The 56,775-nt window shown below is 33.9% G+C and carries 72 protein-coding genes and 1 riboswitch (1 of these 73 only partly in view); of the genes, 59 read left to right on the forward strand and 13 right to left on the reverse strand.

The genetic code is table 11. The features are described 5' to 3' along the window. Nucleotides 1–24: 24 nt before the first annotated feature. From D1606_RS07830 to msrB, 3 genes are read left to right on the forward strand one after another with little or no spacing between them, the layout of a single operon-like run. Nucleotides 25–591 (forward strand): YpmS family protein, encoded by a 567-nt coding sequence (locus D1606_RS07830; protein WP_158582338.1) that lies wholly within the window; start codon nucleotides 25–27, stop codon nucleotides 589–591. Nucleotides 592–602: 11 nt separating this feature from the next. After that, nucleotides 603–1,130, forward strand: coding sequence for a peptide-methionine (S)-S-oxide reductase MsrA (gene msrA, locus D1606_RS07835; protein ID WP_119415453.1), 528 nt, complete (start codon nucleotides 603–605; stop codon nucleotides 1,128–1,130). Further along, nucleotides 1,130–1,561: a peptide-methionine (R)-S-oxide reductase MsrB gene (gene msrB, locus D1606_RS07840; protein WP_119415454.1), complete on the forward strand. Its 432-nt coding sequence runs from the start codon at nucleotides 1,130–1,132 to the stop codon at nucleotides 1,559–1,561. The genes msrA and msrB overlap by 1 nt, the downstream gene beginning before the upstream one ends. Before the next feature lie 82 nt (nucleotides 1,562–1,643). Here the strand turns inward: msrB and metC are convergent, their stop codons facing one another. From metC to D1606_RS07855, 3 genes are all read right to left on the reverse strand, one after another. Beyond that, complete coding sequence (gene metC / locus D1606_RS07845) at nucleotides 1,644–2,831, reverse strand: cystathionine beta-lyase (protein ID WP_119415455.1); 1,188 nt, start codon at nucleotides 2,829–2,831, stop codon at nucleotides 1,644–1,646. Further along, complete coding sequence (locus D1606_RS07850; RefSeq protein WP_119415456.1) at nucleotides 2,815–3,948, reverse strand: methionine biosynthesis PLP-dependent protein; 1,134 nt, start codon at nucleotides 3,946–3,948, stop codon at nucleotides 2,815–2,817. The genes metC and D1606_RS07850 overlap by 17 nt, the downstream gene beginning before the upstream one ends. Before the next feature lie 70 nt (nucleotides 3,949–4,018). Beyond that, nucleotides 4,019–4,119: riboswitch (SAM riboswitch) on the reverse strand. Nucleotides 4,120–4,244: 125 nt separating this feature from the next. Beyond that, entirely contained in the window at nucleotides 4,245–5,042 is a 798-nt protein-coding gene (locus D1606_RS07855; protein ID WP_158582339.1) for an SH3 domain-containing protein, read from the reverse strand. A gap of 256 nt (nucleotides 5,043–5,298) precedes the next feature. Here D1606_RS07855 and D1606_RS07860 point away from each other — a divergent pair, with 256 nt between their 5' ends. Beyond that, nucleotides 5,299–5,517 (forward strand): YozE family protein, encoded by a 219-nt coding sequence (locus D1606_RS07860; RefSeq protein WP_119415458.1) that lies wholly within the window; start codon nucleotides 5,299–5,301, stop codon nucleotides 5,515–5,517. An 81-nt stretch (nucleotides 5,518–5,598) separates the two neighbouring features. Further along, entirely contained in the window at nucleotides 5,599–6,303 is a 705-nt protein-coding gene (gene deoD, locus D1606_RS07865) for a purine-nucleoside phosphorylase (protein ID WP_119415459.1), read from the forward strand. 262 nt (nucleotides 6,304–6,565) lie between these two features. Here deoD and D1606_RS18955 read toward each other — a convergent pair whose 3' ends face one another. Beyond that, on the reverse strand, nucleotides 6,566–6,733 hold the full coding sequence (locus tag D1606_RS18955; protein ID WP_164489650.1) for a hypothetical protein: 168 nt from the start codon (nucleotides 6,731–6,733) through the stop codon (nucleotides 6,566–6,568). A 233-nt stretch (nucleotides 6,734–6,966) separates the two neighbouring features. Between D1606_RS18955 and D1606_RS07870 the strand changes: the two genes are divergently transcribed. From D1606_RS07870 to D1606_RS07900, 7 genes are all read left to right on the forward strand, one after another. Further along, nucleotides 6,967–7,176, forward strand: coding sequence for a DUF3797 domain-containing protein (locus D1606_RS07870; RefSeq protein WP_199670691.1), 210 nt, complete (start codon nucleotides 6,967–6,969; stop codon nucleotides 7,174–7,176). A 250-nt stretch (nucleotides 7,177–7,426) separates the two neighbouring features. Then, a complete protein-coding gene (locus D1606_RS07875; protein ID WP_119415460.1) occupies nucleotides 7,427–8,938 on the forward strand; it encodes a lmo1851 family serine protease in 1,512 nt (503 codons plus the stop codon). Between the two features lie 71 nt (nucleotides 8,939–9,009). Further along, on the forward strand, nucleotides 9,010–9,912 hold the full coding sequence (locus D1606_RS07880; protein WP_119415461.1) for a CobW family GTP-binding protein: 903 nt from the start codon (nucleotides 9,010–9,012) through the stop codon (nucleotides 9,910–9,912). Nucleotides 9,913–10,099: 187 nt separating this feature from the next. Further along, entirely contained in the window at nucleotides 10,100–11,044 is a 945-nt protein-coding gene (locus D1606_RS07885) for a CAP domain-containing protein (protein ID WP_233548049.1), read from the forward strand. A gap of 107 nt (nucleotides 11,045–11,151) precedes the next feature. Further along, nucleotides 11,152–12,570: a spore germination protein gene (locus tag D1606_RS07890; RefSeq protein ID WP_199670692.1), complete on the forward strand. Its 1,419-nt coding sequence runs from the start codon at nucleotides 11,152–11,154 to the stop codon at nucleotides 12,568–12,570. Further along, entirely contained in the window at nucleotides 12,567–13,604 is a 1,038-nt protein-coding gene (locus D1606_RS07895; protein ID WP_119415462.1) for a GerAB/ArcD/ProY family transporter, read from the forward strand. The genes D1606_RS07890 and D1606_RS07895 overlap by 4 nt, the downstream gene beginning before the upstream one ends. Beyond that, a complete protein-coding gene (locus tag D1606_RS07900) occupies nucleotides 13,586–14,674 on the forward strand; it encodes a Ger(x)C family spore germination protein (RefSeq protein ID WP_119415463.1) in 1,089 nt (362 codons plus the stop codon). Before D1606_RS07895 ends, D1606_RS07900 begins: the two co-directional genes overlap by 19 nt. Before the next feature lie 42 nt (nucleotides 14,675–14,716). Here the strand turns inward: D1606_RS07900 and D1606_RS07905 are convergent, their stop codons facing one another. Beyond that, on the reverse strand, nucleotides 14,717–16,081 hold the full coding sequence (locus tag D1606_RS07905; protein ID WP_119415464.1) for an MATE family efflux transporter: 1,365 nt from the start codon (nucleotides 16,079–16,081) through the stop codon (nucleotides 14,717–14,719). Nucleotides 16,082–16,339: 258 nt separating this feature from the next. On the opposite strand from D1606_RS07905, the gene D1606_RS07910 reads away from it, so the two are divergent. After that, nucleotides 16,340–17,422 carry an undecaprenyldiphospho-muramoylpentapeptide beta-N-acetylglucosaminyltransferase gene (locus D1606_RS07910; protein WP_119415465.1) on the forward strand — a complete coding sequence of 361 codons (1,083 nt, stop codon included), beginning with the start codon at nucleotides 16,340–16,342 and terminating at the stop codon, nucleotides 17,420–17,422. A gap of 128 nt (nucleotides 17,423–17,550) precedes the next feature. Here D1606_RS07910 and D1606_RS07915 read toward each other — a convergent pair whose 3' ends face one another. After that, entirely contained in the window at nucleotides 17,551–18,099 is a 549-nt protein-coding gene (locus tag D1606_RS07915) for a GNAT family N-acetyltransferase (RefSeq protein ID WP_119415466.1), read from the reverse strand. 605 nt (nucleotides 18,100–18,704) lie between these two features. Here D1606_RS07915 and dapF point away from each other — a divergent pair. From dapF to odhB, 7 genes are all read left to right on the forward strand, one after another. Then, on the forward strand, nucleotides 18,705–19,673 hold the full coding sequence (dapF, locus tag D1606_RS07920) for a diaminopimelate epimerase (protein WP_119415467.1): 969 nt from the start codon (nucleotides 18,705–18,707) through the stop codon (nucleotides 19,671–19,673). Nucleotides 19,674–19,690: 17 nt separating this feature from the next. Further along, nucleotides 19,691–20,710: a PAS domain-containing protein gene (locus D1606_RS07925; RefSeq protein ID WP_119415468.1), complete on the forward strand. Its 1,020-nt coding sequence runs from the start codon at nucleotides 19,691–19,693 to the stop codon at nucleotides 20,708–20,710. A gap of 39 nt (nucleotides 20,711–20,749) precedes the next feature. After that, nucleotides 20,750–21,715, forward strand: a complete 966-nt coding sequence (locus tag D1606_RS07930; protein WP_119415469.1) for a sensor domain-containing diguanylate cyclase — start codon at nucleotides 20,750–20,752, stop codon at nucleotides 21,713–21,715. Nucleotides 21,716–21,732: 17 nt separating this feature from the next. Continuing rightward, a complete protein-coding gene (locus tag D1606_RS07935; RefSeq protein WP_119415470.1) occupies nucleotides 21,733–22,413 on the forward strand; it encodes a response regulator transcription factor in 681 nt (226 codons plus the stop codon). Beyond that, nucleotides 22,410–23,819 carry a HAMP domain-containing sensor histidine kinase gene (locus D1606_RS07940; RefSeq protein ID WP_119415471.1) on the forward strand — a complete coding sequence of 470 codons (1,410 nt, stop codon included), beginning with the start codon at nucleotides 22,410–22,412 and terminating at the stop codon, nucleotides 23,817–23,819. Before D1606_RS07935 ends, D1606_RS07940 begins: the two co-directional genes overlap by 4 nt. Before the next feature lie 243 nt (nucleotides 23,820–24,062). Further along, nucleotides 24,063–26,867: a 2-oxoglutarate dehydrogenase E1 component gene (locus D1606_RS07945; RefSeq protein WP_119415472.1), complete on the forward strand. Its 2,805-nt coding sequence runs from the start codon at nucleotides 24,063–24,065 to the stop codon at nucleotides 26,865–26,867. A gap of 27 nt (nucleotides 26,868–26,894) precedes the next feature. Continuing rightward, nucleotides 26,895–28,151 carry a 2-oxoglutarate dehydrogenase complex dihydrolipoyllysine-residue succinyltransferase gene (odhB, locus tag D1606_RS07950; RefSeq protein WP_119415473.1) on the forward strand — a complete coding sequence of 419 codons (1,257 nt, stop codon included), beginning with the start codon at nucleotides 26,895–26,897 and terminating at the stop codon, nucleotides 28,149–28,151. 55 nt (nucleotides 28,152–28,206) lie between these two features. On the opposite strand, the gene D1606_RS07955 is transcribed toward odhB, so the two are convergent. The 6 genes from D1606_RS07955 to D1606_RS07980 all read right to left on the reverse strand — a co-directional run bounded on the left by D1606_RS07955 (nucleotide 28,207) and on the right by D1606_RS07980 (nucleotide 33,100). Continuing rightward, nucleotides 28,207–29,415, reverse strand: coding sequence for a tyrosine-type recombinase/integrase (locus tag D1606_RS07955; RefSeq protein ID WP_119415474.1), 1,209 nt, complete (start codon nucleotides 29,413–29,415; stop codon nucleotides 28,207–28,209). 83 nt (nucleotides 29,416–29,498) lie between these two features. Further along, complete coding sequence (locus D1606_RS07960) at nucleotides 29,499–29,978, reverse strand: ImmA/IrrE family metallo-endopeptidase (protein WP_158582340.1); 480 nt, start codon at nucleotides 29,976–29,978, stop codon at nucleotides 29,499–29,501. Nucleotides 29,979–30,048: 70 nt separating this feature from the next. Continuing rightward, the gene (locus D1606_RS07965; protein ID WP_119415476.1) at nucleotides 30,049–30,570 is read right to left on the reverse strand and encodes a hypothetical protein; all 522 of its coding nucleotides are present in this window, start codon (nucleotides 30,568–30,570) and stop codon (nucleotides 30,049–30,051) included. A gap of 14 nt (nucleotides 30,571–30,584) precedes the next feature. Beyond that, complete coding sequence (locus D1606_RS07970; protein ID WP_119415477.1) at nucleotides 30,585–31,526, reverse strand: DUF4747 family protein; 942 nt, start codon at nucleotides 31,524–31,526, stop codon at nucleotides 30,585–30,587. Between the two features lie 142 nt (nucleotides 31,527–31,668). Further along, nucleotides 31,669–32,586, reverse strand: a complete 918-nt coding sequence (locus D1606_RS07975) for a PH domain-containing protein (protein ID WP_119415478.1) — start codon at nucleotides 32,584–32,586, stop codon at nucleotides 31,669–31,671. Between the two features lie 154 nt (nucleotides 32,587–32,740). After that, on the reverse strand, nucleotides 32,741–33,100 hold the full coding sequence (locus D1606_RS07980; protein WP_119415479.1) for a helix-turn-helix domain-containing protein: 360 nt from the start codon (nucleotides 33,098–33,100) through the stop codon (nucleotides 32,741–32,743). A 169-nt stretch (nucleotides 33,101–33,269) separates the two neighbouring features. Between D1606_RS07980 and D1606_RS07985 the strand changes: the two genes are divergently transcribed. The 3 genes from D1606_RS07985 to D1606_RS07995 all read left to right on the forward strand — a co-directional run bounded on the left by D1606_RS07985 (nucleotide 33,270) and on the right by D1606_RS07995 (nucleotide 34,794). Then, nucleotides 33,270–33,479 (forward strand): helix-turn-helix domain-containing protein, encoded by a 210-nt coding sequence (locus tag D1606_RS07985; protein WP_233548050.1) that lies wholly within the window; start codon nucleotides 33,270–33,272, stop codon nucleotides 33,477–33,479. 37 nt (nucleotides 33,480–33,516) lie between these two features. After that, nucleotides 33,517–33,792, forward strand: coding sequence for a helix-turn-helix transcriptional regulator (locus D1606_RS07990; RefSeq protein WP_119415480.1), 276 nt, complete (start codon nucleotides 33,517–33,519; stop codon nucleotides 33,790–33,792). Nucleotides 33,793–33,993: 201 nt separating this feature from the next. Next, nucleotides 33,994–34,794 (forward strand): phage antirepressor KilAC domain-containing protein, encoded by an 801-nt coding sequence (locus tag D1606_RS07995; protein WP_119415481.1) that lies wholly within the window; start codon nucleotides 33,994–33,996, stop codon nucleotides 34,792–34,794. Nucleotides 34,795–34,929: 135 nt separating this feature from the next. Here the strand turns inward: D1606_RS07995 and D1606_RS08000 are convergent, their stop codons facing one another. Continuing rightward, nucleotides 34,930–35,241 carry a hypothetical protein gene (locus D1606_RS08000; RefSeq protein WP_119415482.1) on the reverse strand — a complete coding sequence of 104 codons (312 nt, stop codon included), beginning with the start codon at nucleotides 35,239–35,241 and terminating at the stop codon, nucleotides 34,930–34,932. Nucleotides 35,242–35,333: 92 nt separating this feature from the next. On the opposite strand from D1606_RS08000, the gene D1606_RS08005 reads away from it, so the two are divergent. The 36 genes from D1606_RS08005 to D1606_RS08175 all read left to right on the forward strand — a co-directional run. After that, a complete protein-coding gene (locus tag D1606_RS08005) occupies nucleotides 35,334–35,633 on the forward strand; it encodes a hypothetical protein (protein WP_119415483.1) in 300 nt (99 codons plus the stop codon). 84 nt (nucleotides 35,634–35,717) lie between these two features. After that, nucleotides 35,718–36,233, forward strand: a complete 516-nt coding sequence (locus D1606_RS08010) for a helix-turn-helix domain-containing protein (protein ID WP_119415484.1) — start codon at nucleotides 35,718–35,720, stop codon at nucleotides 36,231–36,233. Nucleotides 36,234–36,556: 323 nt separating this feature from the next. Further along, a complete protein-coding gene (locus D1606_RS08015; protein WP_119415485.1) occupies nucleotides 36,557–37,450 on the forward strand; it encodes a conserved phage C-terminal domain-containing protein in 894 nt (297 codons plus the stop codon). Beyond that, entirely contained in the window at nucleotides 37,347–38,297 is a 951-nt protein-coding gene (locus tag D1606_RS08020; RefSeq protein WP_119415486.1) for an ATP-binding protein, read from the forward strand. Before D1606_RS08015 ends, D1606_RS08020 begins: the two co-directional genes overlap by 104 nt. Next, the gene (locus D1606_RS08025) at nucleotides 38,297–38,521 is read left to right on the forward strand and encodes a hypothetical protein (RefSeq protein WP_119415487.1); all 225 of its coding nucleotides are present in this window, start codon (nucleotides 38,297–38,299) and stop codon (nucleotides 38,519–38,521) included. The genes D1606_RS08020 and D1606_RS08025 overlap by 1 nt, the downstream gene beginning before the upstream one ends. Further along, a complete protein-coding gene (locus D1606_RS08030) occupies nucleotides 38,518–38,754 on the forward strand; it encodes a hypothetical protein (protein ID WP_119415488.1) in 237 nt (78 codons plus the stop codon). Before D1606_RS08025 ends, D1606_RS08030 begins: the two co-directional genes overlap by 4 nt. A gap of 379 nt (nucleotides 38,755–39,133) precedes the next feature. Further along, the gene (locus D1606_RS08035) at nucleotides 39,134–39,592 is read left to right on the forward strand and encodes a class I SAM-dependent methyltransferase (protein WP_119415489.1); all 459 of its coding nucleotides are present in this window, start codon (nucleotides 39,134–39,136) and stop codon (nucleotides 39,590–39,592) included. Nucleotides 39,593–39,633: 41 nt separating this feature from the next. Next, nucleotides 39,634–39,783: a hypothetical protein gene (locus D1606_RS18730; protein ID WP_158582341.1), complete on the forward strand. Its 150-nt coding sequence runs from the start codon at nucleotides 39,634–39,636 to the stop codon at nucleotides 39,781–39,783. Between the two features lie 13 nt (nucleotides 39,784–39,796). Then, complete coding sequence (locus D1606_RS08040) at nucleotides 39,797–39,988, forward strand: hypothetical protein (RefSeq protein WP_119415490.1); 192 nt, start codon at nucleotides 39,797–39,799, stop codon at nucleotides 39,986–39,988. Then, nucleotides 39,978–40,244: a hypothetical protein gene (locus D1606_RS08045; RefSeq protein ID WP_119415491.1), complete on the forward strand. Its 267-nt coding sequence runs from the start codon at nucleotides 39,978–39,980 to the stop codon at nucleotides 40,242–40,244. The genes D1606_RS08040 and D1606_RS08045 overlap by 11 nt, the downstream gene beginning before the upstream one ends. Before the next feature lie 4 nt (nucleotides 40,245–40,248). Continuing rightward, complete coding sequence (locus D1606_RS08050) at nucleotides 40,249–40,521, forward strand: hypothetical protein (RefSeq protein WP_119415492.1); 273 nt, start codon at nucleotides 40,249–40,251, stop codon at nucleotides 40,519–40,521. Between the two features lie 35 nt (nucleotides 40,522–40,556). After that, nucleotides 40,557–40,742, forward strand: coding sequence for a DUF3954 domain-containing protein (locus tag D1606_RS08055; protein WP_233548051.1), 186 nt, complete (start codon nucleotides 40,557–40,559; stop codon nucleotides 40,740–40,742). Nucleotides 40,743–40,805: 63 nt separating this feature from the next. Further along, nucleotides 40,806–41,039 carry a hypothetical protein gene (locus D1606_RS08060; RefSeq protein ID WP_119415493.1) on the forward strand — a complete coding sequence of 78 codons (234 nt, stop codon included), beginning with the start codon at nucleotides 40,806–40,808 and terminating at the stop codon, nucleotides 41,037–41,039. Nucleotides 41,040–41,082: 43 nt separating this feature from the next. Further along, nucleotides 41,083–41,322, forward strand: a complete 240-nt coding sequence (locus D1606_RS08065) for a hypothetical protein (protein ID WP_119415494.1) — start codon at nucleotides 41,083–41,085, stop codon at nucleotides 41,320–41,322. Between the two features lie 63 nt (nucleotides 41,323–41,385). Then, entirely contained in the window at nucleotides 41,386–41,718 is a 333-nt protein-coding gene (locus D1606_RS08070; protein ID WP_119415495.1) for a hypothetical protein, read from the forward strand. 170 nt (nucleotides 41,719–41,888) lie between these two features. Then, nucleotides 41,889–42,404: a sigma factor-like helix-turn-helix DNA-binding protein gene (locus D1606_RS08075; protein WP_119415496.1), complete on the forward strand. Its 516-nt coding sequence runs from the start codon at nucleotides 41,889–41,891 to the stop codon at nucleotides 42,402–42,404. Continuing rightward, nucleotides 42,401–42,958 carry a tyrosine-type recombinase/integrase gene (locus D1606_RS08080; RefSeq protein ID WP_119415497.1) on the forward strand — a complete coding sequence of 186 codons (558 nt, stop codon included), beginning with the start codon at nucleotides 42,401–42,403 and terminating at the stop codon, nucleotides 42,956–42,958. Before D1606_RS08075 ends, D1606_RS08080 begins: the two co-directional genes overlap by 4 nt. Before the next feature lie 386 nt (nucleotides 42,959–43,344). Continuing rightward, complete coding sequence (locus D1606_RS08085; protein ID WP_119415498.1) at nucleotides 43,345–43,521, forward strand: transmembrane Fragile-X-F protein; 177 nt, start codon at nucleotides 43,345–43,347, stop codon at nucleotides 43,519–43,521. Between the two features lie 16 nt (nucleotides 43,522–43,537). Beyond that, on the forward strand, nucleotides 43,538–43,810 hold the full coding sequence (locus D1606_RS08090; protein ID WP_119415499.1) for a hypothetical protein: 273 nt from the start codon (nucleotides 43,538–43,540) through the stop codon (nucleotides 43,808–43,810). Nucleotides 43,811–43,908: 98 nt separating this feature from the next. Beyond that, on the forward strand, nucleotides 43,909–44,292 hold the full coding sequence (locus tag D1606_RS08095) for an HNH endonuclease (RefSeq protein ID WP_119415500.1): 384 nt from the start codon (nucleotides 43,909–43,911) through the stop codon (nucleotides 44,290–44,292). A gap of 81 nt (nucleotides 44,293–44,373) precedes the next feature. After that, the gene (locus D1606_RS08100) at nucleotides 44,374–44,790 is read left to right on the forward strand and encodes a P27 family phage terminase small subunit (RefSeq protein WP_119415501.1); all 417 of its coding nucleotides are present in this window, start codon (nucleotides 44,374–44,376) and stop codon (nucleotides 44,788–44,790) included. Continuing rightward, complete coding sequence (locus D1606_RS08105) at nucleotides 44,790–46,514, forward strand: terminase large subunit (RefSeq protein WP_369973775.1); 1,725 nt, start codon at nucleotides 44,790–44,792, stop codon at nucleotides 46,512–46,514. The genes D1606_RS08100 and D1606_RS08105 overlap by 1 nt, the downstream gene beginning before the upstream one ends. 12 nt (nucleotides 46,515–46,526) lie before the next feature. After that, on the forward strand, nucleotides 46,527–47,726 hold the full coding sequence (locus tag D1606_RS08110) for a phage portal protein (RefSeq protein WP_119415502.1): 1,200 nt from the start codon (nucleotides 46,527–46,529) through the stop codon (nucleotides 47,724–47,726). Next, nucleotides 47,698–48,282: an HK97 family phage prohead protease gene (locus D1606_RS08115; RefSeq protein ID WP_119415503.1), complete on the forward strand. Its 585-nt coding sequence runs from the start codon at nucleotides 47,698–47,700 to the stop codon at nucleotides 48,280–48,282. Before D1606_RS08110 ends, D1606_RS08115 begins: the two co-directional genes overlap by 29 nt. After that, nucleotides 48,275–49,663, forward strand: coding sequence for a phage major capsid protein (locus D1606_RS08120; protein ID WP_119415504.1), 1,389 nt, complete (start codon nucleotides 48,275–48,277; stop codon nucleotides 49,661–49,663). Before D1606_RS08115 ends, D1606_RS08120 begins: the two co-directional genes overlap by 8 nt. Beyond that, a complete protein-coding gene (locus tag D1606_RS08125) occupies nucleotides 49,663–49,947 on the forward strand; it encodes a head-tail connector protein (RefSeq protein WP_369973774.1) in 285 nt (94 codons plus the stop codon). Before D1606_RS08120 ends, D1606_RS08125 begins: the two co-directional genes overlap by 1 nt. Then, on the forward strand, nucleotides 49,913–50,251 hold the full coding sequence (locus D1606_RS08130) for a phage head closure protein (RefSeq protein ID WP_119415505.1): 339 nt from the start codon (nucleotides 49,913–49,915) through the stop codon (nucleotides 50,249–50,251). The genes D1606_RS08125 and D1606_RS08130 overlap by 35 nt, the downstream gene beginning before the upstream one ends. After that, a complete protein-coding gene (locus tag D1606_RS08135) occupies nucleotides 50,248–50,673 on the forward strand; it encodes an HK97 gp10 family phage protein (RefSeq protein ID WP_119415506.1) in 426 nt (141 codons plus the stop codon). Before D1606_RS08130 ends, D1606_RS08135 begins: the two co-directional genes overlap by 4 nt. Before the next feature lie 8 nt (nucleotides 50,674–50,681). Then, nucleotides 50,682–51,173: a phage tail terminator family protein gene (locus D1606_RS08140; RefSeq protein ID WP_369973776.1), complete on the forward strand. Its 492-nt coding sequence runs from the start codon at nucleotides 50,682–50,684 to the stop codon at nucleotides 51,171–51,173. Next, on the forward strand, nucleotides 51,173–52,240 hold the full coding sequence (locus D1606_RS08145) for a phage tail sheath C-terminal domain-containing protein (protein WP_199670694.1): 1,068 nt from the start codon (nucleotides 51,173–51,175) through the stop codon (nucleotides 52,238–52,240). The genes D1606_RS08140 and D1606_RS08145 overlap by 1 nt, the downstream gene beginning before the upstream one ends. Nucleotides 52,241–52,264: 24 nt before the next feature. Beyond that, nucleotides 52,265–52,702 carry a phage tail tube protein gene (locus D1606_RS08150; RefSeq protein WP_119415509.1) on the forward strand — a complete coding sequence of 146 codons (438 nt, stop codon included), beginning with the start codon at nucleotides 52,265–52,267 and terminating at the stop codon, nucleotides 52,700–52,702. Nucleotides 52,703–52,713: 11 nt separating this feature from the next. Continuing rightward, entirely contained in the window at nucleotides 52,714–53,115 is a 402-nt protein-coding gene (locus D1606_RS08155) for a phage tail assembly chaperone (protein ID WP_119415510.1), read from the forward strand. A gap of 193 nt (nucleotides 53,116–53,308) precedes the next feature. After that, the gene (locus D1606_RS08160) at nucleotides 53,309–55,255 is read left to right on the forward strand and encodes a phage tail tape measure protein (RefSeq protein ID WP_119415511.1); all 1,947 of its coding nucleotides are present in this window, start codon (nucleotides 53,309–53,311) and stop codon (nucleotides 55,253–55,255) included. 12 nt (nucleotides 55,256–55,267) lie between these two features. Next, on the forward strand, nucleotides 55,268–55,687 hold the full coding sequence (locus tag D1606_RS08165) for a phage portal protein (RefSeq protein WP_119415512.1): 420 nt from the start codon (nucleotides 55,268–55,270) through the stop codon (nucleotides 55,685–55,687). 2 nt (nucleotides 55,688–55,689) lie between these two features. Then, nucleotides 55,690–56,670 (forward strand): XkdQ/YqbQ family protein, encoded by a 981-nt coding sequence (locus D1606_RS08170; protein WP_119415513.1) that lies wholly within the window; start codon nucleotides 55,690–55,692, stop codon nucleotides 56,668–56,670. After that, on the forward strand, nucleotides 56,663–56,775 hold the beginning of the coding sequence (locus tag D1606_RS08175; RefSeq protein WP_119415514.1) for a DUF2577 family protein. It continues 289 nt past the right edge of the window; 113 of the gene's 402 nt are visible here — the first part of the coding sequence; its start codon is at nucleotides 56,663–56,665; the stop codon falls past the right edge of the window. Before D1606_RS08170 ends, D1606_RS08175 begins: the two co-directional genes overlap by 8 nt.

The following is a 56,775-nucleotide window of genomic DNA, read 5'->3' on the forward strand; positions in this document are numbered from 1 at the left end:
AGTCTTTAGATGAATAAATGGAAAATGGCATTTATACTCCTCTTTTCAGTAGTTATTCTAACAATAGCTGCCACTGTTTTTATTATTACAAGACCAATAGCTGAAACACCTACTCCAGCAACAAGTGAACTACCTGAAGGAAGTCACCTACAAGTAAATACAACTGCTGATGACTTTGAAAATTTGGCTAATCAGCTCATATCTAATTCGATGAAAGGCTCTAAAATTCCTGTCAAAATGTATGTTGATGAACAAGTAACACTGAGCGGAACGTTACCAGTTTTTGATATGGATTTACCAATTGTTATGACATTTGAGCCAACTATTGTTAATGGAAATCTATTACTGAAGCAAAAAACAATAGAAGTAGGGATGCTCGATATTCCACCAGCGACGGCCTTAAAATTATTAAAGGATTCGGTTGAATTACCAAATTGGATGGTTATTCAACCGAAAGAAGAGCAAATCTATATAAACTTAACAGAAATGAAAATTCCTTTGGGCGATAATTTAGAAGGAAGAGTACAAGCAAAAGAATTCAATTTAAAGGAAAATCGCATTATACTAGACGTAGTAATTCCTAAAAAATAGGGGGTTTTTGTATGGCGCTAGAAAAAGCGACTTTTGCTGGAGGGTGTTTCTGGTGTATGGTCAAACCATTTGATGAGCAGCCAGGTATTGAGTCGGTTATTTCGGGATATACAGGTGGATATGTAGAAAATCCAAGTTATCAACAAGTATGCTCTGATTTAACAGGTCATTATGAAGCAGTACAAATCACATATGACCCTCTAATCTTTCCTTATGAAAAACTAGTGGAGATATTTTGGACACTAATTGATCCAACTGATGCTGGTGGACAATTTCATGACCGTGGTAGATCCTATATGACAGCAATCTTTTATCATAATGAAGAACAAAAAAAGATAGCGGAAGCATCAAGAAAAGCATTAGAAGAATCACAAAAGTTCAATCTTCCAATTGCAACAAAGATTTTAGAAGCAAAGCCATTTTATCCTGCTGAAGAGTACCACCAATACTATTATAAGAAGAATCCTACTCACTACGAACTTTATTCAATAGGTTCAGGTCGTGCAGCATTTCAAAAAGAAAATTGGGGGTCACATTAATGGATAAAGAAAAACGTTTAAGAGAATTAACTCCGATGCAATATCATGTAACACAAGAAAAAGGTACAGAACCTCCATTTCGCAACGAATATGACAATCACTTTGAAGAGGGGCTATATGTAGATATTGTTTCCGGTGAACCATTATTTTCTTCAAAGGATAAATTTCAATCAGGTTGTGGTTGGCCTGCATTTACTAAACCTGTAGAAAATGCAGGGATTACTGCACATACAGATTCAAGTTTTGGTATGTTAAGAACAGAAGTAAGAAGTAAAGAAGCTGACTCTCATCTGGGGCATGTTTTTCCAGATGGACCAATTGAAGCGGGTGGCCTGCGCTATTGTATCAATTCTGCAGCATTGCGATTTATTCCAAAAAGTCAGTTAGCACAAGCTGGCTATGGAGAATTCGTAAAATTATTTGAAGATTAATTTGAGAAAAAGAAGAAAGCTGATGTACAAATTAAATTAGTTTGTACATCAGCTTTTTTATGACTAATTTCACTATTTCACTTTATTTTTGAACTGAAACTATCTCTTTTGCAGCTTGAAAAGCTTGTTCAAAATCAGCGATTAAATCATCCACATTTTCAAGTCCGACTGAGAACCTTAAAAGTCCTTCTGTAATGCCACGTTTATCGCGCTCTTCTTTAGGAATAGCAGCATGACTCATTGTCACTGGGTATGAAAGAATAGATTCAACTCCTCCAAGACTTACTGCAAAAATTGGAATTTGAACATGTTCAACAAAAGCCTTTGTCAGCTCACGATTTGGTAATGTGAATGATAATACGGCACCAGCATTTGATGCTTGGCTCGCATGGATTTCATATCCTGGATGACTCGGTAATCCAGGGTAGTGAACTTCTTCCACCAATTCATGCTGGTTGAGGTAAGTAGCAATCTTCATTGCTGATTGTGATGATTGTGTTAAACGAGCATTTAATGTTTTAATCCCTTGTATCAAAGAAAATGAATCTTGTGCTCCTAAAATAGCGCCCATTGAATTTTGCATAAAATAAATTTGTTTTCCAAGTTCTTCGTCTTTTGTGACAGCAAGACCAGCAATAATATCACTATGACCACCCAAAAATTTCGTAGCACTATGTAAAACTACATCAACGCCAAGGTCAAGAGGACGTTGGTAAAGTGGTGTCATAAATGTATTGTCGACAAAAGTTAACAAATCATGTTTTTTAGCAATAGACACAATCCCACGAATATCCGTAATACCTAAAAGTGGATTTGCAGGAGTTTCAGCATATAATATTTTGGTATTTGGTTGAATGGCAGCTTCTACTTCATGTAGGTTCGTAAAATCCGCAAAAGAATGTGTAATGCCGTATTTTGTTAAAACCTGTGTGACGAAACGATAAGTCCCACCATAAACTTCGCTTGTAATGACAATATGGTCACCTGTATTTAAAGTGAGTAGGGCAGAAGCAATGGCTGCTATGCCTGAAGAAAAGGCAAATCCTCTTGTACCCCCTTCAAGCTCAGCGATTGTTTTTTCTAATGCATCACGAGTGGGGTTTCCAGAACGGCTATAATCATAAGGACCGAAAGAATCAAAATGTTCTTGGTCAAAAGTAGAGGAAAGATAGATTGGTACATTCACAGCACCTGTCTTTTGTTCATAATCGCCTCTAGTAGAAGCAGTTATTAGACTAGTTTCGATAGATTGTTTATTTTGTTGACTCATGGAAAGACACCTCTTTATTGATAGTAGTAAAAACTTGTTGGAGATCTTCTATTAAATCTTCGGCTTCTTCAATTCCTACTGAAAAACGTAACAATGAGTTGTCAACGCCACGAGCAATTCGTTCTTCTTCAGGGATATCTGCATGTGTTTGAGTAGCCGGGTAGGTGATAAAACTTTCAACGCCTCCTAAACTTTCAGCAAATGCGATTAGTTTTAAATTTTGAAGAAATGCTGGAACCAATTCAGAATGATGTAATCGGAAAGAAATCATGCCACCTAATCCAGTGTACAGAACATCTTTTACGGATGGTTCCTGTTCTAAATAGTCAACAATTTTTCGTGCATTTTCTGTATGTTGTTTCATGCGAACATGTAAAGTTTTTAGACCGCGGAGTAAAAGCCAACTGTCAATCGGGGCTAATGTTGCACCTGAAGCATTATGGTTATGAAGAAGTTTTTCACACAAGTCTTCTCCTTTTGCCACGACCAGACCTGCAAGAACATCATTATGTCCTCCAATATACTTAGTAGCACTATGAATAACAATATCTGCGCCAAGTTCAATTGGACGTTGATAATACGGAGTCAAAAAAGTATTATCAACAATCAGTAAAAGTTGATTTTTTTTCGCTAACTTTGCAAATAGTTCAATATTGATTTCTTGCATTAATGGATTTGTTGGTGATTCTATAAAAAGTGCTTTTGTATGTTCATTTATAATTGCTTCGACTTCTGCGATAGATTGGAAAGGTGTGAAATGAGCGTGAATACCATATTGGTTTTCGTATTGACGAGCAAGTCGATATGTACCTCCGTAAATGTCATCTGAATAGATTATTTCGTCTCCTGATTTGAAAAGGGATAAAACTAATTGGATTGCAGCCATCCCGCTACTACAGGCAAAACCTGCATCTCCACTTTCTAAAGCGGCAATTCCTTCCTCTAAAACAGCCCGAGTTGGATTTTTTGTACGCGTATAATCATAGCCTGTCGATTGGCCGAGTCCTGCATGTCGATATGCGGTAGAAAGATAAATAGGTGTATTAATCGCACCAGTCCGAGGATCTGTTTCTGTTCCGATTTGCGCTAAACGAGTCGAAATATGTTTTTTTGTCATGTTCATCATCCTTTTCTAAAAAAATAAAAGGCCCTCAGAAGAAGAGGACCTTGTACTTAAAAAGTCAATCTTCTTATCTGCTAGAAATACATCTACTGGAATTAGCACCTTACCAAATTGGTGGTTGCTGAGATTTCACAGGGCCAGTCCCTCCATCTCTCTCGATAAGAAATTTACATTAAATTGTTAGAAAAATTTTAATTAATGAAATAGTAACACTTTATGAAATACTATGCAATAGCATAATGAAAGAAAAAGCCCCCTAAATTATTTCAGGGAGCTCTTTAATCGTTCAATTATTTTGTTTCAATTTTTGTGATTTCAAAAGTGACTTTTTTGTTTTTCACAGTTTTAATTGCGCCAGCATTTGGGGCGTAATATGTGATTGAACCGTCTGCAGCTTTAATACCGACAACTGATTTAAATGTACCTGCTTTTACTTTAAAAGTGTTTGAAATAGATACGATTTTGTAATTTTTTTTGTTTGCTTTAAATACTTGTCCCTTTGTAAAAGGGTAAACGATTTGACGAATAGTACCTGTTTTAAATTTGTAATCTAAACCTTTAGAAGATTCTTTTACTAAAAATGATTGTTTATTGTTACCTGTTTTTTTGTACCAGTAAGTCCAACCTGTTGAATTGCGTTTGCCAGTTGAATATAGTTTTCCGTCTTTGCCATTTTCAACATAGTAGTAAGTATTTGTTACTACGGGGCGATAAGTTGTTTTTTTACTATTTGAAGTACTCGTACTTTTTTTAGTTGTAGTTTTTTTAGTAGTTGTAGTTTTTGTAGCTGTTGTTTTCTTGCTTGTATTTTTGCTAAATGATAAGTAAGAAGCATATACATAAGCTGTTTTTTTGTTGAATTTAATTTTTGCCCAGCCTGTTTTTGATTTACTATATACGACTACTTTAGTACCTTTCCAAAGTGTTCCAACTTTTTTGGCATTAGCTGAAGGTTCAGCGTGAACGTATACGCTATTTGCTACTTTTGCGTTCATTGTTTTTGGTGTTGCTGCGTCACTGTTTGCTGTAAAAGTAAATAAAGTCCCAAACATGACTATGAAAGATAGTAAGCTTTTTACTATTTTCATTTGAATCATCTCCTCATATATACCAATAATCTAGGTAGAGATGCGGTACCTTTATTGATAATATTTTCGCATCCGAGTTATAGAACGAAGATGAAATGGGAAGGTTGCCATTATCATGAAAAAAGTAAGAAAATGTTTTCCAGGTAGAGAAGAAATTAGATAAGTTACAATTAGAGTTTTAATATAGTTTCCAAAGATAAGTAATTTTCGTGTAAAATGAATGTAAGTTATAATGAAATAAAGGCAGGAAGTCCAAATGAAACCATCATTTTATCATTTCGTATTATCTTTTAGAGGAGCAAAAGATGCAAAAGGGGATTTTGCAGAAGCTGCTTTTCATGACCATAGTTTTCCTAAACAGGAAGAAGATTTTCAAAACATCTCAAGATATATAGAAGAAAAAGCAGATCATGCGTTAAGTGCAGTTGTATTTGATGAACTTTGGCAACAATATGATGAAAAATATGAAGAATAATTTTTGATTGTCAGAGGTCGGACTTTACTGTTACAATGAGTCAGGCATATTGAAAATTTTAAATTGAAAAGGAGAATAATTATGAGTATCCATATTAATGCTAAACAAGGCGAAATCGCTGAAATCGTACTTTTACCAGGAGATCCTTTACGTGCAAAATATATCGCAGAAACATTCTTAGAAGATGTTACTCAATATAACGAAGTACGTAATATGTTTGGTTACACAGGTACATACAAAGGAAAACGTATCTCTGTACAAGGTACAGGTATGGGTGTACCATCTATTGCTATTTACACAACTGAACTTATGCAAGAATACGGATGTCAAAAACTAATCCGTGTTGGTACTTGTGGTGCACTAAAACGTGATGTTAAAGTTCGTGATGTCATCCTTGCTCAATCAGCAACAACTGATTCTAAGATGAATGAAATTATCTTCAAAGGAATCGATTTCGCACCAACCGCTGACTTCGATCTATTATTAAAAGCATATAAAGCAGGGGAAGAAGCTGGACTAAACTTACGTGCTGGTAATGTTTACACAGCTGACTTATTCTATGGTGAAGATAACCAAAACGAAAAATTAGCAGATTACGGTGTATTAGCAGTTGAAATGGAAACTGCAGCACTATATACACTAGCAGCAAAATTCAATCGTCAAGCCCTATCTGTACTAACAGTATCTGACCACCTACTAACTGGCGAAGCAACAACTTCAGAAGAACGCCAAACTACATTCAATGACATGATTGTTGTGGCACTTGAAGCGGCTATTCAAGAGTAGTTTATATAACAAATTTTAAAGACATAAGCAAAAGCAGAAAATAAGGCAAGCGACCAAAAAAACGACGATTTATAAAATGTCGTTTAATAAGTCACTTGCCTTTGCTTTGTCTTTTTTCAACGTTTATCCATCAAAATGATTAAAATTCAAGAACTCTAGCTTCATTTGCTGCAGTAGTTTATGCAATTGCTGAACGGTTGCAAGAGGAATGGAATAAAGTTGGTGAAGAATATTGTGACACAAAAAAGAAGGGTTTCCCCTTCTAACCATTTTGATCTAGCTTGTCAGAAATATCTTTTAGAAAGCTCTTTATTTCCTTCTGATTCAAAAGGACTTTCACCATGAAATAAAAGACAAATATAATTGCGGCAAAATATAATAAGACAAATAAAATTGGTATAAAGGCGAATGTAGTAAGAAAATCGTCCAATTATTACACCTCCTTTCATTTGTATAATTATACCATATAATATAGTATTTATAAATAAATATAGAAAAATATACAATTTATATTTATGTCTATAAATAGAGGTATAGAATATGTAACGTATTTCCTAGCACTTTATTTTCCATCTTAATCACAATGTACATGCACAGTCCCCAAATATTTGAATATCCTAAAAAGGTGAGTGAACAAAAATACAAATACAAGGGAGAGGGATTTTGAGTTACAAATATAAGGATGAAATATACAACAGCCTGAATCTTGTAAGTAAACTGATTGATGATTATGGTACTTGTCCAGGATGTGGGAGTGAACGTATTGGAAGTAGTAAAAATATTGGATCAATGGATTACAACGGTAAATTAGGTACGTTTGAACGTATATGCAAATGTGGGTGGTCTGTCAAATTAAAAGTTGAAAAAATCTAATTGAACAATCTAATTCAATTGATGGATATCTCCTATAAAGCACAAATATTAGAGTAATTCATTGTAATTAAATTACATACATTTAAGCTAGCTTAAAGTAGCGCTATAAGCAGTTATATAAAAGGAAAAAAGAAAATTTTCTAAAGGCTATCAAGGAAATTGATAGTCTTTTTCTTTTCGTAGGGCATAATTCCTGATATTATGGTATAAGTAGTGTTTAAACACTGTTAGATTGAAAGTGGTGAACAAGATGGATGATAAAACAAAAGTTGACCCAGAACAAAATGATGAATCTCAAAAAACGCAACAGGTTGACCCAGTTCCAGAAGTAAAACCTGCAGGTAGATACATACGTATGAAACCATTTGCTTTTATCATGATGATTATGGTTTTGATTCTTGCAACTTCAGGTATCACAATCTTTGCTTTAACTTTTGGAGAAGAAAAGGTAGTAGAAGTTCGTACACCTGCTCATACTGAATTCCAAAAATTATTTAATGCTTATGATGAACTATCAAAAAGCTATTACAAAGACATTGATACAGATGCATTAGTAAACGGTGCAGTAGACGGGATGATTAGTGCACTGGGAGATCCTTATTCAGATTATATGAATAAAAAGGAAGCAACTCAATTTAATGAAAGTATCTCTTCTAGTTTCCAAGGAATAGGTGCAGAAATCCAGGAAAAAGATGGACATATTGTAGTTGTGTCGCCTATTAAAAATTCTCCTGCAGAAAAAGCAGGGATTAAAACAAACGACATTATTAAAAAGGTTAACGGCAAAAGTATCGACGGTATGACAGCTTCTGAAGCTGTATTATTAATCCGAGGTAAAAAAGGAACAGATGTTACTTTACAAATTCAACGTGGTGGAGCTAGCAAACTTATTACGATGAAAATAACTCGTGATGATATTCCAGTTGAAACAGTTTATGCAGAAATGAAAAACGACAAAATTGCTCATATCCAAATCACTAGCTTTTCAGATAATACGTATAAAGAATTATTAAGCGCATTAGACAAAATGGAAGCTAAAGGTATGAAAGGTCTAGTTATTGATGTTCGTCAAAATCCAGGTGGATTAGTCGATGTAGTAGAAGACATTGCAAGCCTATTTGTGAAAACTGGAGAACCGATTGTACAATTTGAAGATCGTAACGGTAAAAAACAAGTAGTTCCGGCAAAAGACGGAAGAAAAGTGAAAGTACCTGTTACTGTTTTAATCGATGGTGGTAGTGCTTCAGCTTCTGAAATTTTAGCAGGTGCCTTAAGCGAATCTTCTAATGTCAAATTAGTAGGTGAGAAATCATTTGGTAAAGGGACTATGCAAACAGCTGAAAATCTTTCAGATGGTTCTAATCTAAAATATACAATCGCTAAATGGTTAACACCAAAGGGTAATTGGATTCACGAAAAAGGAATTCAACCAAATTACAAAGTAAATTATCCAAGCTATGCTTCATTGCCATACATTAGTACAGATAAAACGTATAAAGAAGGATCTCTATCTGATCAAGTCAAAGCAGCTGAAAAAATGTTAAAAGCAGTAGGGTATGAACCAGGTAAACTCGATGGTTTATATGATGCTTCAACAACATTAGCTGTTCAAAGATTCCAACAAGACCATAAGTTAAAAGTAACTGGCGTACTAAAAGGTGAGACAACTTATGCTTTAATGGAAGAACTTCGATTGAAGATTAAAAACGAAGATCCACAATTGAAAAAAGCAATGGCAATCGTAAAAGCAGAAATGAAATAGGCTAGAATAAGACAGAGGGAGCTGGCAAATTGTCAGCTCTTTCTTGTTACAGAAATAGGAGTTGAAATTATATGAAAGATGTATATTTATTTAGTGGTTTTTTAGGTAGTGGTAAAACAACAATGTTGGTAGATATTATCCGACAATTAAAAGAACAACGTCTAAAACCAGCAGTGATTATGAATGAACTAGGAAAGCTCAATTTTGACTCGCAAGCTGTTGAAGAAGGAATTCCTTTAAAAGAAATGTTGAATGGATGTATTTGTTGCTCTGGCGCTGAAAAAACAGAGGCGCAAATCCAATCACTTTTAGTAGAATCTGATTTTGATGTACTTATAATAGAAACAACTGGTGCAGCACATCCTGTAGAAGCGATGGATGCAGTCTATTCGCCACTATTTGCAGATCAGCTAAATATTAAAGGTATCATTACTGTAGCTGATAGTAAACGATGGTTAGAACGAGAAAAAATGTCTCCACAAACTCGTTCTCTATTTTTAGAACAAATTCGTCATGCACATTTAATCTTGGCAAATAAAATAGATTTACTAACAGAAGCAGAACGTGCAAAAGTGACATTTGAATTACAAAGTTTAAATCCACATGCTCAAATTATTCAAACCGTAAATGCAAAAGTACCTTTAAAGTTCTTAAATAACCTACATGCAACATCTAGACCAACAGATATCCATAAAGCGGATTTAGGCCATCACCTTCATTTAAGTTCAAGACTAGTTACTTTCCCGGAAACTTCCGATTTTACACAAGAAGAATTTGAAGACTGGGTGCGTTCAATTCCAGAAACAATTTATCGTATGAAGGGTTATGTACCCGTAAAGGGGATTAAAAACCCTATGTTATTCCAATATGCATACGGATTAACACAATGGTTACCTGAGTACATCCGAATGGAACCTAATTTAGTTATTATTGGTGAAGATGTGGATGAATTGAAAGTACCAGGGTTGCAATAATAATCTACGAAATTATGAATATGTCAACCCTTTAAACTTAGCAATAAGCAGATAGACTTCAAGTAAATCCCAAACAAAATCCTTTAATATTGCCCAATGAGAACCCCTTTGGAGAAAGTGGTAATCGTTGGGCAATTTTTTGTCTGATATTTACGATAAGCTTGATACAGACAAGGAGGAATGCAAGATGAAAAAAATGACAAAATGGGCATTACCATTAAGCCTACTAATGATGGTGGGAGTTTCAAGTGGAGCAATCGATGCTTCGGCTAAAACAGTCAATAATGATGCAACGAAGCAAACTTCAGTGTCAAATAATAATTGGCAATATAACAAAGCGTATAATTGGGTGAAAGTTAACAATAACACTAAAAGCCCATTCCAAGTAAAGAAAATGACGAAAGCTGAACTTGATCAATATCTAGCTTCACTTAAAGGATCAAACAAAGGAACTGCCACAAATAAGGATTCTAATAAAGGAACAACAACAAACGCAGATTCTAATAAAGGAACAACAACAAACGACGCAGATTCTAACAAAGGAACAACGCAAAACACTGCATCAGATAAAGGAACAACAACAAACGACGCAGATTCTAACAAAGGAACAACACAAAACACTGCATCAGATAAAGGAACAACAACAAACACAGATTCTAACAAAGGAACAACACAAAACACAACTTCAGATAAAGGAACTTCCACAAACACTGGTTCAAATACTTCAACAACAACAAACTCAAACAGCTCATCTGTATCACAATTTGAACAACAAGTGATTACTTTAACAAATGCTGAACGTGCTAAAGAAGGACTTCCGGCTTTACAAGCTGATACAACATTAATGAAATCTGCTAGAGCAAAATCAGATGATATGGCTAAAAATAATTACTTCTCTCATACGAGCCCAACTTATGGATCACCATTTGACCAAATGAAATCTTTTGGAATCTCATATAAAGCAGCAGCTGAAAATATTGCTCAAGGCCAAAAAACACCACAAGAAGTTGTACAAGCATGGATGAATTCATCAGGACACCGTGCTAATATCATGAATGGTTCATACACTCATATTGGTGTAGGCTATTCAGCAAACGGAAACTATTGGACACAACAATTTATCCAAAAATAATAGTATAATACTAGTTTAATAATTTTTAAAACCAGCCATCATGATGGCTGGTTTTTTGTTTGAAATAATTATTTTATTTCCATACTGGAGGAAAAGGAGGACAGATTTTGTTACTACTTGAATCCATGATTGATAAATTAAAATCTACCTTTTACAATTCTGTCGATTTTACGGCAAAAGAAATTTCATGGCCGAACGAAGAATATGCAATTTTGTGTTATTACAGTTCTATGGTCAATAAAAGTGATGTTCAAAACCAGATAAATGTATTAAAAGTTCAAGCGTCTGTAGATGAAGAAAAATGGACAGAAACAATGGCTGCGGTTAAGGAACCATTTCAAATGGAGAAATTTGTTGATTATATTTGTCATGGGGAAACAATTATCCTTTTATTGACAGAAAAACAAATGGTACATCTTACCTTACCTGAGATTCCACATCGTTCACCTGATGAACCTATAAACGAAAATATTCTCAGAGGATCACATGAAGGATTTGTAGAGAATGTAGATGTGAATATAGGGCTTATTAGAAAAAGAATACGCATGCCTAACTTAGTTGTAAACAAAATGGAAGTTGGTAAAGAAACAAAAACCGATGTTTATTATATGTATTTAGATAACGTAGCAAACCAACAATCTGTTTCTGAAGTAGAAAGTAAGTTAAAACTGATGCAAGAAAAAACGAAATCTTTATATACTGCAGGAGAAGTGGGGGACTATTTGGAGGAGTCGGTATATTCACCATTTCCTCAAATGTTAAATACGGAAAGACCTGACCGAGTATTTGCAAATCTTGTGGAAGGGAAGATTGCAGTTTTTACAAATATCTCTCCAACAGTATTACTAGGGCCAGTTACCTTTTTTTCCTTTTATCAATCACCGGATGATTATAATGGACGAGTATTGGTAGGATCATTTTACAGAATGGTTAGGGTATTCAGTTTTTTAACTGCGGTATTTTTGCCAGCATTTTATATAGCGATTGTTAGCTTTCATTTTGAGATTTTACCAATAGAACTAAGTAAAAAACTTAGACTAGATATAAGTGAAATACCTTACCGTCCAATTATAGAAGCGATGATACTGGAAATTATTATAGAACTTATTCGAGAAGCTAGTGTACGACTGCCTCAAGCGATTGTCCAAACAATCGGTATCGTCGGTGGTTTAGTAATTGGAAATGTAATTGTAACTGCAGGTCTTGTTTCTAATATGATGGTAATCATAGTAGCGTTAACAGCTATTTCAAGTTATGTTGTTCCATCCGTTGAAATGAATATGTCAATTCGAATTTTACGCTTTCCTTTTATGTTAGCGGCAGCTTTAGCTGGCTTTTTTGGTATTGTAATTGGAGGCTTTGTACTATTTATACATTTACTCAATTTACATTCTTTAAAGTCACCTTACTTTTCACCAATCGTCCCATTTGAACCCAAAAAGATCAAACAGATTTTTGTCAGAGGTCCATTTGTTAAGCCTTCACCACAAACAAGTTCGTTTGATCCGGAAGGAAGAAAGAAATGAATTTTAAATTAACAAAAATTCAATTTTTTTTAATGCTATTTTTTATTGAAACAGGAGTTATATACATTTCATTTCAACAAGGTGTAATTGATTATGGTGGAAGAGATGCATGGATCATGTTCGGAGTTGCATCTATCTTTATGTATTTGCTCCTTTTCTTTTACGAAAAAAATTATAAATTTTTCCGATTGGGCAAAATTACAAAATGGATTTATATTTTGTATTGGCTAGTCGTAATTATTAGTTTTTTAAGCTATATGCAATATACATTAAACGTGTGGATCATTCAAAATATGCCACCATTCTACTCATTATTGGCTATTGTTCTCGTTACTCTATATATCAGTTTAAGTAGACCTTCTACGACAGTAAACTTAGGGGTATTGATTATACCATTAGTATTTATATTTATTGTTTTTATATTACTTGCGACTCACGAATTGAAATTTTCGAATATTTTACCGATTGGGACAAGTACAGTTCCTCAATGGCTAAAAGGCATGCATTATAGTTTAACAGCTTTTATAGGTATTGAAAGCTATCTAATGTTGAGAAAAAATGTCTTAAAAGATGAAGAGATTAAAGGAAAACCCATATTAATATTCCATCTTATCGTTTCGATATTTATGGGGGCTTCGGTTATAGGGGTTGAATTTTACTTTATGTTAAAGGAAATTCGATTAATACCAGATCCCATTCTGTACATCTTAAAATCGCAAAAGGTAACGTTTGTGAAAAGACTTGATATCTTCTTTATCTATATTTGGCTTGCATGGAGTTTGCTAACCATTAATTTATTTCTCTTTAATATACGAATTGCTTTATCTACACAAGAAGGGAAAAATCCCAAACCTTTGTTATTTATCATACATGGAATTATTATGATTGCTCCTTTGTTTTTCATTGGAGTAGGACAAGTGGAATTTATTCGTAAATATCTTATTTATTTATTCTACCCATTTTCCATCATACTACCTATGATAATTATTTTATTTAATAGAAGGAGAGATTCCAAATGCGACAAGTCACAATAGTTTGCTTATGTAGTGTTTTGTTGCTCGCTGGATGTTGGGATGAACGATTATACAAAAACTTGTCAGTAATTTCTGTAGCTGGTTTTGAGGGGCATATGGGGGAATTAGTATCCTATTATGTATATCCAAATTCTGCGAGTGATCCAACTCAATTTACAGTAATTGAAACTAAAGGAGTCTCTCCAAGAGATACTCGAAACAAAGCTGATATGAAAATGGACCAGACAATTGATTTGTCTGAACTCACAGTTCTTTTAATAGCAGAAGAAACAGCACATGATGATATCTATCCATATTTAGATGTCTATTATCGTAATCCACAAAATCCGATTAATTCTAAAATTGCTATTACAAAGGGATCTCCGAAAGATTTTTTATCTATAAAAGAGCCGTTGCCTTCAGATGTTGGTGAATTTTATGAAAATTTTATAGAAAGTATGGAACGAGATACTATATTTCCAAAAGATTTAGATTTACAACAGGCAGGTTCAAGGCTTTTTGATGAAGGAATCGATTTGGCTATACCATATTTAAAAAAAGATGAGGCTCATGGAACTCCTATAGCTGCAGGACTTGCTCTGTTTAATCAACGGAAATTCACAGGAACTATATTAAATACGAAAGAATCACTATTACTGAATTTATTAGCAAAAGGAAAATCAGATACTGCTCGAATGACGTTTTTATATGAAGAGGACGATAAAAAGACACCTCTAACAATAGATATTATTCGATTAAAAAAGAAAATAAAACAACAGGGCAATTCAAAAAGAATCACTATTAACGTGAAAATAGAAGTGAATATAGATGAGTTTCCATCGGATCATTTAGGGAAAGAGAAGATAGAGTATCAATTAGAAAAATTTTTATCGAAGAAAATACAAAATAATATGAATAAAATGATTAAGAAATGTCAGGATGCATCCTCAGATCCGATTGGTATTGGAAGAAAAGTAAGGGCTAAAGGTTCAAATATATGGAAAGAAGGAAAGTGGAAAGATACTTATTCAACATTGGATATTCAAACAAATGTAGATGTGAAAATTATTCGTTCTGGAATATTAAAATAATGTGGATTGGTTTATGAAGGTGATTAAAACAAGAATCTTCCCTCAAAGAGAGGGAGATTCTATTTGTTTCATTTTTTGATGAACAAAGTGTAGTCTAACACTAAGTGTAATGGCACCTACGGCTAATCCAGAAATCAATCCAATCCAGTAGCCATATGGTCCAACATTGGTGAAATTGGCCAATGAATACCCTACTGGTAAACCAATAACCCAATAAGAAATGAGAGCCATTATAAATGTTATTTTCACATCTTTATAGCCTCTGAGAGCGCCTTGGATTGGCGCTTGAATAGCATCAGAGAGCTGAAAGAATGCTGCATATGTTAAAAAGTGTGATGCTAATGTAACAACAGTTGGATCGTTAGTATACACAGCTGCAATTTTTTCCTTAAAAGTTAATAAGACTGTTAAAGAAATTGTACAAAATGAAACAGCCGTCGCTATACAGATTAAACTATATGTTTTTGCATCTTTAAAATGCTTCCCACCAGCTTCATAAGCAATCAAAATCGTAGCTCCCATTGAAATACTTAATGGAATCATATATACCAAGCTCGCAAAATTCATCGCGATTTGGTGTGCACCAATTACCTCCGTATCATAATTACTCATCAATAAGGTAACTACTGAGAAAATACTTCCTTCAGCAAAAATAGACAAGCCAATTGGTAACCCTAATTTTGTGATTTCCATACATTTTGACCAATTTGGCTTTGGTAGGTTTGAAAATATAGCAAAATCTGAAAATGGTGTTTGTTTTTTTGTGATCCATACTGCAATCCCACATATAATCCAATAAGTAATGGCGGAAGCTACTCCTGCTCCAACACCGCCAAGCTCTGGAAAACCAAAGTTACCGAATATCAATAAATAGTTGAAAACAATATTAATAGGCGTTGCCAATAATGTAATTGTCATAGAGACCCTAGTTTGTCCTAATGCGTCTATAAAACAGCGTAGATTACTATATATAAATAGTGGGAATATCCCAAAACACATGGCTAATAGATAATGTTTAGCGACACGATAAACTTCAGGCTCTAAAGACATTTTGGAGAGGATAGGGTCAATCGCTAGTATAAACACACAAAAAATAAAGAATGCTAATACAATAGCAACATAAAAGCCTTGTTGTACACGAAATGATGCTTCTTTCACTCTTTTTGCACCAACTAATTGTGCTACAATAGGTGTGATAGAAGCCAGAATGCCTGCTAAACCAGTATAAACAGGCATCCAAATAGAAGAACCAATCGACACACCTGCTAAATCAGCAGTACTATATTTACTTGACATTAAGACATCAAAAAATGACATCAGATATAATGCTATTTGGGTGATAAGAATAGGAAATACAATTTTTAGCATAAGAATCCATTTTGCTCTTATCGTAGTTGTTTCATGCAAAGTTTACATCTCCCATATTTTTAATATGTATCTTTTATTATAGTTGTTCGTATAGTAAAATAAGTATTTGAATTTAGTTTTTAGCGACACACTCTCAAGATATTATTTTTCATGTGTTTCGCCGATTAAGTTGTCAGGCTATAGCAGGTAACTCCTCAAAAGATTGTGAAAATCGAAAAGAGTATAGACTAAAATTTCAATGATGAAAGAGTCTTATAGAGTTGCTTTAGCTTTTAAATAGAATAGGAGTATCTTATTATGACTAAACAAACTGTAATATTAACTGGTGGCGGTACAGCAGGCCACGTTTCGCTTAATCAAGCAATAATACCATCTTTTTTAGAAAAAGGCTATGATGTTCACTATATAGGTTCAAAAGAGGGAATTGAAAAAGAAATAATCAGTCAAGCTTTCCCTGATCTTCCTTATCACTCAATCTCAAGCGGTAAACTAAGACGTTATTTTTCTATGAAAAACTTTACGGATCCTTTCCGTGTTCTTGCGGGGATTTCACAAGCGTTAACGATTATGCGTCGTGTAAAACCAGTTGTTGTATTTTCAAAAGGTGGCTTTGTTTCTGTACCAGTTGTCATGGCAGCCAAACTTTCTGGCATTCCAGTTGTATCCCACGAATCTGACGTAACACCTGGTTTAGCAAACAAACTTTCTTTACCATTTGCTTCTCATATCTTCACAGTTTTTAAACAAACATTAAAGCATTTGCCAGCTGAAAAAGCAACATGTACTGGTTCTATTATTCGTCCAGCATTATTTGATGGAACAAAAGAAAAAGGACTTAATATGTGCGGCTTCCAAAACGGGAAAGAAACAATCCTTATTATGGGGGGAAGTCAAGGCTCTAAATTTATCAATGATGCTGTACGTTCCAATATGGTGGAATTATTGAAGGATCATAATATTATTCATTTATGCGGAAAAGGTCATTTAGATGAAGCACTTGTAGATATGCCAGGATATAAGCAATTTGAATACGTAACGACTGAATTGCCGGACCTATTATATGCTTCAGATTATATCGTATCTCGAGCAGGTTCCAATTCAATCTTTGAATTTTTGGCACTTAAAAAACCAATGTTGCTTATTCCATTATCTTTACAAAAATCACGTGGTGATCAAATTTTAAATGCAAAACTTTTCTTTGAGCAAGGCATTGCGGAAGTATTACAAGAAGATGAACTAAACAACGAAAGTTTTATGAATGCGATGAATACATTAAAAGATCATAAGCATTCCCTTATCAAAAATATGGGAGAAGCTGAATCGCCAAAAACACCAGATGAAATGGTAGATTTAATCCTGCAATATGCAAAACGTTTATGATTGTCTATATGTATTAATAGAAATTATGTAGAAACAAAAAGACCATTTAGGTCGCCTCTCGATAGGCAACTAAATGGTCTTTTTTATTCAATTTTGTAAGCAAATCAAAATCCCCACTTTCACCATTTTTACATTGCCTGTTCTGCTGAAGCATTCTTTTGAGTTGCCATATAGAAGTAAAATGTATCCCTTTGAATTTTTAATAATTCAAACTGTTTTTCACCTTGGTTTATTTCTTCATATAAAGATGGATGACTTTCTTTTGCATCCATAACATAACCAAGTTTTGAAGCAGCACGAAGGGATTTTGTGTTTTCTTTTCGGATTTTCAAAAAGACGCATTGAAAATCCAATTCAAAAAATAATTCTTTCAGAAATAACTCTTTTGCTTTTTGGTTGTAACCTTTTCCTTGGTAAGGAGCACCAATCCATGTGCCTAAGAATCCAGCACCATCCTGTACATCATAAAGAGTGATTGTGCCAATTGGTTGCCCCCAATCATCTGTAATTGTACGAGAAACCACCTTGCCGTTTTCTTCATCTTCCATTAACTGGCTTGTCATAAACCAAAATTCATCTGCTGTCTTTGCCTTTTGACGCACAAAAGGGAAGACAGATGGGTGACTTAACAACTCGAATAGCTCATTGCATTCGTGTAATTCACGTTGTTTAATCATACTGAACGCCTCCTTCTCTGGGGTGAACTTCTAATACAGTTCTATCCCGCTCGAAATTTTTCATTTAATGTTTCATAAAAAATTTCGGGGTGGGAATCGAACCCACTAGAACCAGTTATCACTGGTGGCGCACCATTTGCCTTCCCTATTGACTCTATAAAAAATAGGAATCACTTATGAAATTATTTTGCACTTTTACTATACTAAGATTTAAGAAAAAAGCAAAGGGAAAACAGTTATTTTCTTTAAAAAAACACAAAAAAATATATAAATTGTGAACAGCTAATGTGAACATTTTGCTTTCCGGAAAATTTTTTTTACTATTTTAATTAATAACAAAATTTTGCTAAAATGAATGTGAATTATTTTTTATTAATTATCTAAATTTACTGAAAGTATACTCATTATTTGTAAAATACTATAATATTCATGATAGTTTAAAATGAATATAGTTAAATATAATCATTTTTTAAGCCGTGAGGTAACTATTTTTACCTTATTTTTCTATAGAAATTTGTGGATATTTAACTTTGCGACGTTAACAAATCAGTTGTATGCTAATAGCAATAGAATTATGATGGAATAGAGAACGGAGGAGTTTTTTGATGGTATTAGATTTATTGAAAGTGCATGGTTCTGGAAATACATTCTATATTTATGAAACGAAAGATGAGTCATTGTATGATTGGGTATCATTGGCCAAATGGCTTTGTGAAGATACAAATCATGGTGGTGCAGATGGTTTACTTTTAGTAGCTCCTTCAAAAAAAGGTTTGGCTAAAATGCGCGTGATCAATGCAGATGGCACTGAAGCATCTATGTGTGGTAATGGCTTACGTTGTGTAGCACGGTATGTATTAGAAAAGAACGGTGTTTCAGAAGGATTAATCGAGACGATGAAAGCGACATTGCATGTTGAACAAGAAGAAACGTTATTTAATGGGGTACCTACATATGCTGTTGAAATTGCACCTGTATCGTTTGAACTTTCTTCATTGCCTATGGAAGTGGATGATAAAACCACTTTTATCAATGAAATATACGGTGAATTAGATGAACATATCGCTTTTACAGCTGTATCCGTGCCTAATCCTCACCTAATCGCTTTTGTACCAAAGGAAAAAATAGAAAATCCAACACATCAAGAACGATTAGCAACTTATTTAAACGGTGAGAATCCTATTTGTCCAGATGGGGTTAATGTTAGTTATGTATATCCAATAAGCCAAAATGAGATATATGTTAGAACATTTGAAAGAGGTGTAGGATTTACAAATGCTTGTGGCACTGCGATGACAGCTTCTGCCTTAGTATCCAAAATGCTAAAACATACGAATGATGAGAAAATCACAGTATTTAACCCCGGTGGATTCGTACAATGTTTGGTGAAAGAACAACAAGGGGAATATCATTTAAAATTAGTTGGAAATGCAACATTTGTTTCAAAATATAAATTATCAATAGAAAATCAAAATTATTCTTATATTAATATAACTGAAACTGGGGAACAAAAGGCTTATAATGCACTTATCGAATTTACAAAAGGAAAATTAGCTACAGAATTTACAGTTTGATTTTGTGAGGTGTCAATATGACAGACGTCTTTTTAACGAAGGTGCAATTTAACGCACTTTATCAAGCAAATAATAGTTTTGTTTTTTTGATGGAACAAGTAGAGAATGATTTTCAATATATTTATATTAATAAAGCTGCTGAAAATGTTTTTACTACTAATCCAGAAGGTAAATTTATGTCAGAAGTACTTATGAATACTAGACAACAAAACATCAAAGACTATTATCTGAAAGCAATTTCTACCAAACATTCAACCATATTTCGTGATTTTTATTTATTTTCTGATAATGGGTATACAAATGAAACACTTTGTACACCTATTTTTCAAGGGGAACATACATATATATTAGCAGTTACAAGAAATATATCTGAACAGAAAGAGTTAGAAGAAAAGTATTTGTTTTTACAATCATTATTTGAAGATAAGATTGATCCTACTGTCATATTACTAAGAGATCTTACTGTTTTTGATATGAATTTAGCTTGCGAAAATCTATTTAAAGACGTTTCGAAAGGAAAAGAATTTTTGAAATTAGATTTCATTAATTCTAATGATGTCAAAAAGTATATGCACCATATTGAAAATACTTTTGCTGGTCAAGGTTCTTCTTCTGTTATTTTTTCACATAAAAAGCCTTCAGGTGAAATGAGGAATTTTGTTGTTAGTTTTTCTCCTGTTTTTATGGAAAATAAAGTTGCTGCCATAAGCATTCAGTGGCAAGAACTCAATAGTAAAGTACAGTTGAAAAAGGATTTAGTCGAAACAACATTATTGTTAGATAGTTATAGAGATGCTTTGAACGTAGCAGCAAATATATGCATCACCGATAGAAATGGTGTTATAAAGTTTGTTAATACTAAATTTGAAGAACAAACACAGTATAATTCAGACGAGCTTATTGGGAAATCAAATGTGCTCCTAAATTCACGTGAACATACTAATGGATTTTACCGGAATTTATGGGATACCATTCAAAGCGGGAATATATGGCGTGGTGAAATACGCAACCGGTCAAAGTATGGAAAGTACTACTAGGTAGATACAACGATTGTACCTGTTAAAGACATCAATGGTGTGATAACAGAATTTTTAGCAATTAGTTTTGATATCTCTGATAAGAAGTCGATTATTACAAATTTACGTAATATTGAAAAATTGTTCCGACTAATCACGGAATATACAAATGACTGTATCGTTATAACAACCGAGGATGGGATCATTCAATATGTTTCTCCGATTCATGAAGCAAGACTTGGTTATGAAAAAGAAGAACTATTAGGTAAAATTTACTTTGAGTTATTGTCTAAAGAGAGCCGTGCAAGTTTAACAAATGAAATAGAATATATAAAGAAAAATGGCAATACAAAATTAGAGTTAGAGATTCTTACAAAGGAAGGCAAAAGCATTTGGTTAGAATCTCAAATTTCTGCTGTCAGTGATTTAGGAAACAGAGGAGAATATCAATTAGTATCTGTTGCTAGAGAAATTACTGAGCGTAGAGAGATGGAAGAACAGCTACGCTTTCTTGCTTATCATGATAGTTTAACAATGTTACCAAACAGAAGATATTTGTTAGAAAAGTTCGATGAATTTGCACTAGATGCATGTTCAACTGAAAATTCTATTGCTATATTATTTATCGATGGCGATAATTTTAAAAGAATTAATGATGTATATGGGCATGATATTGGTGACGAATTTATTAAACATTTTGGTAAGGCTTTATCTTCAAGTTTAAGGGATACTGATATTATCGCAAGGATAGGTGGCGATGAATTTGTTGTTCTATTAACTAAAATGTCCACTTCAGTTGATAAAAGAAATAGACAAATTGAACAAGCTATTAGAAGAATTCAAGAAGTACTTCGTAATGGATGGATTATTGATGGGAATTACTTCTCTCCAACATCATCTATTGGTATTGCCTGTTATCCAGAAGATGGGAAAGAAATTTCAACATTATTAGATAAAGCGGATACAGCATTATATTATGCTAAAAGAGTATCAGGAAAAGATTCTTATCATTATGCCGATAACTAGAAATGGTGGCGAACGATATGAAAAAGCATATATTATTAGTAGAAGACGAAAAAAATATTGCACGGTTCATCGAACTAGAATTAAAGCATGAGCAGTTTGACGTGACAGTTAGTTACAATGGGCGGGAAGGTTTACAAATTGCATCTGATGAGACAAAACATTTTGATATTATTCTCTTAGATGTCATGCTTCCAGAGTTAAATGGTATCGAGATTTGTAGAAGGGTTCGAAGTCATTCTGATGTGCCGATAATTCTAATTACTGCAAGAGATGCAGTGATGGATCGAGTAGCCGGTCTTGATGCGGGAGCAGATGATTATATTGTTAAACCATTTGCAATTGAAGAGTTACTTGCACGCATACGTTCTATTTTAAGAAGAACGAACCAATTAGAGAAAGAGTCAAAACTTCTCCAATTTAAGAATATTACTATAAACCAAGAAGCTTATAGTGCATATATTGATCATCGGTTACTAGAGTTAACAAAGACAGAATTTGACTTATTGTGCTTACTTATTTCCAATAAAAATAGAGTTTGTACTAGGGATCAAATTTTAGAAAACGTTTGGGGATACCATACGGATGTAGAAACAAATGTCGTAGATGTATACATACGACATCTACGTTCAAAACTTCCGAAAGAAGCAAGTTCTTACATTGAAACTGTAAGAGGAGTAGGGTATGTGATGAGAGAATGAAAAAGTTTGTAAATGTTTCTATAAAAAATCAATCTTTGAAGACAAAGTGGGCGTTAACGTCCGCTTTTGTTATTTTCATCAGTTTTACCATCATATGTTCGGTATTATATTGGTCATTACACTCTTGGTTATTATCTGAGCAACAGCAATCAGTTAATCGGACAATGGATGATTTAACCGTGTTTTTTGAATCAGAAGGAAATGCAATCACTATTGATGATATTAGATCAAATAAAGGTCTGATGAACTCAATTATTGACAAAAGCCAAACCGTTCGGATTCTAAATAAAGACGGGATTGAGATATTACGTATTAATGATACGATTTCTAAAACTCCAGATATACCAAAGAGTGTACCTCTTCAAGGTTATGTTGTAGATAAGCAGAAAATTGAGGGGATAGAAAGTTTTGTTGCAACGGGCAAAATAGAAATAGGATTTTTCCAAGGATATATTCAATTGACACATCCATTAACGGCTTTTCAATCATTGATGAATTATTTACTAATGGCAATGTTAATATCTGGGTTAGGTGCATTAGTTTTGTCAGCATATATTGGCTATGTTTTAGCAAATGTGTTGTTAAAACCGTTACATAATTTGCGACAAGAGATGATTTCTGTTGCCGAAGAAGGCTTTGAAGCGCCAATACAGATGATATATAACAGAGAAGACGAAATAGGTGATTTACTACGAGTTTATCGCAAAATGATGGGAGAACTAGAACAGTCATTTCTTTTACAACAACAATTTATCTCAGATGCATCGCATGAGCTTAGAACCCCTATTCAGGTTGTTGAAGGTCATTTATCTTTGATACAACGATGGGGAAAAGACGAACCAGAAGTTTTAAATGAGTCACTTGAAATTTCATTATCAGAAATTAAACGTATGAAAAATTTGATAGGAGAAATGCTAGAACTAGCCAGAGGTGAATCTCATGATCATGATAATTCATGCGATATTTTGGCCGTAACAAATGAAATTATTCAAGAACAGAAAATTCTTTATCCAGATATAACGGTTAATGTGAATCACCAAAAACTTACTAGTAATTTTGCATTGATTTCCCAAAATGCTTTTGGGCAAATAATACGTAACTTATTACAAAATGCAATTCGCTATTCTAATGACCATCCATCTATTCAAATAAACTTGACAAATGACTTGAAGCATTGCAAAATCGAAGTCGAAGATAACGGTATTGGCATCGCAGAAAATGACTTAACACATATTTTTGATCGGTTTTATCGAGTAGATGATGCACGTTCAAGAGATGAAGGTGGCACTGGCTTAGGACTAAGTATTGTCAAAATGTTAGTGAATAAGTATGGCGGTGAAGTAACTGTAACCAGTAAACTGGGTTTAGGAACAAAGTTCTTAGTGATACTACCTTCTAAAAAATAACTCTTTTTTTGAAGATTTATTCAAGAATTCCATCATTCGAGATAAAAATTGCTCAATTCTCAACAAAAATATTGAATTATTTGTGAAGAGTAGTAAGATTGAAAGGAAAAATGTTCTTCCCAGCATGTAACATTACATACGTGTATCTTCAGCAGGAAGAATTGTAAAATATATAGTGGATTTCAGAATTATTCTTTTAATTAATGGAACTGCCACTTGGCAAAAAACTTGGAGGTAATTCTCATGTCAAACAACGTTTCACTTGCAAGCTCACCATGGTCTGCATTTTCAGGTCCAAACCTTGGCTATGTGATGGATATGTATGATTTATACTTAACATCTCCTGAAGAAGTAGATGCAGAACTTGTGGCACTTTTTGAACAATATGGCGCACCTGTAGTAGAAACAATTGAAACAACTACAAATGTCGCTCCAGGTAATATTGAGAAAGTTTTAGCTGCAGTAAAATACGCTGATGCGATTCGCGCACATGGTCATTTAGCTGCTGATATTTATCCATTAAATAACCAAACAAAAGATACTACTCGTATTGAAGCGGCAACTTATGGACTAACTGATGGGGATTTAGCGAATATTCCTGCATCAGTATTATTAAACGAAATTCCTGTAAACGTTCACAATGGATTAGATGCCATAAATTACCTGAAAGAAATTTATACAAGCAAAATTGCTTATGAATTTAATCATGTAGTAGGTAAAGAAGAAAGACAATGGATTCAATCTAAAATTGAAAACGGTACACTTAACGGAAAACTTTCTGCTGATGACAAAAAAGAAATTCTTTCTTTGTTAAACAAAGTTGAAGGTTTCGAACAATTCATGCATAAAACTTTTGTTGGTGTTAAACGTTTCTCAATTGAAGGCGTTGATGCATTAGTTGTTTTAATCGATGAAATTATCCGTCGTTCTGAAGACAAAGGTTCAAAAGATATTATGATTGGTATGGCACACCGTGGTCGTTTAAACGTACTAACTCATAATGTGCATAAACCATATGAAATGATGTTAGCTGACTTTGCTCATGTACCTAGTGAATTATTCGTACCGAAAGACGGTTCATTAATCGCTACAAAAGGTTGGTCAAATGATGCAAAATACCACCTTGGAGCAACATATAAAGCACCAAATGGTACTACTATTAAATTAGCTTATAACCCATCACACTTAGAAGTAGTTAGTCCAGTTGTTACTGGTCAAGCTCGTGCAGCTCAAGATGATACATCTAAACCAGGTCTTCCTGTTCAAGATCCTTCAAAATCATTAGCAATCTTGGTTCATGGTGATGCAGCATTTGCTGGTCAAGGTATCGTAACTGAAACTTTGAACTACTCTCGTACTAAAGGTTTCAATACTGGTGGTTCAATCCATATTATTGCGAATAACATGATTGGATTTACTACTGAACGCTTCGATTCACGTTCTACTGTTTATTCTTCAGACCCAGCGAAAGGTTATGAAGTACCAGTAATTCACGTAAATGCGGATTCTCCAGAAGAAGTTGTTCAAGTAGCACGTTTTGCAGTAGAATACCGTGCAAAATTTGGTAAAGATATTTTAATCGATTTAATCGGTTACCGTCGTTATGGTCATAACGAAATGGATGAACCAATGATTACAAACCCAGAAATGTATAACATTGTACACAATCATGACACAGTACGTGCTTTATACGGTAAAGAATTAGTTTCTGAAGGTGTTGTAACTGAAGCAGATGTAACTAAACTACAAGCCGACATCAAGGCAGAATTACAAGCTGCTCTTGACCATGTTAAAGAAGTTGGTAAAGGGAAAGTTACAAGCCACGAAATGCCTGAAGCTGTGAAAAATGGTTTTACAGAAGAAGTTGAAACAGCAGTTGATCGCGAACGTTTAGAAAAAATGAATGAAGAACTTCTAACATTCCCAGAAGACTTCAATGTATTTAGAAAACTAAACAAAATCTTAAACCGTCGTCGTGATCCATTTGAAGGTAAAGGTAAAATTGACTGGGGTCATGCTGAAACTCTTGCATTTGGTACAATCCTACAAGATGGTCATCCAGTACGTATCACAGGTCAAGATGCTCAACGTGGTACATTCTCTCAACGCCACCTTGTTCTTCATGATGAAAAAGATGGTAAAGAAATTGTTCCATTGCACAACATTTCTGGTTCAAAAGCATCTTTCGCACCAATCAACAGTCCATTATCTGAAGCTTCAATCGTAGGTTATGAATACGGTTATAACTTAGAAAACGAAAATGCGCTAACTATTTGGGAAGCTCAATATGGTGACTTTGCGAATATGGCACAAGTAATGTTCGATAACTTCATCTCAGGAACACGTTCTAAATGGGGCGTTAAATCAGGTGTTGTTTTATCATTACCACACTCTGCTGAAGGTCAAGGTTCAGAACATACAAGCGCTCGTCTAGAACGTTTCTTACAATTATCAGCAGAAAATAACTGGACAGTTGTAATGCTTTCAAGTGCAGCTAACTACTTCCACTTATTACGTCATCATGCAGCAACTCTTGGTACAGAAGCAGTTCGTCCATTAGTTATGATGTCACCAAAATCACTTCTACGTAACCAAATCGTAGCAGCTGATGTTGAAGAGTTAACAACTGGTCATTATCGTACAGTGATTGAACATCCAACAACTGGTCAAAATGCTGATAAAGTTGAAAAAATCGTATTTGCATCAGGGAAAATGGCAATCGATATCGCAGAAAAAGTGGGCAACGGAGAAGGTTTTGAACACCTACACTTAGTACGTGTTGAACAACTATATCCATTCCCTAAAGAAGAAATTGCTGAAATCCTTGCAAAATTCCCTAATGTTAAAACACTTGCATGGGCACAAGAAGAACCTAAAAACATGGGATCTTGGTTCTTCGCAGATCCATTCCTACGTGATTTAGCTAAGGAAGATCAAGAAGTTGTATATATTGGACGTCCAGAACATTCAAGCCCTGCTGAAGGCGATGCAGATTCTTATAAAGAAGCACAAGCAATCGTCATCGAAAATGCAGTAGCTCGTAAATAGTGCAAACTACTAAAGGAGGAAAATAAAGTGGCAGACATTATCGTTCCAGAATTAGCAGAATCAATTACAGAAGGTGAAATCGTACGTTGGGTTAAACAAGTAGGTGACCCTGTAGAAAAAGGCGAATTCATCGTAGAATTAGAAACTGATAAAGTAAACGCTGAAATCATTTCTGAAGAAGCTGGTGTTCTTACAGAAATTTTAGCTCAAGAAGGCGAAGTAGTAGAAGTAGGTGCTGTAATCGCACGAGTTCAAGAAGGCGCAGTTGCTGCAGCTCCAGCTCCAAAAGAAGCACCAAAAGCTGAAGCTCCAAAACAAGAAGCACCAAAAGCAGAAGTAAAACCTGCTGCAGCTCCAGTAGTAGAAGAAACTTCTTCTACAGAACGAGTAATTGCTAGTCCAGCAGCTCGTAAATTAGCTCGTGAAAAAGGCATCGATTTAGCTGCAGTTTCACCAGTAGACCCACAAGGTCGTGTACGTGTTCAAGACGTTGCTGCATATAACGCAGCTCCAGCGGCTCCTGCTGCTCAACCAGCAGCTCCAAAAGCTGCTCCAGCACCAGTTGCAAAAGCTGTAGATGAATCACGTGTAGAAGTAGTGAAAATGACTCGTCGTCAACAAACTGCTGCAAAACGTTTACTTGAAGTATCTCAAAATACTGCAATGCTAACTACTTTCAACGAAATTGACATGACTAACGTTATGGCACTTCGTAAACGTAAAAAAGAAGCATTCCAAGAAGCACATGATGGTACTCGTCTAGGCTTCATGTCATTCTTTACAAAAGCTGTAACTGCTGCACTTAAAAAATACCCAGCAGTTAACGCTAAAATTGTTGGTGATGAAATTCACTACAACAAATTCTTTGATATCGGTGTTGCAGTAGCTACTCCAGACGGATTAGTTGTACCAAACGTTCGTGACACTGATCGCAAAAACTTTGCTGAAATCGAAGCTTCAATTGCTGATTTAGCAACTAAAGCTCGTAACAAAAAATTATCACTTCAAGATCTTGAAGGCGGTTCTTTCACTATTACAAACGGTGGTGTATTCGGTTCATTAATGTCTACACCAATCATCAACGGTGACCAAGCTGCTATCCTTGGCATGCACAACATCGTGAAACGCCCAATCGCAGTTGGCGATGAAATCCAAATCCGTCCAATGATGTATGTAGCATTATCTTATGACCACCGCATCATCAACGGTAAAGAATCAGTTGGATTCTTAAAAATGGTTAAAGATTTACTTGAAAACCCAGAAGATTTATTGCTAGAAGCTTAATCTGACGGGCTTTATAGAACTTTATAGAACCTATCGCTTACACTCAGACCACCCTTTAATTAGGGTGGTTTTTTTGTTTTTTAAGCTCCGTGACTCCCATATGACTCCCGGAGCTTTTTTTTGTTGGCTCATTTAAGTAATCTATGAGCAAATCGGTCGTTTTTTCAATTGTCTCAGTAGTCACATGAGTATAGATGTTCATGGTTGTTTCGATATGAGCATGTCCTAATAGTTTTTGAACCACTTTAATATCCACACCTGCAGCAAATAAGAGTGATGCACAAGAGTGACGTAAACCATGGACAGTTATACGAGGTAGGTCAAAACGCTTGCAAAGCTTGTTTAAGACTTCGTTAACGTAAGAATTACGAAAAGGTTCAAAAGATGTCTCTTTTATAAAAATGAAATTATATTTTAGCTTTTCTCCTGACATAAGGCGAAGCTTTTTATTTTGTCTAATAAGATTTTTTAGTATTTCAAAGGTTTCTGGATCTAAGTGAATATCACGAACTGAAGAGGAAGTCTTTGGTTTCAGTAATTGGAAGTTGCCATCTTCATCATAAAAAAGCGTTTTTGTAATGCTAATTGTATGTGTTTTATCGTGCAAATCACTTTCCTGCAAAGCTAGTAATTCTCCCTTACGCATACCTGTCAATAGTAATGTACGGAACAGAGCATATCTCTTTAATGTGTCAGTTTCCTTTAGCTTTTCTAAGAAGTACAGTGACTGTTCTTTATTCCAGAATTTTTCTAGTTTTTCATCCTCTTCAAAGATTGTAGTCTTAGGATATACAGTATTATTAAAAGGGGATGATTCAATATAATCATTCCGTACTGCGAAATCGAATACATTTCGAGCTTGAATCACAAGTGGTTTGTATGATTTTAGTTGAGTTGACATAAAATCAATGTATTTTTGACAGTCTCTCTTTGTAATATCTTTTAATCGTTTATTACCGAATGTGGGAAGAATCCATTTTTTGAAATCAACAGATTTACGATAAATGGTTGATGGCTTTAAGTGCTTCGAATATTCTTCTTCAAATTCTAAAAAGATATCTTTATAAAAATAGTGAGATTTCATATTTTTGCCTAGTCTTGCTTCTTGAGCCTCTAATTGCTTTGCTGCTAATTTAGCTTCGCTAAGCTTTTTAAATCCCCTACGAGAAGTTTTTCTTTTTTCTCTAGTTACTGGATCCGTTAGTGTTATACGAATCATCCAAAACTCGCCTTCAGTAGTTTTATATTTTGAGAATGATGCCATATATATCCTCCTTTTTTATCCTTATTCTAACTACATAAATCGTAGCATCTAGCATCAGTAATTGGTGTGCAACCTTTTCACATTTACCAGGGTATTTGTGAAGGTAATGATAAGTGATTATTGATGTAATGATCTAACCGCTTACAAGCAAATGTAAGGCTTATATGAAATGTGTCTTGTAAAAGACGTACAGCTTCTTGATATGTATTAGGTAAATCAAGTTCATCAATCATAAATGTTGGTGCAGCTGCATGTAAGGCAAAGTTATTAGCCTTGAACTCCTGATATTCAACAAATGAATAAGGGAGGCGTATTTGATCTCCTGCATGTAATAGAACATGTCCTAGCTCATGACAAAATTCTTGCCATTTGAAATTAGGTAGCATCATATTATTTAAAAAGATAAAAGAACTATTATTTATAAAAAGAGCTTGGCTGCCTTCATTCCAGTAAAAAATGCTGATACCTAATCTTTGTGCTATTTCATCTATATTTAGTTGAGTCGGGGAGTGTATATCTAATTGATTATAAAAATGTTGAATGTAGTCTTCTAGGTGAGTCAAAATGTTCATCTCCAATACAAACATATGTTCTTTTTAGTATAAAACAAAACCCCACTAATTGAAAGTGGAGTTAGTTTCCCTTAAAAGAAATTAAAGTTGTTTTTATTACATGTTTTGATAAGAAAATAGTATATAGAATAGAAGTACAAATTATATATAATGTAATAGCAAGATATATTCCTCGGTATGAAACAATAAAATTGATCAGATTAGAGACATCTCTTAAAAAAACAACAAGACTAAGACCTAGTACGATTCCCCACATTAAAACTGTAATAAAAAAAGGAAATAAAAAAATTTCTAGTAGATTAGCTTCTTGCATTTTTGGTATTGCTGGTTTATAAATCACCGAGATAAAAATTGAAAGTGCTGCTAATGAAATTCCAAATATGGATGCAGATGAACCAAAAATCGTGGTGATGTATGTTGTATAAAAATTATCAATATCCTCTAATGAAAGTTTTCTGAGTTCAAAAAAATACAGGAGACTTAAAAAAATAAATGGAACAATAAAGCTACTCGAAATAAACTCAGAATATTTCGAAGTATAAAATTTAATCGTTGATTGTTTTAATTTATTGAATGATAGCATAAATCTCCCTCCCTTTATTCAAATTTGTCAGCTATGTATTGCACTACTTTAGAAACGATTTTTCCTTGTTTCTCATTAGTAAAAGTTAGATGTTTTTTTGATTTTTTTGAGTTGAATGATTTTTTCTGGGTGATTCTTTTTTTGGTTTTTCTTTTTTTCCCTGAAGGAACAAAAGTGTAATTTTCTCCATGAATTTCTAAATCACCATATCCTGATTCTACCATAGCAACACCATCACTAACAGTTTGAGTTTTAATTTCACTACCTTCAATTAGAACGTCTAATCCTTCTCTTTCGTCTCTAAGAGTAATGTCAACTTTTTTTGCACCTGTATCAGTAACCATCTTTTCATACATATTATAGTGTTTTGATCTTGGATTTGGATGGATAAGATTAAATTTAATGCTTTTTATTTTTTCTATTTCTTGTAATTCTTTTATTATATGATATTCTTCGGGAAAAACTTTAATTACCACTTCTCCAACGATTTCGTCTTGGCTAAGCAACTGTGTGAAAAATTTGATGAATTGATCTAAATTAATTTTTCCAGTAGATTCAAATGCAATAATTTCTTTTTCTAAATCATAGATAAACATTGATGAACTTGCAAGTTCTTTATTTGGTTTTGAAAAGTATGTTTGTTGACCATCTTTTACTCGTAAATTCTCAAATTTTGATGTTGTAACATTTCCTAAAATAATACTTCTATTATTTATTTTATCCTCATTAATGTCAGTGAAAGAAAGAGTTCTTTTTTTCATTTTAATATCAGTTGCTGATTTAATTACTCTTGGTATTTCTGTTTCAATTAACTCTTCTAAATTTGGTTTAAATATATTTCCGTGAATATTAATTTTTGCAAAGTAAAATTGCCTTTTACCTATCAAAATTGGATCTTCATTAGAGCCATTTCCTAAATTGAAAGGTTTATCATTTTCAAAATTATTATTAGACATTTTTGAACACCTCAGTATTATATAAAGATATTAAATTTAATCTTCAAAATTATTAACGTTCGCATGCATCCGTCTTTGTCCCTGTCCATTTTGCTTGATAAGCAGAGTGAGTAGAAGACACACCATCTTAAAAATTATTTTCTTAATTTGTATAGGTAATCGAAATCTCAATTCCTAAAGTTAATTCTTTAACAACAACTTTATCTTTATCCGTTTCATAGTCATATTCTAATTCTTTGATTTTCCCTCCAACATAATGTGCATCAATAAGTGAGACATTTTTTGTATCTAGAATGAGTTGTAGTTCTTTTGTTTTATTTATTGGAACATAACCTATATGTGTAGGAGATTCATTTTCACCATATTTTAAAAAAACTTTGATAGCATTTTCATCATATGGATTTGTAGGTTCAGGAATGAAAATTACTTCTTCATCAGATAGATAGAGATCTTCAAACTCTGACGTTCCATCACCGAATTCAATAATTTCTTTGTTAGTTAAACCGTTATATAAATCTATTTCATTCTCTTTACAATATTGTTTCCCTTCTTGTTGTAGTAATTTTTGAATATCTTTTCCTTGATCATTTTCTTTTGTAACCCCAGCAACATTAAAGGTTATTGTTTTTCTTGAAATTGTTTTATGGCTTATTTCTACTTCTGTAACTGGTTGTTCTGTAAGTGTTTTTTGAATTAAACTTTCGACAAATATTTCAGCAGAAACCTTATTTATATTTTTTATTTCAATCCTTTTTCCTTTATGCGTAAAGGAGATTTTAGCAAGAAGTAAACCTGAATCAACTACTGGAAATATAATTTCACTTAATGGATAGTAAAAAACATCAGATTTTAAAAAACCTCTATGGATAAAAATTAAGCGCTTATCTGTACTTGTAATTAAGTAATTTAATTTATTGATGGGGCCACAAATAGCATAGTTAATAATTTCATTAGGATAAAGCAACTTTGCAAGTTCTTTCATTTCTTGCTTCATCCCCAAAAGACCTGTGACCTTACATTCTTTGAATCTCTTGGAAACATCATCATAGGTAATTTGCATTGATATTATTCTCCTTAATATTAATTATCACTTCTAAAAATGATAAAAATTTACAATTTATATTAAAAATTAAGGACACAATTTCTGTGTCCCTTTACATAAATTAATATGAAGTACCCATTATTGGGCTATATCATATTAATTTGCTTATAAACTATAACTCGCCATTATCCTTTAAAATTTCCCACATCTTGCGTAACTTGCGTAAATCTTCTTCCTTCGACTTTGGTAATTCCTTGTACCATTTTTGCAGTGATGGATCATTAGCAAATACTTGGAATTCTTCATTTTCATTTGTTGATTTATTTTGAGTACTCGAACGTCCAAGTAAATAATCCACTGATACTTCAAAATAGTCAGCAATTTTCTCGAGAGTGTCATAATCTGGTTTTCGTTCATCTGACTCATAACGTGATAATACTACATTTGATACGTTAATTTTTTGGGCAAAATCTTTTTGACTAATGTTATATCGTTCACGCAATTGTTTAATTCGTGTTCCTAAAGAGCTCATTAGAACCCCCCTTATATAACCATTATATTAATTAATATTATCATTTACCGCAATGGTAAGAAATTAAATTGACAAAACGGTAATAAAAATGTTGACTTTACCAAAAAGGTAATGATATAGTATGACTATAAAGTTACCAAAAAGGTAATTGATAGGTGGTGCATTATTTTTGAATACCCCAAAAGTTAATTTGCTTTATATAAAGCAACTAAGGGAAGAAAAGAATATCTCTGTTGAACAAATGTCAAAATTATTAGGGTATGTAGGATATCAAGGATACTACTACAAAGAAAAAGGCATTCGAAAAATGAGTGCTGAAGATATTGCTTTAGTAGCTATGACATTAGGTGTTCCGATAGAGAGTCTTTTTTTAAAATGAAAATTACCAGAAAGGTAATCGTAAGGAGGTGATATGTATGGCTTGGAGCATGACGAAACCTAAAAGAAAAAAGAAAAGTAAGCAATTGTGTCCATCCGAAGAATTCAAAAATATAAAAGGTCCAAAGCGTGAGAGATTAATCCTTGAAAGAAAAAAGAGGGGATTAACTCAAAAACAATTGGGTGATTTGATTGGATGTTCAGCGCAAACAATCAGTCGTTTGGAATCTGGAAGAATGAATCCCAATGTTGATCTATCAATGCAATTGGAAAAAATTTTAAAAACCAATTTCTTTGAATTATTTCCAGATTAATAAAAAAACACTTGACATGAACTACGAGAAAATTTCCCATTTTTCATATAAATATATACAAACTGATATGAAAAATAATTAATTATATCTAGTTGAAATGTGTTTCATAAAAAATGATACAAATTAAAAATTGAATAAACATACAAAAATGTAAAAATACAATTTTGTTAAAATGAATTCAAATTTAAGGAGGTATTACAAATGCAAAAAATTGAACAAGTAAATTTACCTGGAACGATTGAAGTATTTAAACATTCGATGTTCGGAGAGTTACCTGTACTTATTAAAAATGGCAAAGAACATTTCACAGCAAAAGTAGTAGCAAAGATGTTAGGGTATTCCAATCCTTCAGATGCAATTCTTCGACACTGTAAAAAAGATGGGGTCGTGTTTCACGAGGTCATCGATTCACTGGGAAGAAAGCAAAGTATGAAATTTATCTCAGAAGGCAATCTTTACCGACTAATCACACATTCCAAACTTCCAAGCGCTGAGCGTTTTGAAAGTTGGGTATTTGATGAAGTGCTACCATCCATCAGAAAGCATGGCACCTACATGACACCGGACACCATTGAAAAAGTGCTTTCGGATCCAGACACTATTATCAAAATTGCCACTCAACTAAAAGAAGAACAGGCAAAACGAATGGCAGCCGAAGCGCAAGTAGAAAAACAAAAACCAAAAGTATTGTTTGCCAGTGCAGTTGAAGCTAGTGAAACATCTATCTTAATTGGCCAACTCGCCAAAATTATTACACAAAATGGGGTAAAGATTGGACAAAATCGCTTGTTCGAATGGCTTCGAGACAATGGGTATTTAGGTAAGAAAGGCGCTCATTATAACGAACCTACACAGTACTCAATGGAGCGTGGTTGGTTTGAAGTAACGGAGCGAACTTTCAATAATCCTGATGGTAGTATTCGTGTTACTCGTACAACCAAGGTAACTGGCAAAGGCCAAGTGTATTTTATCAATAAATTATTGCAAGGCATTGCGGTATAGGAGGTGAAATAAATGGATTTAAAAAATATTACAGTCAAGGTCGAAATCACAAACATAAATGAACTACAAGAATTGCTCCAAAAGGCTACCGACCAATTGGAGCAAATAAAGAACTTTCAAATTAAGGTTAGTAATCTAAAATCCTAAACTTTTTGCAACAAATTCTTCAGTTGCATTACCTAAAAAATCTTCCCATGAAGCATATTGCGAATTGGAAGTAATATATTGATCAATTTCAGAATCAGGAATTTCCTCTAAAGAAGCATATTTAGTGAAAATTTCACCTTTAATAAATTGATCATAAGAAGTAAATGTTGAATTTTGTGTAAGAAATTCATCTGTCAAAAGACCTTCAAGAGGAATTTCATTTGTTCCACTTAGTTCTTCTGCATTTTTTTGAAGATTGTTTAATTCAGCTGAAAGTTCGTCGAATCCATCAATTTTCATAGTCTCACCTCCTCACATTGTCAATATTCGACAAATGAGGAGGAAAGCCTTTAATAAAATTCAATTATTTTTAACAGAAAGGTTGGTGCGCAATGCATACTCCAATATTGTTACAAGAATTAGACGAGCAATATGTGCTTCATAAATTCGAAATTTTGATACAACAAGCTTATGAAAAAGGAATTGAAGATGGCAAAAAACGTTTCACTTATCCGCCAGTGTTAAAACGTGAACATTTGAAAGAAATTCTATCAATTGAAATTCCAACAGTCGATAAGTTGACTCGTGATCCATCATTTCCGAGACTAACTGCAGTGTCTGCAAGATACCCAAGAGATGCAGTTTTTAAATGGATAGAAGAGAACACTACAAAAATTGAAAACTATTCTTAATTTAATTCTATCAAATATGGCAAAAAACGGTGTGCAACTTTAGTACACGAAGACATTCCATTGTGACAAATAGGGGGAATTTATATGAGTAATATGCAATTTTTAATACGCGAACTGCGTGGGGAGAAAACACAGGAACAGTTTGCAGAAAAAATTGGAGTTTCAAGGGAAACGTTATCTCGATATGAGACAGGGCGTATCGATGTACCAATCACAGTTTTAAAAAAGATTTCAGAAGAATTGGATAATCCGGAATTCAATATGCGATTACAATCTGAATTTTTCGGTACTGGTCCAGTTTATCTAGATGGACCGAACGTAGACCTACACAGATCAGCAGTAAAAGAAAAGACGTTAGAAGAATTGGAAGAGGCAATTTCTAGCCTTAAGGATACATGTTTATCAAAACCTTTAAAGAATTTTCAACCTTTTGAGATTCAAAAACTTAGGACTTCATTAGAAGAACTTGTTGAGGCTTCAACAGCAATTTTACAACTAACTGCTGTTCTCTGCTCAGAAGCTGGTATTAGTTATAAGGATCTTTGGACAGACCATTATCTTGATTTGGAAAGTCAAGGCTATATCGGGGGTATGAGATGAGCAAGTTAAATATGTTTTTCTTCAATGAAGAAGTCATTTCTATATCTGATGGGATTTGGTTTTATGGAGGAATTCTAACAATGATAATACTAGGAAGTATCGTATTATGGCCATAAAAAAACTGACTAACTTGTCGGAAGTTAATCAGTAAGTAAAATATCTATGGATTTATTATATCACAGATAGGAGCAATTTGGTTCCTATCATGAAGCGTACAAATAGTATTTATACAAAAATATACTCAAAACTGGATTCGAGACACAGTTTTGTACGCTTCATGATGGGTGAGAACCATCAAAATAATTTTGGGGGAGAGATTTATAATGGCGAAATTCAGATTGGTACATACATCATTTTGGAATGATCCACGTGTTGTAGAAGAAATGACACCAGAAGATAAGTATTTCTTTTTATACTTGTTGACTAATGAATGTACATCACAAATTGGAATTTATCAAATTACGAAAAAACAAATGGCATTTGATTTAGGGCATTCAAATGAATCTATAAATGCTTTAATGCAACGTTTTTTAGATTATCACAAATTGATACGATACAATTCAGAAACTAGGGAAATAGCAATAAAAAACTGGGGCAAATATAATCTAGCACGTGGCGGAAAACCTATCTTAGATTCTGTTATTTCTGAATTAAAACAGATAAAAGATACTTCGTTAATTAAATGGGTTGGGGAAGAAGTAACAAATGAGAGTATAAAACAAATATTCGATACGTACAACGATACGTCTAACGTTACGTCAACGATAAGTGGACAAGAAAAAGAAGAAGAAAAAGAAGAAGAAAAAGAAGAAGAAAAAGAAGAAGAAGTTATTAAGCCGGGCAAGCCCGCCGACACCTCTCTTCCTTATCAATCTATTGTTCTATATCTAAATAAAATGGCTGGTACAAATTATCGACATACAACAAAAAGAACTCAGCAACTTATTAAATCACGATTTAACGAAGGCTTCACAACAGAAGACTTTAAAACAGTGATTGATAAGAAAACAAAAGAATGGCTTCATGATCAACAATTCTCAAAGTACCTTCGCCCAGAAACACTCTTTGGTACAAAGTTTGAATCTTATTTGAATGAAAAGGTAGGTGGAAGAGATGGAAGCTTTAAGTGCAACACTTCAACAAATGATGGAAAAGAATCCAGAATTCAAGAAGCGAATGAAAGACGTGCAAAACTATTACGCGGAGAATCCAATTGAGCAAATCAATAAACCTTCTGATGAGTGTCCTTTTCATAATTGCGATGGTTCAGGATTTTTATGGTTTAAAGATTGGAGTGCAGCTACAGAAATCCAAAAGAACGGAAAGTTGGATGATGAAATAGTTTATAAGTCTGATAAAAAGTTCGAATGGAAAGAGCCTTGTAAGTGTTATGAGCAACGGCAGAAACAAGTAGAACATAAACGTAATCTTGCAACAGCTGGAATCCCTAAATTATTTGCTAATGCAAGGTTTCAAAATTTTAGTACCAAATACGCAGGTGAGAATAAAGAAATTGCAACTATCGCAAAGACTGCAGCAATAAATTATGTAAGCAATTTTAATGTCATGAGACAGAGTGGAAAAGGCCTTTATATCTATAGCGAGACTAAAGGTTCAGGTAAAACAAGGCTATCAGTAACAATTGCAAATGAACTTATAGATAATGGTGAATCAGTTTTAGTTGTAAAAGCTACTAACGTTTCTAAAGAGGTCCGTAAAACTTATAACAAAGATTCAGGAGTAGGTGAACTTGAAATTATTAAAGAATTTCAACAATCACCAGTATTGATAATTGATGATATTGCAGTCGAAAAGCCAACAGACTTTATTGGTGAGCTACTATACAGCATCTTTGATTATCGTGTAGAACATAAACTTCCAACTATCGTAACATCGAATAAAACGATAGAAGAGATGTCAGATATGTATTCAGATGGTCGAGTAAGTAGTAGATTGAAAAAATTATGCATCGAAGTCTATATGCCAGAAGAATCTATGAGAGACCGCGAAAGCGAATACGAAAATAATCAGCTTGAGGAATTGCTTTTTAAGGAGGCTAACTAATGAGTGGAAAAATGAAACCAACATTCATAGGATTTGGACCAACAAAAGCATACGCAGTTATCTTTTGGAAAAAGAATGATGACCTAGTTGCAAAAACAGTTTGCTATAGCGAACAAGATGTAAGTGAGATGTTTGGCAAGTTTGTAACTCCTGGATCTCTTTATAACGATTTTGACGGTTATGAAATCACTTATTTGAAAAATAGAGAAGTGGCTGCATCATGACAACTCACCCCTTTAAAATCGGTAATCGTCAACCAAATCTAGTAGCGCATGAAATTGAAATGCTTGAAAAATTAAATGCAAAGCATCAAAAAAAGTACGGTACAAAAGACCGTCAGCAATATGTATTTGAAAACATTATCAGAGTGGAACGAGATTTTCAAAAGCAATGTTTCAATGTGTATTTTCAAAATGGTGAATGGTTTCACTATTGCTTAGATGGTGAGGTTTATTGATAGACATTAGAAGAATTAAGGTGAAGAAAATGAAAATGGAGTTTCTAATATTAATTAATATTTCCTTTCAACCACAATACCAACAGTTAGCGTTGCTATTGTGATCTTACATCACTAATTAAGATTTAAAGATATACAAATTTGAATCTTAATAGTGAAGGTGATTTTAAAAATCACGCGAAAAGAAATTTTTCTTCTCCATTTCATTTTATCCACCTCCGTATTAAGTTATAAAGTACATTTTAGAGCATTTAAATGCCGATTTCAAGCGTTTTTTAGCCGTGCTTAGATGCCTGAATTTCGTTTAATTTAGCTTTTTTATTATTAATTTGTCTATTTGAATTGGATAAATCAAAAAAATTTAGCGAAGCAAGGAGGAATGAATTTGGTTAGGGTCTTAGATGCGTGTTGCGGCAGTCGAATGTTTTGGTTTGATAAGGAAAATGAAGATGTAATATTCATGGATAAACGAGAATTAAAAACCGAGTTATGCGATGGTAGAAAGCTAATTGTTGCACCAGATGTAGTGGCAGATTTTAGAGATATGCCATTTGAAAACAACTCGTTTTATTTAGTTGTATTTGATCCACCACATTTGCTTAAAGCTGGTGAAGAATCTTGGTTGGCCAAAAAGTATGGAAAACTCGATGAAAATTGGCGCGAAGATTTGTCCAAAGGATTTGAGGAGTGCATGAGAGTGTTAAAGCCAAATGGAACATTAATTTTTAAGTGGAATGAAGATCAAATTAAACTATCAGAAGTTTTAAAGTGTTTTGGACAAAATCCGTTATTCGGAAACAAGCGCAGCAAAACACACTGGTTGGTCTTTATGAAGTAGTTCAAACACGTAAAAAATGTTCAAGTAATGGAGGTAAAACGTTGAATAACATTCAGATGCTTAGTAAAGAAGATCGTCTTGCAATGATAGATGCTTTAGCTATATTCGGAAAATATCCACGTGCTACTTACGAGAAATATTCGGATGAAAGATTAGCAGAAGAATATGATCGCATAGTAGGAAATACGTAGAAAGGTGCATTTCATGAACAATAAAAACAGAAAAATAGTTAAATGTAATACACTGTTCGCTATCAAAAAACGTATTGAACAAGAAGAACTGCGTGGTTGGAGACAAATCAGCGATATTAAATTCTTTCAATGCTTTGGTGGAGTTTATCAAGTATTAATGGAATTTGAAAATAATTGTACGAGGGGGAAGATGAATGCCATCTAGACAGCCTTATTACATTTTGTTTGATGATGAAAAATTAAACATTAATCTAGATTTTACACAACGCCAGGTACAAAATTTTGATCATATGTGGAAAGAGGGTTGTTCAATTTCAGAAATTGCTTTTAAACTACAACGAAAGAAAGTAGAAATTGAACTACTTGCAGAAGACAGATTTTTACGAAAAAAAATAAACGTTCGAAAGGGAGCGATGAAAGGTACAAAAGCCTGGGAAAAGAAAATAAAATTAGAGGTGTAGAGATATGCAGCAATTGGATATCTTTGATGTATTCAAAGAACAGGATGATTTAGAAATTGTGAGACAACAACTTGCAAGGTTGCAACCTGGTCAAAATATTACTACAAATTCATTTGAAGTTAGAATGTCAGATAGGTTTATCGAGGTGGAATGTACGGATCTATGTCATGAGCTATTTCATGAAAAAGAGGAAGTATTAAAATTTATTATTAATACTCTTGAAGAAGGAATAGAAGAAAATAAAAAAACATCAGAGTTTCCTCCAATGCTCAATTAATCTAGACAATTAATTATAGCATAGGGGGAAGCCTTTTGAATAAAACTTTAGAACGTAAAATGATAGCAGAAATTGATTTACATGAAAATGCAGTATACGTAGTTTCAGGTGGAAGGCTTATACCTATAGAAAATCCTCCACTTGGATATGGTAAGCAAGAAATATGTTGGCAAAACGGAAAACCTACTCATAGTGAGATTAAATATACTAAGAAGTTTTAAAGTAAGAAGTGAAAAATTACGTAATAGAATGATTTAGAGACATAAAGAAAGGAGAATCAATGCATGGAAAGCAAAGAAGTAGTTGAGATTATACAAGCAGGATTAGCATGGGCGAATTGGACAGAAAATCAAAGAGAAGCGTTCATCATTGCAGGAGAAGCTGTAAGAAAACAAATACCACAACGAGTTATAAAAATTGAAGGTATATCAAGTCAAGCTTGTCCTACATGTAAATCAAGTGTAAATGGTAAGTATTGCTCATTTTGTGGGCAAAAATTAAGATACCGTAGTACGTAGATGGTATGCAGTTGAAGAATTAAGCGACATAGGGAGGGATACTATGAAAATTCCTAAACACATTATCAATAAGTTAATAAAAATAGATAAAAACGCTCAAGAATCAAAGAATCTAGCCTATGAAATCGAACAGTGGTTAGAAGGCAAAGGGATTGATACAGAAAGGTTCAGACAGGAGCAATTAAGTGTATTGGAATTAGCGGAATATGGAGAATTATCGAGTAATGTACATGAAATTACAAGCATGTTTCTTGAAAATATCCATGAGATACAAGGAGATTAATTACACATAACGTAGATGGAGTGAAACAACAGGAGAAAATTGTGAAATAAGGGAGGTAATAATGTGCCTAAATTGGAGTTAAAGTCTATTAAAGATCGTGTATCTAAAGCGACACCAGGACCTTGGCATGAAATATTTGAAATCGGTTCAGTTATACTTTCTGACAATCCAAACTTGATAAGAGTAGTAGATGATGAGGGGATTTCAACATATGGTGATAGTGATTTCATTGCTCATTCACGTCAAGACGTAGATGATCTAATAAAAGAAATTGAACGGTTATACAATGGTATCAACTTCATTATGAATGAAACACGAGACGATGAGACATGTGATTATCTATATCATTTGTTAAAAGGTTCAGAAGAAACAGCACAAATTCATCGTTTTAAGTAACTGAACAATTCGTAGATTTAATTCATCATAAAACTATGTGGAATTAAACAAATATGATAAACTATTCATAATTTAATAAGCTTACTGGAACAACCAGGAGCGTTAGATAAACACAGGAGATACCTGCGTTTATTTAGCGCTCTTTTTATTTTGTCAAAGGAGGAAACAAAATGAAAGAGTTGATTGAAGAATATAAAGCTACACGAAAATATACAAGAAAAGTTTATAAAAATACACTGGAACGAATGAATACATGTGATGATGAATCATTGAAAGAAAAACTATTAGAAGATTTATCGACAATAAGACAAATGATCAGTAGTTTGAGTTACTCCATAGAAGTAATGCAATCAGGTAGATTTAAAGGTCGCTCCATTGATAGACGTGCAGCATATGAACGAGAAATACCAGTAAGTAACGAAGTGATTACAATGAACAGCGACAAAATGCAAAGACTACCTTTTGAATATACAGAGAATGAAGATGATGAAGAAGTAAAACGTCTATTAGCAAAAGAAATATCTAAAGTTCTTACGGCTAAAGAAAGAGAAATTTTTAATCTTGCTGCAAATAGTTTTAGTCATAGACAAATTGGTGAAATATTGCATATACCAAAATCAACTGTACAAAGTACTTTGGAAAGGTGCAAATCTAAAATCATAGCAGAAGGTTGGGTGATTGTATGAGATTTGTAGAGCCTATTCGAGACAAAGAACAACTTGAAGAACTAACAAATTATTTAAAAGAACATAATGAGCGAGACTATATCATGTGGATGATTGGCATTCATGTAGGTATCAGAATTTCAGATATTTTAAAACTGAAAGTGAAAGATGTTCGTAAACAAACACACTTAAAAATATTTGAACAAAAGACAAATAAATATAAACGAGTTATCATTCCACCAAAGCTACGAAAAGAGTTAGATCAGTTCATTAAAGGCAAAAAGGACAATGAATTTCTGATTGCTTCCAGAGAAAAAACAAAAACAGGAAAACAAAGGTCAATTACACGAAAAACAGCTTGGACTAATATTAATAAGGCAGCAAGAGCAATTGGATATCGTGAAAAGATTGGAACACATAGTATGAGAAAAACTTTTGGTTATCACTATTACAAGAAATATCATTCTGTAGGTGATTTAATGGTTCTATTCAATCATGCAGAAGAAGCAACAACTTTGCGCTACATAGGCATTGTACAAGACCAATTAGACAATAATATGGCGAATCTCTATTGAGGTTCGTTTTTTTATATGCCATGAAATAGCTTAACAGAGCATGTTCATGGCTATTTTTATGCATTTGAATAGGCATTCAAAAAAGTATTAGTTACATTCAAATATAAAAATATTTATAGTTATTGTTTTAATGCTATTCAAAGCCATTTTCTAAAAGTAACAGAATATTAGATATGTTACACTCACACGCCATATTCGTTCGGTTGCCCACTATAAGTGTAAGGGTAAAATCTTACACTCATGAAAACTCCTCCTTGAAATCGGGCTACAGGCATAGACACGGCAGTCTGTAGCTTTGGTTTCTAAATTTAGAGTGGAGTGGATTATTCAAGTTCATAAAAATGATTGTGGTTTTGAATAATCTTAATTTATGAGGAGGAAAAGTAATGGGAGTTACTGAGTTATTAACAATTATATTTGTCGTTTTGAAATTAACTGATACGGTCACATGGTCTTGGTGGATAGTGCTGTTGCCAGAGTTAATTGCAGTTGGTATTTACTTAATACTATTCATTGTTTGGTTAGTGCTTTTCATCATTGCGATAATAAAAGTGAGAGTGTAAATGGGAGGAAAATAAAATGCTAAAAGAATTTCGAAAGACTTCAAATGGTACTGAGTATTGGGATACTGAAGCCAAACGAATTGTAATTGTTGGTGAGGATTTTGCAGAAGGTGAAGATCAAACAGTAACAAAGAATATTAAATTAAATAAGTTTGAAGGTATTGATTTTGATTCAATGCAAGTAAAGGAACTAAAAGAATTTGCTGAGCAACATGGAATTGATATTCCTAAATCAATGACTAAGAAAGAATTAGTGATTGAACGAATCACAGGTGAATCGAATGATTAAGAAAACTGTTTATAAAGAACCTGGGAATACGGTAACGACCATTCGTTTATTTGGCATAACTATTTATACACTCACAGTAAACGATTGGAAGTATTAAAATGAAATACTGTGATTTCAATGGATGCAGAAACAAGATAGAGAGGGGTAAGTATTGCGAAGAGCACAAGCGAGATAAGCCAAAGAAACCTAGCAAGGTTGAATATGATTCGAGCAATAAACCTTTCTATAACTCTAGCATTTGGAAAGCCACAAGAAAAAAAGTATACGAGAGGGAACGTGGTTGTTGTCAGCGATGTGGACGCTTTGTCTTTGGTAAGCTGGCGCAGGTACATCATATCGTTAAGGTAAAGAACAACCCAACACTCAAGCTTGAAGAAAACAATTTAAGATTGCTTTGTCCTGAGTGCCATATGATTGAAGAACATGAAGAAGAAAATAAAAAAGTTTTTGCAAATTATTTTATGCCCCCCTCTCAAAAATGAATTTTTGGAAAATAGCTGAAGACCGGTTACAGGCGTTAAATAAATAGTTGTGCAGTCTAAAAAACAAAGGGGGGTGTGGAAATGGCTCGAATTTCCAAAAAGCGAAAGCTTGAAATGTTAGATGAGGCAAGGGTTGAAGAGGAAAATCGCATCGTCAATTTGCTTCAGGAGGAAGGGCTATATCAAAAATCGCTCACACCTTTGATTGAAAATTATTTAGATGCATTTATCATTTATAAAACCATGTTTGAAAAATGGAGAGATGCTGGATTTCCTCCAACAAAAGCGCATCAGAACAAGGCTGGCGCAATTAACGAAATGAAACATCCATTAGCACAACAAGTTGAAACTTGGAATGATAAGAAAAATAAATTGTTAGATTATCTTGGAATGACAAACAAAGGAAAAAGTGTACAAAAAACGACCAATAATCAATCAACTAAGGCTGAAGTTGATGAATTGGCAGCACATCGGAATAAATGGCGAAAAGTTAAATGATTCAGATTGAACCAGGAAAGAACTACGCTGATCTATATGCAAACCGAGTTATGCGAAACAAAAAGAAATATCCTACTTCTATTATCAAATCTATTGAAAGATATAGAAAATGGAAGAAGAGAAAAGACATATGGTTTGATGTAGATAAAGCAAATGAAATGTTAGATTTTGTACAATCCTTTGTACGTCATGTTAAAGGACCACTAGCAGGTGAATTGATTTCACTTGAAGAATGGGAAATGTTTATCTTTGCAAATATGTATGGTTGGTATCATGAAAATGAGAAAGGTAATATCGTTCGAGTTATTCGTGAAGCATACGTACAAGTTCCAAAGAAAAACGGTAAAACAATTATTGCTGCAGGTGCATTGCTATACGCAATGTATGGTGAAGGTGAAAGAGGTGCGGATTGTTATTGTGCAGCAACTGACTATGAACAAGCACAGAACGCAGCTGAACCCATTGCACAAGCAATTGAAAATTCGAAGCCTTTAAGTAAAAATACCCAAATTTACAAAGGCATTAATGGTACTGTTTCTGGTGCCATGTATCGTTATTCAATTGATGGAATCACCTATCAGAACAAGTTCAAAGTATTAACGAAGAACACCAAAGGTCTTGAAGGTAAGAACCCTTACTTTGTCCTTAATGATGAACTTCATGCTCAAGAGAATATGGACATGTATGACAACTTAAAGTCAGCGCAAGTTTCTCGTGAGCAACCAATGACGTTGAATATTTCTACTGCTGGTAAAGGTTCATCATCAGTAGGTATGCGTGTTTATAAATATGCGAAGAGTGTTCTTAAAGAAGATGAAGATGATTCTTTATTTGTTTATATAGCTGAACCAAATAGAGGATACGATTGGACAGATCGTAAAGTTTGGGAAATGGTCAATCCAAACATCGGTATTTCAGTAACGATGGAAACATTAGAAATCGAGTTCAAGAAAGCTCAACAGTCAGCGCATTCGAAAGCAGAGTTTTTATCAAAGCATTTAAATGTATTTGTTAATGGAGCCGAGAACTATTTCGAAAGAGAACAAATTGAACATGTATTGGTTGAGGACCTAGGAAACTTAGATGGCGAGATGTGCTATATTGGACTCGATTTATCGAAGGTAAATGACTTAACATGTGTCGATTTAAATTTTCCAACTTTTGATGATGAAGGTAAGGCATTACTTAAAGTTAAACAAATGTACTTTATACCGTCTGAGAATCTTGATTTTCGAGAGAAAGAGGATAATGTCCCATATTCAGATTTAGTTGAACGTGGTTTTGTTACACTGTGCGATGGTAAGATGATAGATCAAGACATGGTACTTGAATATATTACTGAATGTATGAATTTATATGATGTTCAGCAAATCAACTATGACCCTGCAATGTCACAGAAACTTATTGAGAAATGTGAAAATCTTGGTTTGGATTGCATTGTGGTTAACCAGTATCCAAATGTAATGAATGCAATGATTGATGATGCTGAATTACTTATTTATGAACATAAATTAATCACAGATAATCCATTATTTTTGTACTGTGCATTGAACATGGTAGTAATAACAAATATAAATGGAATGAAGGGGCCATCAAAACGTCAGTCTAAGAAAAAGATTGATGGATTTGTGGCTTTTTTAGTTGCTCATAAGGAAACAATGTTCCAGATGGAAGATATTAATGCAGATGAATTCGATGAATTACTAGATTCGATTTACCGATAGGGGGTGAATGGCTTGGGATTAAGAGATAAATTATCCAATTATCTTTATAAGCAAGTTGAAAAGCGTGGATGGTTTGAAGACGCTTTTTCAAATGTGATTAGATATAGTGGGCGCTTTGTTAATGGTGAAAATATTCTTGAATCATCTGATGTATACGAGTTATTACAAGACATAAGCAATCAGATCATGCTTGCAGAAGTAACTGTGGTAAACCGTGATGATGAAGAAATTGAATCTTCAGCTAAAAGCATACTGGCTCATCCAAATAATTATCTCACACGTTCAGAGTATTTAAAGTTGTTAACGAATACATATCTATTAAAGGGTGAAGTATTTCCAGTACTTGATGGTGATCAACTGCATATTGCTACAAATGTTTATACAGAACTAGATGATAGATTAGTAGAACACTTTAAAATTAATGGGACTGAGATACCTTCATCAATGATTAGACATATTAAAAACATGGGAATTAGTCATTTAAGAGGGCATGGATTACTTGAACTCGGTAAAAACACACTAGAAGGTGTTATGAGTGCTGAAAAGGTTTTGACAGATAAATATAAGAAAGGTGGATTATTAGCCTTCCTATTAAAGCTAGATGCTAATATTAATCCGCAAAACGCAGCGCAATCTAAATTGATAAATGCAATCTTAAACCAACTAGAAGATATTGATGAAAGTAGAACTGTAAAAATGATTCCACTCGGAAAAGGGTATGAGATTGATACGATGGAATCGACAATTGATGATGAAAAAATATTATCTTTCTTAAACGTTTATAAAAAGGATTTAGGAAAATATTTGAATATCAATGTAGATACATATCAAGCGCTCATTAAGAGTGATTTAGAAAAGGCTATGATGTATCTACATAACAAAGCAGTAAAACCAATTATGAGAAATTTAGAGGACCATTTGAGTCTTCTTTTTTTCGGGAAAAATTCGGATAAACGTATTAAATTCAAGATTAATATTCTTGACTTTGTAACTTATAGTACAAAAACAAATATCGGTTACAACATAGTTCGTACTGGTATCACTTCACCAGATAATATTGCTGAAATGCTCGGTTTCCAAAAACAAAATACGCCGGAAACACAAGCCATTTATATTTCTAATGATTTATCAAAAATTGGAGAGAAAAAGGCAACAGACAATAGCTTGAAGGGTGGTGATGACAATGGCAAAAAGAGTGACACGGACATTTGACATCACCAATTTAGATACACGGGATGCAATAGATAGTGAATCAAATGTAATTAGTGGCTATGCAGCTGTTTTTAATTCGAAAACAAGTATTTGTGATTTTTTCGATGAAGTAATTGCACCAGGAGCATTTGCACGTGCTATTTCAGAGAATAACGATATTCGAGCACTATTCAATCATAATTGGGACAATGTGCTAGGCCGTACCAAAAATGGCACTTTGCATTTAGAAGAAGATGATCGTGGGTTGAAATTCGAAGTTGAGTTACCAAATACAACAATTGCAAGAGATTTAGTTGAATCGATGAAACGTGGTGATATTAATCAGTGCTCATTCGGTTTTATTCCTACAATAGAAGAATGGGATTACAACGTTGAACCTGCATTACGAACGATACAAGAAGTAGAATTATTCGAAATCTCCGTAGTTTCTATACCAGCTTATGATGACACAGAAGCATCTTTAGTTCGTAGTAAAGAAATTGATGAAGAAACAGAGCAACGTATCAAAATGATTAAGCAAATAAATCAATTATTGGAGGCAAACAAACATGAATAGACAATTACTATTAGCTTTACAAAAACGTAATAACGAGCGTTTAGTTACTTTACGCTCAAAAATAGAAGATCCTGAACTTCGTGCAGCTGATTTACCAGCTATTCAAACTGAAATAGAAGACATCACGAAACAACTACAGGATATTGCAGATGAATTAGCCAAAGATGATAACAATGATGGTACTGACAATAATACTGACAATGGAGATAATAGTAATAGCGATGGTGGAACTAATGGTGATGGTTCAAATAGCGAAGGTCGAGATGGAGAACCAGGTAGAGAGAATGGAGAAGGTGATGAAGGTGGTCAACGCGATGCTGGGATTTCTGTGCAACAACGTTCATCGGCAATGAATGCAATTTCTACAGCACTTTCTACTCGAGCAAATCAACAACAAAAACAAAAACGAAATGATGCAGAAGTCCGAAGTGCATTTGCTAATTTTGTAGTAGGGAAAATTTCAGAAGCTGAAGCACGTTCTCTAGGTGTAGAAACTGGTAACGGGTCTGTAACAATTCCAGAAGTTATTGCTTCTGAAATTATTACTTACGCACAAGAAGAAAACTTACTTCGTAAATATGGTTCTGTGCATCGAGAGAAAGGAAATGTAAAGTATCCTGTATTAGTTAAAAAAGCTGATGCCAATGTACGTAAGAAAGAACGTGGCAGTGGTGATGAAATCAAAGAAACAGAAATTGAATTCGATGAAATTCTTTTAGATCCAGCAGAATTTGATGCCTTAGCCACTGTTACTAAAAAATTATTGAAAATGACAGGTGCACCAATTGAAACAATTGTTATTGATGAATTGAAGAAGGCTTATGTACGCAAAGAAACAAATTACATGTTCAAAGGTAATGATGTTGGTAATGAAAATCCTGGAGCATTAGAGAAAAAAGCAGTTGCTTATTATGAAACAGAAGGTATTGATATTAATGCAGTGGGTTATTCACAAAAGTTATATCAACAACTTGTAAAGCTAAAAGGTCAGCCAGTAACAGAAGTACTTAAAAAATCAATGTGGATTATCAATCGTTCTGCATTAACAATACTTGAGGGAATGACAGATACAACAGGACGACCATTACTACATGAAGCGAAAGATGGTGTAGGTTACACGTTACTTGGCCATCAAGTAGATTTCACAGATTCTGCTGATGGTGCTGATCCAACGAAACCTGTATTCTATTTTGGTGATTTTAAAGCATTTCATATTCAAGATGTTATCGGAGCAATGGAGTTACAAAAACTTGTTGAAAAATATGCAGGCACAAATAAAGTAGGCTTCCAAATTTATAACTTACTAGATGGACAACTTATTTACTCTCCATATGAGCCTGCCGTTTATCGCTATGAAGTTGGAGCTACTAAAGGAGCGTAATGCTTATGGATGAACAGTTGTTAGAAAAACTGCGTAATCATCTACACATTGAGGACGATATGGATTCATCTATGTTGTCCTTATACCTACAACAAGCTCAATATTATGTACAAAATGCGACTGGTAAGCAAACTGAGTGGCTCGTCATTATGACTGCAGGTATCTTTTACGAATACAGAGTTGCTGAAAAAGAATTAGGCGAAGCGTTAGATGCTTTAACCCCATTCTTTGTGCAGGAGGTGTATGCAGATGCCGAAACGCCAGACGAACAGACTTCGACATAAAATTGAAGTTCATGGCAACAAAAAAGTAACAAATGAGCTAAACGAAACAACATATAAATTTAGTCTGATCAAAACTCTGTTTGCAGAAGTTATTCCACAAACAGGCTCACTTATGAAGCAACAGGCAGATACAATTTTAACAAATGTCACTCATAAGATTGTTGTTCGCTACGATTCTGGCAAGGATATTACAAAGGATATGCAAGTTCATTTTCGTGGCCATAAGTTCGAAATAAAATATATTTTGAATCCATACTTTTCAAATGAGACTCTTGAAATATTTGTACAGGAGCTGATGAGATGAGTATGGAAATGGAAGGACTTACAGAGTTTCAAAATGATTTGCTTGAAGTTGCTCAAAAGAAACTACCTAAAGAATCATTGAAGATTATGCGTAAAGTTGGGAGCAAAGCGAGAACAAAAGTTGCTCGCAAAGCAAGATCTATTGTCCACAAACAAACTGGTAATTATCAAAAGGGTTTTAAACGTGGTAAAGCGTTTAAAGATTCAGAAGGTAAGTATGTTGTTCGCATTATAAACTCGCAACCTCATGCACACTTAATTGAGTACGGACATAAACAAGTTACAAAAGATGGACGTAATATTGGATTCGTCCCCGGTAAAAATATATTAGCAAATGGTATGGCTGAATTTGATAGTTCGGGAGTTTATGAAAAAGAACTACTGAATTGGCTTGATGATCTTCTAGAAAGTGGTGATTTATAGTGATTGCCATGAAAGATATTAAAAAAGGAATAAATGAGAGGATAAATAACAAGTTTCCTGATATCGAAATCAATAGCAATGATGTAAGTGAAGGGTTCAATAGACCTTCTTTTTTTGTACAGTTAAACGGTAAAAAAAGTGGCACAATGGAGCATGTTGACAAAGATATTGATGTTCAAATTTATTATTTTCCAACAGATGAATATGATCATGCTATTGAGTTATTAGATACACAAGAGAGTTTAGAATCAGCATTTGACTTGAAATTAAGAGTAGTGAATAGATGGCTTAACATCACTGAAACAAACACCGTTACTACAGATGGTGTTTTAAATATGTCTTTTTCTCTTGAATTTAACGATGTAAGGGATATCGATGAAGATAGTAATTGGATTGATAAAGAGTTTCCAGATCCAGATGGTAAAGGACCAAATAAAGACCATTTTGATAAATATCCAGTTGAACTAATGAAAGAATTAGAAATGATTTTGAAGGAGTGATGGTTTTGGGATTACCACAGATTAATATAGAGTTTTACGGAAAGGCAGTGTCCGCAGTTGCTCGTAGTGCGCGAGGTATTGTCGCTCTTATTTTAAAAGATGATAAACCTACTGTGAAATCACAAGTGATCACAAGCATTGATGAACTTGTTGCGACTGATTGGACAGAAGATAATTTGAAATACATTAAACAGACATTAAAAGGGGTACCATCCAAAATAATTGTTGAAGTTATTGCTACCGATTCAACAGATTTTACAGAAGGTCTGAAACGATTGGCTAACAAGCGATTTAACTATTTAGCAATTCCGAGTATCACAACAGCGCAAACAGAAGAAGTAGCGACATGGATAAAAGAAAATCGAAAAAACAAAAAAACGTTTAAAAGTGTGCTACCAAACACTAAAGTAGATTGTGAAGGAGTTATCAACTTTACTGCTAATGGTATTAAAGTTGGTGAAGATATTTATACGACAGCTGAATATACAGCACGCATTGCCGGAATCCTAGCAGGTTTACCATTTACACGTTCATCAACGTATTATGTGCTTGATGAAATAGACGAAATTATCGAACAGGTAGACCCAGATGCAGCCATTGATAATGGTGAACTCATTTTAATTAATGATGGTGAAAACATTAAGATTGGTCGAGGGGTAAATAGTTTAGTAACAACAACTATTACGAAAACAGAAGATTTCAAATCAATTCGCGTTATGGAAGTGATGGATATGATCCAAGACGACATTCGCATCACATTTAACGATCACTATACAGGTAAAGTAAATAATATCTATGATAATCAAGTTTTGTTTATTACATCCATTAACTCGTATTTCAAAGGTTTGGCAACATTCCCAAATGAAATTTTAGATCCCAACTATACAAATAAAGCAGATATCAATGTTACAGCACAGCGGTTGGCTTGGGAGGCTATTGGTACTGATACAAGTACATGGGATGACCAAGTTGTTAAAAAGACATCATTCAAGAAAAATGTCTTTCTTGCTGCAAATATTAAAATTGTTGATACAATGGAAGATTTAGATTTCAACATCTTTATCTAATTTATCTAATAGGAAGGTGAGAAGATGGATAAAAAATTAAAACCAAATCGCCAAATTAACGGAACATTCGGAGCCGTTTGGGTAAATAACGAGAAATGGCTTGATATTGAAAGTTTCGAAGCAAAAGTTGCATTGAATTTTGAAGATGTAAACATGGCTGAAGATTTGGCTACACATAAAAAGTACACAGGGTGGTCGGGAGAAGGCACTATTACTGTGAAAAAGGTTTATTCTCGTGGAGCTAAACTATTGGGTGAAGCGACCAAAACAGGGGAAATGCCTGATGTGAAATTGGTTGGCAAGTTGGCAGATCCCGATGCATTTGGCGCTGAGCGAGTATCGATTGAGGAAATCACATTCAACGAATATACATTGCTAGCATTTGAACAAAAAACATTGGCTACTGAAGAATTACCATTTAACTTTGCAGATTATGATTTATTAGATTTAATTTCAGCTTAGGAGGCTAACTAATGGATAAACAAGTGAAAAACAAATTGACTTTACTGCAATTAATTAAAGAAAAAGATAAGTATGAAGTTAAAAAAGGAATAAAAGAAGAATTGTATATAGAGCGGTTAGATGCAACAATCGTGTTTGAAAAGCCAGATCGTACGCTAGCACTTGAATCGATTGAAATGACTCGTGATAAAGATGTCGAAGCAGGGGAAGCTGACCTGCATCTTATTTACAATTCCGTTGTGGAGCCAAACTTAAAAGATCCAGAACTACAACAGGCATTTAATTGTGTAGATCCTACTGATATTATAAGTAAAATATTTGAAGTTGGAGAAATACCGAAAATTGCAGAAGAAATTTTGAAATCAGCTGGATACGGATCACATATTGAAAAAGTGAAACAAGTAAAAAACTAATAAATAGTGATGGAGATTATTACATGCTTCATCACTATTTGCAACGTGGGCATAGCATAAGATCGATAATAAACGCTAGTCCAGTGGAACGATTATTCCTTTTTGCGTCAATGGAGAAGAGTTTCGAAGAAGAAAAAGCTAAGTACGAGGCCATGTTTGGTCAGTCTTAGCTTTTTTGATTGGAGGTATATAAATGGGCAATAAGCGTGTCATATCTGCAGTCTTAACTCTTAAAGATAAAGACTTTTCAAGTGGCGTAAAAAGGGCAGCAAGTGGCACAACAGATTTTGAGAGAAAGATTAAAAAATCTTCTAATACAGTCAGAAATTTTGGCTCATCAGCTATGAGTGCATTCAAAAATGTTGCGGTAAGTGCGGCGGCTCTTACTGGTGCATTTGCAGGAATTGCAGGTATTAGTGACATAGCTTCATCTGTTATCGAAACAGAATCAGCATTTAACAGACTGAGTGCTAAGACTGGGGCAACAGGCAAAGAATTAGAAGGTTTAAAAGGGACTGCAAAAGATGTTTTTAATGCTGGGTTTGGGGATTCAGTCGGGGAAGTAGCAAATGATATAGGAAAGTTAAAAGGAATGTTTAATGATCTTGGGAAGAAGGACTTTAAAAACCTAGCTATGGGTGCTAATACCATTGCTGATCTCTATGATGTAGGTACTGAAGAAGTAGGTAAATCCGTAAAAACAATGACTGCCAACTTCAAAGGACTTTCTCAAACAGATGCACTCGACTTAATGACGACAGCATTTCAAAAGACAGGTGATTATTCAGGTGATTTACTCGATACATTCAATGAGTATTCACCTTATTTTAGTGCTATGGGTATGAGTGCGAAAGACTTCACAAATATTCTTGTTAAAGGCTCTGAAGCAGGTGCTTTTAATATGGATAAGGTAGGGGATGCTGTTAAAGAATTCAGCATTCGTTCTATCGATGGTTCAAAAGGTACTGCAGAAGGTTTTAAAGCAGTTGGTTTGAATGCAGATGACATGGCTCAAAAGATTGGAGCTGGTGGAGATTCTGCCAATACGGCATTTGCAGCAACTGTTGCTGGACTTGCTGCAATAAAAGATCCAGTAAAGCAAAATGCAGCAGGAGTTCAATTATTTGGTACGCAATGGGAAGATGTTCGCTCAAACGTAGTTCTTGCAATGACAGACGGAAAAGACGCAGTAGGTAATTTCAAAGGTGCTACAGAAGAAGCTGAAAAAACAATGCATAGTGGCTTTGGAGATAGAATGTTGAGTATGTGGCGAACCTTAAAAACAACTATTGCAGATTCATTTACTTCGAATGGTGGTAATGAATTATTAAGTTCATTAGCTAGTTCAGCAGAAAATTTAATACCTATATTTAGCAGTCTAGTATCTACTGCAGTTGGTGGTGTATCGACAATTGCAAGTAATTGGTCAAGTATATCAGGAATTATTTCTGCATTGTCTCCTATTCTTGCTGGTACTGCAGCTGGATTTGCTGCATTTAAAATTGGTATTTTAGCAGTAACTGCAGCGCAAAACGTTTGGAGAATCGCAACATCAGGTGTTCAAATTGCAACTGCATTATTAAATGGGACACTAGCTATTTCACCTTTAGGATGGGTAGCAATTGCTATTGGTGCTGTAATAGCAGTAGGTGTTTTACTTTGGAAGAACTGGGACACTGTTAGAGCGGCAGCATCAGCTCTTTGGTCAGGACTTAAAACAGCTTTTTCAGGAGTTATGTCAGCAGCACAATCATTTATATCGCCAGTAGTTGGATTCTTTCAAAGTTTGATAGATAAATGGAACTCCTTTAAAAGTGCAGTGGCCAACTTTAAAATGCCTAAAATTTCATTACCTTCTCTTGGAGGATTAAAAAAATATATTCCAGGCTTTGCTAGTGGTACAAATTCAGCGCCTGGTGGTATTGCTCAGGTTCATGAAAAAGGTGGCGAAATTATTGACTTGCCTCGTGGATCTCGTGTCTATCCTCATGATAAATCAGTTGCAATGGCTCGTGCTGAAGGTGCTCAGAGTGCAGGAGGTAATGTTATTAATATCAATATAAATGGTGTAGGTAAATCAACAAATGAGATAGTAAATGAATTAGTACCAGCATTAAAAATGAGATTGGCGAATATTTAGGAGGTTGATAGGATGGATATATTTTTCAGCATTAATAATCGAAAAACAGTTCTTCAACTTCCTATTGTTCCGGATGAATTTAAAATAAAAAGTCCATTCAACAATGAGACCTGGTCAACTATTAATCAAGGAGACATCTTATTAATTGGCCAAAGAGGACTTAAATCTATCTCATTTGAATCCTTCTTTCCTAAGAAAAAATACAAATTTGCAAGAACTAATAAATATAAGGGATGGGAGTATGCTGATCTATTAGAAACTTGGCGGGATAAAAGAATCCCCATTCGTCTTGTCATAACTAATACAAAGATTAACATGCTTGTATTAATCGACGACTTTGAATATGGTCCACAAGATGGTACGGGCGATGTCTACTATTCAATTTCTATGACTGAGTTCCCGGAAATCAAGTTAAAGACAAAGCAGGTGTAGATATGCATGAGTTATGGTTAGTAAAGAAATCAAAAATGATTAATATCTCACCTTTAGTTGGATCGATAAAAAGAAGGAGCAACAAAGATGAGTTAGGAGAGGAATTATCATTTGATATTGCTTTTAATGATGATAAGTATTTTCCTAAAAACCCATGTGACATTGGAGACATGGTGATATTAAAAAATAACAACAAAGAAATCACAAGGGCAATTATTGAGGATGAAGACCGAAAAGGCAGAGATCCCATTAGTTATACTGCTTTTGACTTTGCGTTTTATTTGAACAAATCAAATGCTATTTACCAATTCAACAAAATTCCAGCAGACCAGGCAATTAAAAAGATATTAAATGATTTCGGCATCCCTATCGGCAGTATTGCTTCCATGCCTACAAAAATTGATAAAATTTTTAATGATAAAAAAGTTAGCGACATCATCAAAGAAATTATTAAAATCACCAAGCGGAACACCGGCACAAAGTATCTAATGGAAATGCGTGATGGCAAGCTATTCATTGAAAAAAGAAATAATATGATTATCACAGGTGAGTTTCAGCTTTATAAAAACGGATCCAAACATGATGTAGTTTCCGCTATCTCAAATCCGAGCCGAAAAAGAAGTATTTCGGATATGATCAACTCAATCCAAGTTGTATCATCTAAAGATAAAGTGCTTTTGACTAAAGAGGATGAAGCAATGGTAAAAAAATACGGAAAACTACAAAAAGTCGTAAAGTTAGACGAAAAAGAAAAACTTACAGCCAAACAAATTGCTCAAAATGAGTTAGATGAATTGGCAACAGTTGTAGAAGAAACAAGTATTGAACTAATTGGAGATGATCGTGTACGTGCCGGAAGATTATTCAAAGTTGAAGAACCAATCACAGGAATCAGTGGTACTTATTTAATTAAAGATGTAAATCACACTATCTCAAAAGGCATACACACAATGACATTAGGACTGGAGGTAAGAAATGGCTAAAAGTGATGGTTTAACAGAATTAGCGATGTTGCTTAAAGAACGGGAAAATTATATTCCACAATCAATAACGACTGGCATTGTCATTACACCACCGCCAGAAGTTAT

The organism is Rummeliibacillus sp. POC4 (genome assembly GCF_003576525.1).
GTDB lineage: Bacteria > Bacillota > Bacilli > Bacillales_A > Planococcaceae > Rummeliibacillus.

Coding starts and splice junctions, on each gene's coding strand:
- D1606_RS07830 (WP_158582338.1), top strand. CDS start 25: ATGGCATTTATACTCCTCTTTTCAGTAGTTATTCTAACAATAGCTGCC.
- D1606_RS08165 (WP_119415512.1), top strand. CDS start 55,268: ATGGATATATTTTTCAGCATTAATAATCGAAAAACAGTTCTTCAACTT.
- D1606_RS07910 (WP_119415465.1), top strand. CDS start 16,340: ATGACTAAACAAACTGTAATATTAACTGGTGGCGGTACAGCAGGCCAC.
- D1606_RS08030 (WP_119415488.1), top strand. CDS start 38,518: ATGACAACTCACCCCTTTAAAATCGGTAATCGTCAACCAAATCTAGTA.
- D1606_RS08075 (WP_119415496.1), top strand. CDS start 41,889: ATGAAAGAGTTGATTGAAGAATATAAAGCTACACGAAAATATACAAGA.
- deoD (WP_119415459.1), top strand. CDS start 5,599: ATGAGTATCCATATTAATGCTAAACAAGGCGAAATCGCTGAAATCGTA.
- msrB (WP_119415454.1), top strand. CDS start 1,130: ATGGATAAAGAAAAACGTTTAAGAGAATTAACTCCGATGCAATATCAT.
- D1606_RS08080 (WP_119415497.1), top strand. CDS start 42,401: ATGAGATTTGTAGAGCCTATTCGAGACAAAGAACAACTTGAAGAACTA.
- D1606_RS08125 (WP_369973774.1), top strand. CDS start 49,663: ATGCTTATGGATGAACAGTTGTTAGAAAAACTGCGTAATCATCTACAC.
- D1606_RS07885 (WP_233548049.1), top strand. CDS start 10,100: ATGAAAAAAATGACAAAATGGGCATTACCATTAAGCCTACTAATGATG.
- D1606_RS08035 (WP_119415489.1), top strand. CDS start 39,134: ATGAATTTGGTTAGGGTCTTAGATGCGTGTTGCGGCAGTCGAATGTTT.
- D1606_RS07995 (WP_119415481.1), top strand. CDS start 33,994: ATGCAAAAAATTGAACAAGTAAATTTACCTGGAACGATTGAAGTATTT.
- dapF (WP_119415467.1), top strand. CDS start 18,705: ATGGTATTAGATTTATTGAAAGTGCATGGTTCTGGAAATACATTCTAT.
- D1606_RS07895 (WP_119415462.1), top strand. CDS start 12,567: ATGAATTTTAAATTAACAAAAATTCAATTTTTTTTAATGCTATTTTTT.
- D1606_RS08100 (WP_119415501.1), top strand. CDS start 44,374: ATGGCTCGAATTTCCAAAAAGCGAAAGCTTGAAATGTTAGATGAGGCA.
- D1606_RS08045 (WP_119415491.1), top strand. CDS start 39,978: ATGCCATCTAGACAGCCTTATTACATTTTGTTTGATGATGAAAAATTA.
- D1606_RS07925 (WP_119415468.1), top strand. CDS start 19,691: ATGACAGACGTCTTTTTAACGAAGGTGCAATTTAACGCACTTTATCAA.
- D1606_RS07935 (WP_119415470.1), top strand. CDS start 21,733: ATGAAAAAGCATATATTATTAGTAGAAGACGAAAAAAATATTGCACGG.
- D1606_RS07975 (WP_119415478.1), bottom strand. CDS start 32,586: ATGCAAATTACCTATGATGATGTTTCCAAGAGATTCAAAGAATGTAAG.
- D1606_RS07955 (WP_119415474.1), bottom strand. CDS start 29,415: ATGGCATCATTCTCAAAATATAAAACTACTGAAGGCGAGTTTTGGATG.
- msrA (WP_119415453.1), top strand. CDS start 603: ATGGCGCTAGAAAAAGCGACTTTTGCTGGAGGGTGTTTCTGGTGTATG.
- D1606_RS08025 (WP_119415487.1), top strand. CDS start 38,297: ATGAGTGGAAAAATGAAACCAACATTCATAGGATTTGGACCAACAAAA.
- D1606_RS08065 (WP_119415494.1), top strand. CDS start 41,083: ATGAAAATTCCTAAACACATTATCAATAAGTTAATAAAAATAGATAAA.
- D1606_RS08130 (WP_119415505.1), top strand. CDS start 49,913: ATGCCGAAACGCCAGACGAACAGACTTCGACATAAAATTGAAGTTCAT.
- D1606_RS07880 (WP_119415461.1), top strand. CDS start 9,010: ATGAAAGATGTATATTTATTTAGTGGTTTTTTAGGTAGTGGTAAAACA.
- D1606_RS08000 (WP_119415482.1), bottom strand. CDS start 35,241: ATGAAAATTGATGGATTCGACGAACTTTCAGCTGAATTAAACAATCTT.
- D1606_RS08040 (WP_119415490.1), top strand. CDS start 39,797: ATGAACAATAAAAACAGAAAAATAGTTAAATGTAATACACTGTTCGCT.
- D1606_RS07965 (WP_119415476.1), bottom strand. CDS start 30,570: ATGCTATCATTCAATAAATTAAAACAATCAACGATTAAATTTTATACT.
- D1606_RS07875 (WP_119415460.1), top strand. CDS start 7,427: ATGGATGATAAAACAAAAGTTGACCCAGAACAAAATGATGAATCTCAA.
- metC (WP_119415455.1), bottom strand. CDS start 2,831: ATGAGTCAACAAAATAAACAATCTATCGAAACTAGTCTAATAACTGCT.
- D1606_RS08170 (WP_119415513.1), top strand. CDS start 55,690: ATGCATGAGTTATGGTTAGTAAAGAAATCAAAAATGATTAATATCTCA.
- D1606_RS08015 (WP_119415485.1), top strand. CDS start 36,557: ATGGCGAAATTCAGATTGGTACATACATCATTTTGGAATGATCCACGT.
- D1606_RS08005 (WP_119415483.1), top strand. CDS start 35,334: ATGCATACTCCAATATTGTTACAAGAATTAGACGAGCAATATGTGCTT.
- D1606_RS07980 (WP_119415479.1), bottom strand. CDS start 33,100: ATGAGCTCTTTAGGAACACGAATTAAACAATTGCGTGAACGATATAAC.
- D1606_RS08060 (WP_119415493.1), top strand. CDS start 40,806: ATGGAAAGCAAAGAAGTAGTTGAGATTATACAAGCAGGATTAGCATGG.
- D1606_RS08155 (WP_119415510.1), top strand. CDS start 52,714: ATGGATAAACAAGTGAAAAACAAATTGACTTTACTGCAATTAATTAAA.
- D1606_RS07945 (WP_119415472.1), top strand. CDS start 24,063: ATGTCAAACAACGTTTCACTTGCAAGCTCACCATGGTCTGCATTTTCA.
- D1606_RS08115 (WP_119415503.1), top strand. CDS start 47,698: ATGGCAAAAAGAGTGACACGGACATTTGACATCACCAATTTAGATACA.
- D1606_RS08050 (WP_119415492.1), top strand. CDS start 40,249: ATGCAGCAATTGGATATCTTTGATGTATTCAAAGAACAGGATGATTTA.
- D1606_RS07850 (WP_119415456.1), bottom strand. CDS start 3,948: ATGACAAAAAAACATATTTCGACTCGTTTAGCGCAAATCGGAACAGAA.
- D1606_RS07855 (WP_158582339.1), bottom strand. CDS start 5,042: ATGAAAATAGTAAAAAGCTTACTATCTTTCATAGTCATGTTTGGGACT.
- D1606_RS07900 (WP_119415463.1), top strand. CDS start 13,586: ATGCGACAAGTCACAATAGTTTGCTTATGTAGTGTTTTGTTGCTCGCT.
- D1606_RS08160 (WP_119415511.1), top strand. CDS start 53,309: ATGGGCAATAAGCGTGTCATATCTGCAGTCTTAACTCTTAAAGATAAA.
- D1606_RS07990 (WP_119415480.1), top strand. CDS start 33,517: ATGGCTTGGAGCATGACGAAACCTAAAAGAAAAAAGAAAAGTAAGCAA.
- D1606_RS08140 (WP_369973776.1), top strand. CDS start 50,682: ATGAAAGATATTAAAAAAGGAATAAATGAGAGGATAAATAACAAGTTT.
- D1606_RS08020 (WP_119415486.1), top strand. CDS start 37,347: ATGGAAGCTTTAAGTGCAACACTTCAACAAATGATGGAAAAGAATCCA.
- D1606_RS08135 (WP_119415506.1), top strand. CDS start 50,248: ATGAGTATGGAAATGGAAGGACTTACAGAGTTTCAAAATGATTTGCTT.
- D1606_RS08090 (WP_119415499.1), top strand. CDS start 43,538: ATGCTAAAAGAATTTCGAAAGACTTCAAATGGTACTGAGTATTGGGAT.
- D1606_RS07970 (WP_119415477.1), bottom strand. CDS start 31,526: ATGTCTAATAATAATTTTGAAAATGATAAACCTTTCAATTTAGGAAAT.
- D1606_RS08120 (WP_119415504.1), top strand. CDS start 48,275: ATGAATAGACAATTACTATTAGCTTTACAAAAACGTAATAACGAGCGT.
- D1606_RS07860 (WP_119415458.1), top strand. CDS start 5,299: ATGAAACCATCATTTTATCATTTCGTATTATCTTTTAGAGGAGCAAAA.
- D1606_RS07915 (WP_119415466.1), bottom strand. CDS start 18,099: ATGATTAAACAACGTGAATTACACGAATGCAATGAGCTATTCGAGTTG.
- D1606_RS08145 (WP_199670694.1), top strand. CDS start 51,173: ATGGTTTTGGGATTACCACAGATTAATATAGAGTTTTACGGAAAGGCA.
- D1606_RS07940 (WP_119415471.1), top strand. CDS start 22,410: ATGAAAAAGTTTGTAAATGTTTCTATAAAAAATCAATCTTTGAAGACA.
- D1606_RS08085 (WP_119415498.1), top strand. CDS start 43,345: ATGGGAGTTACTGAGTTATTAACAATTATATTTGTCGTTTTGAAATTA.
- D1606_RS08095 (WP_119415500.1), top strand. CDS start 43,909: ATGAAATACTGTGATTTCAATGGATGCAGAAACAAGATAGAGAGGGGT.
- D1606_RS08010 (WP_119415484.1), top strand. CDS start 35,718: ATGAGTAATATGCAATTTTTAATACGCGAACTGCGTGGGGAGAAAACA.
- D1606_RS08150 (WP_119415509.1), top strand. CDS start 52,265: ATGGATAAAAAATTAAAACCAAATCGCCAAATTAACGGAACATTCGGA.